At 62.4% G+C, this 57671-nt stretch carries 44 protein-coding genes (2 of these 44 cut by a window edge); 19 read left to right on the top strand and 25 right to left on the bottom strand.

The features are described 5' to 3' along the window. From ACIPHN_RS13950 to ACIPHN_RS14010, 13 genes are all read right to left on the bottom strand, one after another. Positions 1–106 carry the start of a putative bifunctional diguanylate cyclase/phosphodiesterase gene (locus tag ACIPHN_RS13950; protein WP_400437061.1) on the bottom strand. 2231 nt of this gene lie to the left of the window's left edge, so only the first 106 of its 2337 coding nucleotides appear in the window; its start codon is at positions 104–106; its stop codon lies off the left edge, out of view. Between the two features lie 39 nt (positions 107–145). Continuing rightward, positions 146–1063 (bottom strand): hypothetical protein, encoded by a 918-nt coding sequence (locus ACIPHN_RS13955; protein ID WP_400437063.1) that lies wholly within the window; start codon positions 1061–1063, stop codon positions 146–148. Positions 1064–1230: 167 nt separating this feature from the next. Further along, positions 1231–2721, bottom strand: a complete 1491-nt coding sequence (locus tag ACIPHN_RS13960; RefSeq protein WP_400437218.1) for a PLP-dependent aminotransferase family protein — start codon at positions 2719–2721, stop codon at positions 1231–1233. Between the two features lie 89 nt (positions 2722–2810). Then, a complete protein-coding gene (locus ACIPHN_RS13965) occupies positions 2811–4463 on the bottom strand; it encodes an ABC transporter ATP-binding protein (protein WP_400437065.1) in 1653 nt (550 codons plus the stop codon). Between the two features lie 18 nt (positions 4464–4481). Beyond that, positions 4482–5321 (bottom strand): ABC transporter permease, encoded by an 840-nt coding sequence (locus ACIPHN_RS13970; protein WP_400437067.1) that lies wholly within the window; start codon positions 5319–5321, stop codon positions 4482–4484. Further along, a complete protein-coding gene (locus ACIPHN_RS13975; protein WP_400437069.1) occupies positions 5318–6319 on the bottom strand; it encodes an ABC transporter permease in 1002 nt (333 codons plus the stop codon). The genes ACIPHN_RS13970 and ACIPHN_RS13975 overlap by 4 nt, the downstream gene beginning before the upstream one ends. A gap of 64 nt (positions 6320–6383) precedes the next feature. Continuing rightward, entirely contained in the window at positions 6384–7979 is a 1596-nt protein-coding gene (locus tag ACIPHN_RS13980) for an ABC transporter substrate-binding protein (RefSeq protein ID WP_400437070.1), read from the bottom strand. An 81-nt stretch (positions 7980–8060) separates the two neighbouring features. Continuing rightward, positions 8061–8690: an RraA family protein gene (locus ACIPHN_RS13985; protein WP_400437072.1), complete on the bottom strand. Its 630-nt coding sequence runs from the start codon at positions 8688–8690 to the stop codon at positions 8061–8063. Then, on the bottom strand, positions 8687–10018 hold the full coding sequence (locus ACIPHN_RS13990) for an MFS transporter (RefSeq protein WP_400437074.1): 1332 nt from the start codon (positions 10016–10018) through the stop codon (positions 8687–8689). Before ACIPHN_RS13990 ends, ACIPHN_RS13985 begins: the two co-directional genes overlap by 4 nt. Before the next feature lie 52 nt (positions 10019–10070). Further along, the gene (locus ACIPHN_RS13995) at positions 10071–11570 is read right to left on the bottom strand and encodes an aldehyde dehydrogenase (protein ID WP_400437076.1); all 1500 of its coding nucleotides are present in this window, start codon (positions 11568–11570) and stop codon (positions 10071–10073) included. Next, positions 11557–12855, bottom strand: a complete 1299-nt coding sequence (locus ACIPHN_RS14000) for a Zn-dependent hydrolase (protein ID WP_400437077.1) — start codon at positions 12853–12855, stop codon at positions 11557–11559. Before ACIPHN_RS14000 ends, ACIPHN_RS13995 begins: the two co-directional genes overlap by 14 nt. Positions 12856–12872: 17 nt before the next feature. Next, complete coding sequence (locus tag ACIPHN_RS14005) at positions 12873–14657, bottom strand: thiamine pyrophosphate-binding protein (protein ID WP_400437079.1); 1785 nt, start codon at positions 14655–14657, stop codon at positions 12873–12875. Then, positions 14629–15522, bottom strand: a complete 894-nt coding sequence (locus ACIPHN_RS14010; RefSeq protein ID WP_400437081.1) for an HpcH/HpaI aldolase/citrate lyase family protein — start codon at positions 15520–15522, stop codon at positions 14629–14631. Before ACIPHN_RS14010 ends, ACIPHN_RS14005 begins: the two co-directional genes overlap by 29 nt. 436 nt (positions 15523–15958) lie before the next feature. Between ACIPHN_RS14010 and gabT the strand changes: the two genes are divergently transcribed. After that, on the top strand, positions 15959–17233 hold the full coding sequence (gene gabT, locus ACIPHN_RS14015) for a 4-aminobutyrate--2-oxoglutarate transaminase (RefSeq protein WP_400437083.1): 1275 nt from the start codon (positions 15959–15961) through the stop codon (positions 17231–17233). A 15-nt stretch (positions 17234–17248) separates the two neighbouring features. Then, positions 17249–18973: a D-lactate dehydrogenase gene (gene dld, locus ACIPHN_RS14020; RefSeq protein WP_400437085.1), complete on the top strand. Its 1725-nt coding sequence runs from the start codon at positions 17249–17251 to the stop codon at positions 18971–18973. A gap of 48 nt (positions 18974–19021) precedes the next feature. On the opposite strand, the gene ACIPHN_RS14025 is transcribed toward dld, so the two are convergent. The 8 genes from ACIPHN_RS14025 to ACIPHN_RS14060 all read right to left on the bottom strand — a co-directional run bounded on the left by ACIPHN_RS14025 (position 19022) and on the right by ACIPHN_RS14060 (position 31216). Further along, positions 19022–19912, bottom strand: coding sequence for a FadR/GntR family transcriptional regulator (locus ACIPHN_RS14025; RefSeq protein WP_400437087.1), 891 nt, complete (start codon positions 19910–19912; stop codon positions 19022–19024). Positions 19913–20626: 714 nt separating this feature from the next. Continuing rightward, positions 20627–22393 carry an IS21 family transposase gene (gene istA / locus ACIPHN_RS14030; protein WP_400437089.1) on the bottom strand — a complete coding sequence of 589 codons (1767 nt, stop codon included), beginning with the start codon at positions 22391–22393 and terminating at the stop codon, positions 20627–20629. A gap of 492 nt (positions 22394–22885) precedes the next feature. Beyond that, positions 22886–25384 (bottom strand): DNA topoisomerase (ATP-hydrolyzing) subunit B, encoded by a 2499-nt coding sequence (gene gyrB, locus ACIPHN_RS14035; protein WP_400437090.1) that lies wholly within the window; start codon positions 25382–25384, stop codon positions 22886–22888. Between the two features lie 126 nt (positions 25385–25510). Beyond that, positions 25511–26617: a DNA polymerase III subunit beta gene (gene dnaN / locus ACIPHN_RS14040; protein WP_400437091.1), complete on the bottom strand. Its 1107-nt coding sequence runs from the start codon at positions 26615–26617 to the stop codon at positions 25511–25513. A 641-nt stretch (positions 26618–27258) separates the two neighbouring features. Further along, a complete protein-coding gene (dnaA, locus tag ACIPHN_RS14045) occupies positions 27259–28659 on the bottom strand; it encodes a chromosomal replication initiator protein DnaA (protein ID WP_400437092.1) in 1401 nt (466 codons plus the stop codon). A 404-nt stretch (positions 28660–29063) separates the two neighbouring features. Further along, complete coding sequence (locus ACIPHN_RS14050; protein WP_400437094.1) at positions 29064–29831, bottom strand: class II glutamine amidotransferase; 768 nt, start codon at positions 29829–29831, stop codon at positions 29064–29066. Between the two features lie 222 nt (positions 29832–30053). Beyond that, entirely contained in the window at positions 30054–30371 is a 318-nt protein-coding gene (locus ACIPHN_RS14055; protein WP_400437095.1) for a hypothetical protein, read from the bottom strand. A 611-nt stretch (positions 30372–30982) separates the two neighbouring features. Next, the gene (locus ACIPHN_RS14060) at positions 30983–31216 is read right to left on the bottom strand and encodes a hypothetical protein (protein ID WP_400437097.1); all 234 of its coding nucleotides are present in this window, start codon (positions 31214–31216) and stop codon (positions 30983–30985) included. 168 nt (positions 31217–31384) lie between these two features. On the opposite strand from ACIPHN_RS14060, the gene ACIPHN_RS14065 reads away from it, so the two are divergent. Both ACIPHN_RS14065 and ACIPHN_RS14070 read left to right on the top strand, forming a co-directional pair. Further along, entirely contained in the window at positions 31385–32344 is a 960-nt protein-coding gene (locus tag ACIPHN_RS14065; RefSeq protein WP_198981111.1) for a LysR family transcriptional regulator, read from the top strand. Positions 32345–32489: 145 nt separating this feature from the next. Beyond that, positions 32490–34532 (top strand): AsmA family protein, encoded by a 2043-nt coding sequence (locus ACIPHN_RS14070; protein ID WP_400437100.1) that lies wholly within the window; start codon positions 32490–32492, stop codon positions 34530–34532. A 726-nt stretch (positions 34533–35258) separates the two neighbouring features. On the opposite strand, the gene ACIPHN_RS14075 is transcribed toward ACIPHN_RS14070, so the two are convergent. Together ACIPHN_RS14075 and ACIPHN_RS14080 are read right to left on the bottom strand one after the other, a co-directional pair. After that, positions 35259–35561 (bottom strand): 2Fe-2S iron-sulfur cluster-binding protein, encoded by a 303-nt coding sequence (locus tag ACIPHN_RS14075; protein WP_400437102.1) that lies wholly within the window; start codon positions 35559–35561, stop codon positions 35259–35261. Positions 35562–35994: 433 nt separating this feature from the next. After that, positions 35995–36879 carry a LysR family transcriptional regulator gene (locus ACIPHN_RS14080; protein ID WP_400437104.1) on the bottom strand — a complete coding sequence of 295 codons (885 nt, stop codon included), beginning with the start codon at positions 36877–36879 and terminating at the stop codon, positions 35995–35997. A 280-nt stretch (positions 36880–37159) separates the two neighbouring features. On the opposite strand from ACIPHN_RS14080, the gene ACIPHN_RS14085 reads away from it, so the two are divergent. From ACIPHN_RS14085 to ACIPHN_RS14150, 14 genes are all read left to right on the top strand, one after another. After that, positions 37160–38671: a CoA-acylating methylmalonate-semialdehyde dehydrogenase gene (locus ACIPHN_RS14085; RefSeq protein ID WP_400437106.1), complete on the top strand. Its 1512-nt coding sequence runs from the start codon at positions 37160–37162 to the stop codon at positions 38669–38671. Positions 38672–38827: 156 nt separating this feature from the next. Continuing rightward, positions 38828–40447, top strand: coding sequence for a GMC family oxidoreductase (locus ACIPHN_RS14090; protein ID WP_400437108.1), 1620 nt, complete (start codon positions 38828–38830; stop codon positions 40445–40447). Between the two features lie 213 nt (positions 40448–40660). After that, positions 40661–41431 (top strand): ABC transporter ATP-binding protein, encoded by a 771-nt coding sequence (locus ACIPHN_RS14095; RefSeq protein WP_400437110.1) that lies wholly within the window; start codon positions 40661–40663, stop codon positions 41429–41431. After that, positions 41431–42186, top strand: coding sequence for an ABC transporter ATP-binding protein (locus tag ACIPHN_RS14100; RefSeq protein ID WP_400437112.1), 756 nt, complete (start codon positions 41431–41433; stop codon positions 42184–42186). The genes ACIPHN_RS14095 and ACIPHN_RS14100 overlap by 1 nt, the downstream gene beginning before the upstream one ends. A 173-nt stretch (positions 42187–42359) precedes the next feature. Continuing rightward, positions 42360–43568 carry an ABC transporter substrate-binding protein gene (locus ACIPHN_RS14105; RefSeq protein ID WP_400437113.1) on the top strand — a complete coding sequence of 403 codons (1209 nt, stop codon included), beginning with the start codon at positions 42360–42362 and terminating at the stop codon, positions 43566–43568. A 120-nt stretch (positions 43569–43688) separates the two neighbouring features. Then, positions 43689–44573, top strand: coding sequence for a branched-chain amino acid ABC transporter permease (locus ACIPHN_RS14110; protein WP_400437115.1), 885 nt, complete (start codon positions 43689–43691; stop codon positions 44571–44573). A gap of 12 nt (positions 44574–44585) precedes the next feature. Next, the gene (locus tag ACIPHN_RS14115) at positions 44586–45566 is read left to right on the top strand and encodes a branched-chain amino acid ABC transporter permease (RefSeq protein WP_400437117.1); all 981 of its coding nucleotides are present in this window, start codon (positions 44586–44588) and stop codon (positions 45564–45566) included. Between the two features lie 372 nt (positions 45567–45938). Continuing rightward, positions 45939–46700 (top strand): sulfite exporter TauE/SafE family protein, encoded by a 762-nt coding sequence (locus tag ACIPHN_RS14120; protein ID WP_400437119.1) that lies wholly within the window; start codon positions 45939–45941, stop codon positions 46698–46700. A gap of 329 nt (positions 46701–47029) precedes the next feature. Beyond that, positions 47030–48961 carry a tRNA uridine-5-carboxymethylaminomethyl(34) synthesis enzyme MnmG gene (gene mnmG / locus ACIPHN_RS14125; protein ID WP_400437121.1) on the top strand — a complete coding sequence of 644 codons (1932 nt, stop codon included), beginning with the start codon at positions 47030–47032 and terminating at the stop codon, positions 48959–48961. Between the two features lie 55 nt (positions 48962–49016). Then, a complete protein-coding gene (rsmG, locus tag ACIPHN_RS14130; protein WP_400437123.1) occupies positions 49017–49679 on the top strand; it encodes a 16S rRNA (guanine(527)-N(7))-methyltransferase RsmG in 663 nt (220 codons plus the stop codon). Next, positions 49679–50224: a lipocalin family protein gene (locus ACIPHN_RS14135; RefSeq protein ID WP_400437125.1), complete on the top strand. Its 546-nt coding sequence runs from the start codon at positions 49679–49681 to the stop codon at positions 50222–50224. The genes rsmG and ACIPHN_RS14135 overlap by 1 nt, the downstream gene beginning before the upstream one ends. A gap of 58 nt (positions 50225–50282) precedes the next feature. After that, entirely contained in the window at positions 50283–50915 is a 633-nt protein-coding gene (leuE, locus tag ACIPHN_RS14140; protein WP_198981097.1) for a leucine efflux protein LeuE, read from the top strand. A 17-nt stretch (positions 50916–50932) separates the two neighbouring features. After that, complete coding sequence (locus tag ACIPHN_RS14145; RefSeq protein ID WP_400437127.1) at positions 50933–51703, top strand: ParA family protein; 771 nt, start codon at positions 50933–50935, stop codon at positions 51701–51703. Between the two features lie 34 nt (positions 51704–51737). Continuing rightward, complete coding sequence (locus ACIPHN_RS14150) at positions 51738–52649, top strand: ParB/RepB/Spo0J family partition protein (RefSeq protein ID WP_400437129.1); 912 nt, start codon at positions 51738–51740, stop codon at positions 52647–52649. 99 nt (positions 52650–52748) lie between these two features. On the opposite strand, the gene ACIPHN_RS14155 is transcribed toward ACIPHN_RS14150, so the two are convergent. Beyond that, on the bottom strand, positions 52749–54335 hold the full coding sequence (locus ACIPHN_RS14155) for a glucan biosynthesis protein G (protein WP_400437130.1): 1587 nt from the start codon (positions 54333–54335) through the stop codon (positions 52749–52751). Between the two features lie 219 nt (positions 54336–54554). On the opposite strand from ACIPHN_RS14155, the gene bglX reads away from it, so the two are divergent. Next, entirely contained in the window at positions 54555–56909 is a 2355-nt protein-coding gene (bglX, locus tag ACIPHN_RS14160) for a beta-glucosidase BglX (protein ID WP_400437131.1), read from the top strand. A gap of 160 nt (positions 56910–57069) precedes the next feature. Here bglX and ACIPHN_RS14165 read toward each other — a convergent pair whose 3' ends face one another. Continuing rightward, on the bottom strand, positions 57070–57671 hold the 3' portion of the coding sequence (locus ACIPHN_RS14165) for a GlxA family transcriptional regulator (RefSeq protein ID WP_400437132.1). The gene runs 370 nt beyond the window's last position; only the last 602 of its 972 coding nucleotides appear in the window; the start codon falls outside the window, past its right edge; the stop codon is at positions 57070–57072.

Genomic DNA, 57671 nt, shown 5'->3' on the forward strand with positions numbered 1-57671 from the left:
CGCGCGTGCCGTTGAGGACGGTCAGGGCAAGCACCACTGGCAGGCTCAATGCGGCCAGCAGGGCGATGGCGATATAGACGCCGAGACTATTGAACTTCGTTTTCATGCACTTGCCTGGCAAGGTTGTAAGAGAAAGATGAGGCGCCTACTTGAACCAGTCCATCCTGTAGGTCTCGATGGCTTGTCGTTCCAGCGGGGTGAGCCGCGCATTATCGAGCATCAGCACGCGCCCCTTGGCGGACTGCAGCAAGGCCCGGGCGTTGCGCGTGGAGCTGTGGGTGCGGATCAGCTCGGCGAGTTCACCGTTGCGATGGATCTTGCGCAGGCCATCGAGCACGGCATCGCGGATATCCTCGCGGTTGGGCGAGGTATAGAAGAACAGGTCCTCGGGGTAGACCAGCACCAGATCCGGGACGATGGCCAGCTCATGGCGGGCATCGTAGCTGTCGAGCTCGCCGGCCACCTCGAAGACGGAGCGGTTGTAGAAATCGAAACGCCCGGCCTTGAGCATCTCGAACAGGTTCATATAGTTGTTCTGCACCACGGCCAGGCCATTGGCCTGCATGATGCTGGTATCGACCCAGCCGATGCCGGACCCGATGCTGAACTTCCTGAGATCGTCGAGGCTGCGGATCGCCTTGGCCGCCGCCAGGCTCTTGCGATTGGCCAACAGGACGCGATAGCCGCCGCCACCGAGATAGATGGGGAACTGGATGGGCAGCAAGCCCTGGGTCAGCTCACCGCCGGCCGAGGTCGCCAGCAGGTTGCAGTACTGGCCCGACTTGATCAGTTGCGCATAGCGCAGGTCGGAGGTGGCCACATCGGTGAGCTGGCATCCGCTGATGGTGTAGCGCCGCCCGCTGGCCTTCAAGGCCAGTTCCAGCAGCGCCTTGCGATAGTTGATGAGGGGGTTGTCGTCGTTGAGGTCGGCCAGCTTGATCTCGATGACGTGATCCTCGGCGGCCGGTCGTTGTGCGTGGGCGTGACCGGCAGCGCATATACCCCATGCCAGGGCAAGGAACACTGTCACCGCGTGGCGGACGCGGGAGCGGATTGTGGTCATGGTCGCGGAGACTTGCATCATGAGATGATGGTATTCAAGCATTGCCGCGAGCGCAATGAATTGTGCCTGCCTGACAGGCTAAAAAACCGACAGTTTCCGCGACAATATGCGAGCTTCTCGGCTTTTGGGAGGATCCGCTGTAGCTGGTATCGCGCGTGGCGGGTGAATCACCGGCCGATCACACGCGCAATGGCAGCGATGCCTGGTTCGATCTGCTCGTCGGGGACACAGGCGTAGCCCAGCAAGAGTCCCTGGCGCGCCTGATCTGGCTGCTGGTAGTACCGCGACAGCGGGCGCACCACGATGCCCTGCTCCAGGAGGCGCTCGGAGATCACTGCATCACTGGCCTGGTCAGGCAGGAACAGCACCAGGTGCAAGCCGGTATCCTGGCTGGCGACCGGCCAGTCTGGTCCCAGATGCCGGTCGATGGCGCGCCGCACCAGCGCGTGTCGCCGGGCATAGACCTGGCGCACCCGGCGGACATGGGCGGCATAGTGTCCTTCCATCATGAAGTCGGCCAGGGCGGCCTGCTGGAGCAGCTGCCCTTCCCGATAGAGTGCCGACAAGGCCAGCGCAACCGGTTCGACGATGGATGGAGGCAATACCATGTAGCCGGTGCGCATTCCCGGAAACAGGGTCTTCGAGAATGTGCCGACGTAGATCACCCGCCCGCTGTTGTCCAGCCCCTGCAGGGACGCCAGCGGGCGGCCCTCGAAGCGGAATTCGCTGTCGTAGTCGTCTTCGACGATCCAGCATCCGTGACGGGCCGCATGGTCGATCAGCGTCAAGCGCCTGGCCGCGCTCATCGACATACCCAGCGGATACTGGTGCGACGGGGTGGCGAAGATGAAACGCGGTGGCGGCCCCTGCAGCTGCGACACCCCGGGCGCCATGCCCTGCTCGTCGACCGTCACCGGCAAGACCTCGATGCCATTGCTGGAGAGGATGTTGCGCGTCCCCCAATAGCCCGGTTCCTCGGTCCAGGCAAGGTCCCCCGGGTCGCCCAGCACACGGGCGATGACATCGATCGCCTGGTGGATACCGGAGGTGATCACGATCTGTTCGGGCTCGCAGCGCACCGACCGTGCCACCCTGAGATGTTCGGCCAACGCGCGCCGCAACCGGGGATGACCGCCGACCGTGCTATAGCTGAGATCCTGTGCGGCCGGCCGGCGCCACTGGCGGTTCAGCAGGCGCAGCCAGGTGGTATGCGGGAACAGGGTGACATCGGGTACGCCGGCGACGAAGGCGCCCCACTGGCTGCTGGCGGCACCCGGCTGTGCCAGCAATCGCGCACCCCGCGCCGACAGCAGACCCGGGGCGACACCTGATACGCCACGCGCAGGCGGGGCCGGCAACGACAGACGCGGCGGCGGCACATCGGCCACGAAGGTGCCACAGCCGACGGTCGACCTGACATAGCCCTCGGCCAGCAACTGGTCGTAGGCATAGAGCACCGTATTGCGCGACACGCCCAGCTCCTGCCCCAGCACGCGCGAAGGCGGCAGCCGGCTGCCCCCGGAGAACGTGCCGTGCAGGATCTCGTGCTTGATGAACTCGTAGAGCTCCCTGTGCATGCAGGCGCGATGCCCGCCACCGGATATCCAGCTGCGCTTTTGCAGCAGCAGCTCGGAAAGCAGGCTGGCCTTGACAGGCATGCGCTGGCGTTTGCGCACCGAGGTGGCCGGTCGCGTGGGGACGTGGGCGGATTGCAGGCTCATGGCGGCCACCGGAACAGGTCGGAGCGTTACGCTGTGGTGATGGCCTCTGCCCGGGATGACGGCACCCAGGACTTGCCAGGAATGGAGGCGATGAGCCTGCGCGTGTAGTCGTGACGGGGATCATCGAAGATGTGCGCCGGTGCGCCGCTTTCGACGACACTGCCGCGATGCATGACGATGATGTGATGACAGATCTGCGCCGCCACCCGGAGATCGTGGGTGATGAAAATGATCGCCAGATCCAGTTTGCGCTGCAACTGCCCGAGCAGCGCCAGCACCTGGGCCTGCACCGATACATCCAGCGCCGACACCGACTCGTCGGCCACGATCAGCTTGGGCTCCAGCGCCAGGGCCCGGGCAATGCCGATGCGCTGGCGCTGGCCGCCGGAGAACTGGTTCGGATAGCGGTCGAAGGCCGAGGCCTCCAGGCCCACCAGTTCCAGGAGTTCCCTGGCCCGGCGATGCGCTTCCGCCACGGCCACCCCGTTGGCAATGGGACCATCGGCGATGATGCGGCCAACGGAGTGGCGCGGATTGAGTGAGGCGAACGGATCCTGGAAAATCATTTGCACGTCGCGCCGCAGTGGCCTGAACTGTGCCTCGCTAAGCCGGGCCAGGTCGCGACCACCGAACAGCAGTTCACCGCCGTCGATGCCGGTCAGGCGCAGCAGGCATTTGCCGATGGTGGATTTGCCCGAGCCCGATTCACCGACGATACCCAGCGTCTGTCCACGACGCACGGTGAAACTGACATCGTTGACCGCATGGACCGTGCGGCGGCGACCGAACCAGCCACCCCTGCTCACGTAGGTCTTGCGCAGCTTGCGTACCTCCAGCAAAAGTTCGGCCTGCTCGTCGGCGACCTGCCCGGCGCGCCCATGCGGAACGGCGTCGATCAGGCGCCGGGTATAAGGATGCCGGGGCGCGTCGAGCACTTGGCGCGCCGGGCCGATTTCCACCAACCGGCCCTTCTCCATGACAGCGACACGGTCAGCGATCTCGGCGACGACGCCGAAATCATGCGTCACGAACATGACCCCCATGCCTTTTTCGCGCTGGATGCGGCGAATCAGGTCGAGGATCTGCGCCTGGGTCGTCACATCCAGGGCGGTGGTCGGCTCATCGGCGATGAGCAGTTTGGGCTCCAGCGCCAGGGCCATGGCAATCACGACACGCTGGCGCTGACCGCCCGAGAGCGCAAACGGATAGCTGTGGCGCAGGCTGGCAGGCTCCGGCAGGCCGACGAATTCAAGCAGCTCCAGGACCCGCTGTTCGCAGGCCTGGGCCGCATGGCTACGATGCACGCGCATGACTTCGGCAATCTGCTCACCCACGGTCATGAGGGGATTGAGGGCCGATAGCGGCTCCTGGAAGATCATCGCCATCTCCTTGCCGCGCATGCCAAGCAGGGTGGGCTCGTCGAGCGTGAGCAGGTCACGCCCGAGCAGGGAGATACGCCCGCTCTCCGGATACAGGCCAGGGGGCAGCAGTCCCATGATCGCATTCGCACTCATGGACTTGCCAGAGCCCGATTCTCCGACGATGCAGACGATCTCGCCGCGATGGAGCTCAAACGACACCTGCTCGATCGCATAGGGGCGGTCAGCGCCCTCGGGCAGGGCGATGCTGAGCTGCTCGATGGACAGCAACGGCGGGGCAACAGGATGGGACGTGGACATGGCGATACCTTCCATTGTTCATTGACCGCGCTTGCGCAGCTGCGGATTGAGGGCATCGTTGAGGCCCTCGCCAATCAGATTGATGGCCAGTACCGTCAGCAGGATCGCGACCCCTGGCCAGACGCTCATCCACCAGGCCTCGCGCAGCATGGTGCGCGAGGCGCCGATCATGAATCCCCAGCTCATCATGTTGCGGTCTCCCAGTCCCAGGAACGACAGCGAGGACTCCGTCAGGATCGCCGTGGCGACCATGAAGGAGGCCGTGACGATGATGGGGGAGAGCGCATTGGGCAGGATCTGCGTGGCGATGATGCGCAGCGGTCGCTGGCCGATGACCACGGCCGCCTGCACGAACTCGCGCTGCCTGAGCGTGAGGAATTCGGCCCGCACCAGCCTGGCCACCGGCGGCCAGGACACCAGCGCGATGGCGCCCACGATGGTCGTGACCGAGGGACTGAAGATGGCCACGATCACCACCGCCATCGCCAGCTGCGGAATGGTCTGGAAGAATTCGGTCAGGCGCATGAGCAGATCATCGACGCGCCCGCCGCAATAGCCGGCCGCCGCGCCGACGGCGATACCGAGCAGCAATGCCACCACGGTCGAGACCACCCCCACCAGCAGCGACATGCGCGCGCCATACAACAGGCCGGCAGCCAGATCGCGGCCCAGCATGTCGGTACCGAATGGCAGGGAGGCATCCGTAAAGGGTGCCACCAGCGGACTGGCCACCATGCTCCATGGCGACTCCTCATAGAACAGCGATGCCGTGGCGGCACAGAACACCACGCCCAGGAAGATCACCATGCCCAGCATCGCGCCATGGTTGCGGGAAAAGCGACGGAGGAAGGATGTCATGCGGCTGCCCCCTGGCCGGCACTGATACGGGGATCGACGAAGCGATAGACGATATCGGTGATCAGGTTGAAGGACACCACCAGGGTCGAGGTGATCAGGAAGATCCCCAACAGCAGCTGGTAGTCACGTTGCAGCAGCGCGTCGAACATCAGCCTGCCGATGCCGGGCCAGGCGAATACGGTTTCGGTCAGGACCGCGCCACCGGCCATCTGGCCAAGCTGTATCCCGGCAAAGGTGATCACCGGCAGCAGGGCATTGCGCAATACGTGCACGCGGATCACACGGCGCGGCGGCACGCCCTTGGCGCGCGCGGTCTTGACGAAGTCCATGCCCATCACCTCCAGCATCGACGCCCGGGTCAGGCGCACGTAGACCGCCATGAAGAAGCTGCCCAGCGACAGCACCGGCAGCACCATGTGGGTGGCGATATCGAGGACACGATCCAGTCCCGCCAGGTGCGTGCCGATGGATTCCATCCCGAATGCCGGCAACCAGCCCAGGACCACGGAAAACAGCACGATGGCCATCAATGACAGCCAGAACAGTGGCGTGGCATAGAGCAGCAGGGCCGCCGACATCAAGGCGCTATCAAGCCAGCGGCGGCGATTCTCGTAACGGGTCCGGGCCGCCAGCACGCCCAGCGCTACGCCGGTGACCACGGAAAACAGGAAGGCCGCCCCCATGAGCAGGAAGGTGGCGGGCAAGCGATCCAGGATCAGGTCCAGCACCGGCAAGCGGTTCCGGTAGGAGTAACCGAGATCAAGATGCAGCACGCCCTTGAGGTAACTGCCCAGTTGCACCAGCACTGGCTGGTCCAGCCCGAACTGCTGGCGCAACTGGCTGACATAGGCCGGATCCCCGGCACCGGCTTCACCGGCCAGCACCGTGGCCGGATCGCCCGGTGCCAGGCGGATCAGGAAGAAATTGAGCACAACGACACCACCTACCACCAGTAGTGCCTTTCCCACACGGGAGAGAAAGAAGCCGAGAAAACTCATGCAGACTCCATACGCCAGTGACGCGCTGGCAGGCCGGTGCCAGGCACCGGCCTGCGCGAGCGATTTATTTCTTGTCGATATAGACCGTGTCGAACGACTCGTTGAGGCCGATCGCAGTGGTCACCAGGTTCTTGACGTTGGCCCGGTAGAGGGTCGGAAACTCCATTTCGATCAGGTTGACGTTGGCGACCTCGCTGGTCAGCAGCTTCTGCACTTCACTGTAGGCGCGCTGCCGCTCGGCCGGATCCAGTGTGGCGCCGGCGCTTGCCCACAGCGCGTCGGCCTTGGGATTGCTGTAGCCCTGCACATTGGCGAATGGCGACCCCTTGACGATGTTGCTGCCCAGGTAGAGACGTTCCACGCCCAGGGCTGGATCACCGTATTGATAGGCGTAGGTCACCGTCATGTCGAAGTCCCAGTTGCTGACCCGGCCGGACCAGCTGCCGGCATCGGAGGATTCGATGCTCACCTTCAGTCCTATCCCCTCCAGCATCTGCCGGATGTATTCGTCCAGACGATCCCAGTTGGCGCCGTAGGAGGTGGAGAGGATCTTCACCGGATATCTGGCCACGTCTACCCCCGACTCCTTGACGAGCTCGCGCGCCTTCTTCAGGTTGAATTCGAAGGCGGGGGTGTTCTTGTCATAGAACAGCGTGCTGGAGACGAACGGTCCGGTTGCCGGTTTTCCTTGGCCGAAGAAGATGTTGTTGATGATCAGGTTGCGATTGAGCGCGTGCATCACGGCTTGCCGGATCTTGACGTTGTCGAAGGGCGGCTTGCGCTGGTTCAGGACCAGGTAGGCCATGGGCGAGAACAACTCCCAGCCCTTGGTCGTGTAGTCGACACCGGCGATGGCGCGCAGGCGCTTGACATCGACATTGTCGACGTCGCCCCCACGCAATACCTGGACATCGCCACGCTCGAAGGCCACCGCGCGCGAGGCCGAATCGGGGATCACGTTGAAGACCAGTTCATCCAGGTAGGGCAGGTCCTTCTTCCAGTAGTGGGGATTGCGCACGAGCTTGATGTAGGCGCCTTTCTTCCACTCCTTGAACATGAACGGACCGGTACCGATGGGGGTCTGGTTGGCCGGGTTCTTGCGATAGTCGCTGCCCTCGTAGAGGTGCTTGGGCATCATCGGCATGGTGCCCGTCTCGAACATCATGATGAAGGGCGGGAAGGGCTCCTTGAGCTTGATCTCCAGACGGGTGGGGTTGATCGCGCGTACCGAAGCGACGTACTTGTTGAGCACCGTCCTGGTCCGTACATGCACCTCGGGCAAGAGCTTGCCGATGGTGAATTCGGCATCCGCGGCCGTGAAGGGCTTGCCGTCATGCCAGGTCACGCCGCTTTGCAATTCGAAGGTGTAGGTCAGGCCATCCGGCGAGATGGTCCAGCTCTTGGCCAGCTCGGGACGCGGCTTGAGATCGGGGCCATAGGTCAGCAGACCCTGGTAGATCTTGCCGGCCACGTATTGGGTCGGCGCCTGCGAATTCATGGCGCTGACCAGCATCGGTGGTTCGGGCTGGACGATGGCCGACAGTGTGCCGCCACGGGTCTGTGCCTGCGCCGCGCCCGTCAGCGCAATCGAGGCAAGAAGGGAGAGCGCCATGGCCGAGCATGACAGCACGCGCTGGAACGAAGGGGAAAGCGATGACATCGGTAGAACTCCTTCAGGTCTGAAAACCAGGTTCGACAACGGTCGCCTGTGTGAGAGGCGTGTGCTTGCTGTGTCCGGAACTCAGGACTGCGGACACAGCACCTGCCCGACCGGCTCGCCGGCCCGCAGGCGGGAAAGGATGGCCGGCTCGGCATGGTCCGACGTCAGGGCCTGCTCGACGATGCCCGCCACCGTCGCCAGGTCGGCGAAGAACACGCCGTTGTCGTCGGCCAGGACCAGGTCGCCGGGCTGCACCAGGACGCCGCCACACTGCACCGGGACATTGAACTTGCTGCGTCCGGTCCCGCGTCGCTTGGTGGTCAGCAGGCTGGTTCCGCGGGCAAAGACGGGCAGGCCGGCTGCGCGCAATTCAAGCAGGTCGGTCACCACGCCATCGACGATGATGGCCTGTGCGCCGGCGCAGGCAGCCGCGCACGCCGTCACCGCGCCGACCGGGGCGTGGTGGTGGTCACCCGCCATGTCGATCACCAGCACATCGCCCTGGCCCAGCCCGGCCAATGCCTGATTCACTGCCAGTGCATCGGCGTCGGCCAGCATCAGGGTGGCCGCGCGCCCGACCACCTTGACGTTGGACAGCAGGGAGCGGATGCCGCTCTCGGCGAATCCCTCTTCGAGGAAATGCCCGAGCGTGGGGAAGCTCACCGCCCGCAGTTTTGCCAGCAGCTGCGACTCGATCGGTGGATGACTCATGACGCCATGCCCTCGACCATGGCCACCTGGCGCTGCCTGCCCATCGTCTCGGCCAGCAGCCACAGGCACAGTGCCGAGAGGATGGCCGAGCCGATCATGTACCAGGCCACCGAGGAACCATGCCCGGTGGATTGCAGCAGGGCCGTGGTGATGATGGGCGTGGCGGCGCTGCCGAGCAGGCCCGAGAGCATGTAGGCGATCGACAGGCCGGAGTAGCGCACCTTGGCGCCGAACAGCTCGGCGAGGAAGGTCGCGATGGGGCCATAGTTGGCGGCAAAGGCCGTCATCATCAGCAGGTAACCCAGCAGGGCGCCGCTGAAGGTGCGCATGTCCATGAGCCAGAACATGGGGAAGGCGAACAGGGCTTCCGCAGCGATCCCGGCCAGGATCACCGGCTTGCGTCCGAAGCTGTCGGAGAGCCGGCCGAATACCGGCAGCAGCAGCACGCACAGCGCACAGGAGACCAGCACCACGCTCAGCATTTCATTGCGGCTGTGTCCCAGGGTCTGGGTCCCGTAGGTCAGGCCGAACGCCACCAGCAGGTTATAGGAGGTCCCGGTGGACATGGTGGCGATCCCGCCCAGCAGCACCTGCGACCAGTTGCGGCGGAACACCTCGAACAGTGGCACCTTGACCTGCTCGCGCGATTGCTGGACCTGCCGGAACGAGGGTGTCTCCGAGATGTTGAGGCGGATATACATGCCCACGCCGACGAGCACGATGCTGGCCAGGAAGGGAATGCGCCAGCCCCAGGAGAGCATGTCCTCGCTCGACATGAAGGCGTTGCTGACCAGGAAGACCAGGTTGGCGATCAGGGTGCCGAAGGGCACGCCGATCTGCACCCATGACCCGTACAGGCCCTTGCGGTTGGCCGGTGCATGTTCGACCGCCATGAGCACCGCGCCGCCCCATTCGCCGCCCAGGGCCAGGCCCTGGATCACGCGCAAGGTCAGCAACAGGACCGGCGCCCAGACGCCGATAGACTTGTAGTCGGGCAGCAGGCCGATGGCGAAGGTCGCCAGCCCCATCATCACCAGGGAAACCAGCAGCATCGACTTGCGTCCCACCTTGTCACCGAAGTGACCGAACAGCGCCGCGCCGACGATGCGCGCCACATAGGCCGATGCGAACGTGCCGAAGGCCAGCAAGGTGCCGACCAGCGGGTCGAAGGCCGGGAAGAAGATCTTGTTGAAGACCAGTGCCGAGGCGGTGGCGAAAATGAACAGGTCGTACCATTCGACCGTGGTGCCGATGACGCTGGCCACGGCGATACGCTGAATCGAGTGCTTGCCGTCCGCTTCCCCGGCGGCAGGTTGTGCGTGCTTCATGTTGACTCCCTTTGGTTGCATTGTTGGTGCGTTGTTGTCGTGTGCCTGTGGGCTAGTCCCGCAGATCAATCCATGTGGTCTTCAGGTCCGTGTACTTCTCCATTGCATGCAGCGACTTGTCGCGGCCGAAGCCGGACTGCTTGACGCCACCGAAGGGCACGCTGATATCGCCATCGGCATAGCAGTTGACCCACACCAGGCCGGCACGCAAGCGCCGCGCCAGGCGATGCGCGCGGCCCACGCTGCGCGTCCACAAACCCGCGCCCAGGCCATAGACCGAATCGTTGGCCAGCGCGATCGCCTGTGCTTCGGTGGAAAAGCGCTGCACCGCCAGTACCGGACCGAAGATCTCCTCGCGCACCACCGACAGGTCCTGGCTGGCGCAATCGAAGATGGTCGGCTCGATGTAGTAGCCCCCGCTCTCGGCATGCAGGCGGCGGCCACCGTGGTGCAGGCGCGCGCCCTCGCGCACGCCGGCGTCGATGCGTGCCAGCACGCTCTGCATCTGGCGCTCGTCGACCATGGCGCCCATCGGCGCGGCCGGGTCCAGCGGGTCGCCAGGGACCATGCCCTTGGCGTGGGTAGTGAGGCGCTCCATGAAGGCGTCGTAGATCCCCTCCTGCACATACAGGCGCGAACCGGCGATGCAGACCTCGCCCTGGTTGATGAAGATGGCCTGGGCCGCCACCAGCGCTGCGCGATCCAGGTCCGGGCAGTCGTCGAAGATGATGTGCGGAGACTTCCCGCCGCATTCCAGCCAGACGCGCTTGAGGTTGGAATCGGCGGAGTAGCGCATGAAATGCTTGCCCGTCTGGGTAGAGCCGGTGAAGGCCAGGCAATCGACATCGGGATGCAGGCCCAGTGCCCGTCCGGTGATCGCGCCCGGCCCGGGAACGACATTGAAGACCCCGGCGGGAATGCCCGCTTCGGTGGCCAGGGCCGCCAGGCGCAGCGCGCTCAGGGAGGATTGTTCGGCCGGCTTGAGCACCACGCTGTTGCCGGTGGCCAGGGCCGGTGCCACCTTCCAGGCCGCCATCATCAACGGGAAATTCCACGGCACCACGGCGGCGACCACGCCCAGTGGCTCGCGCGTGATGGTGGCCAGTGCGCCTTCCGGGGTGGGGGCGATCTGGTCATAGTGCTTGTCGATGGCTTCGCCGTACCACGCATAGCAGCGGGCCGTCTCGGGGACATCAAAGAGCAGGGCATCACGCACGGGCTTGCCCATGTCCAGCGTCTCGATCAGGGCCAGTTCTTCCTGGTGCCGCTCGATCAATGCGGCCAGCCGCAGCAGGCGCTGCTTGCGCTCGCGCGGCGCCAGGCCGGCCCATACCTGCTGCTCGAAGGCGCGTCGCGCAGCGGCGACCGCGAGATCCACGTCGGCCGGACCACAGGCGGCGACGTCGGCCAGCTTGCGTCCATCGATCGGACTGTAGGCGGGGAAGCTGGCGCCGTCAGCGGCAGCGACATAAGAGCCATCGATATAGGCCAGTCCATCGAAGTGCAGGGTGGCGGCCTTGTCGTGCCAGTAGCGGCGATCATGCAGTTCCATGCGCTTCTCCTGTGGCTGTCTGATACGCTTGCTCCCGCTTGCCGGCCTGCGCCAGCATGGCATCGAGCAGCACGTTGGCGCCGGCTTCCAGGTGCTCGGGCCGGGCATCCTCGATCTCGTTGTGACTCACGCCATCCTTGCACGGCACGAAGATCATCGCGGCGGGATGGGCCATGGCCATGTGGACGGCATCATGTCCGGCGCCGGTGACCATCTCCATGGCGGGCAGTCCTCGTGCTGCGGCGCTGGCGCGTACACTTGCGCTCAGGGCGGACGCAAACGGCGTGGGCGGGTTGTACTGGGCCTGGCGCAAATCCAGCGCCACGCCGTGGCGCTGGGCGATATCGGCCAGCCGGCTGTGCAACTGGCGATCCATCTGCTCCAGCGTGGCGGCATCGACGTGGCGCAGGTCGATCGTGAAATCCACCCGCCCCGGCACCACATTGCGGGAGGCGGGATGCACGCTGAGCACACCGACCGTCCCCCGGCCATGGGGCAGCTTGTCGTTGGCGATGCCCACCACCGCCTGCACCATCTCGCTGGCGGCCAGCAGGGCATCCTTGCGTACGGCCATCGGTGTCGGGCCGGCATGCATTTCCATGCCGGTCACCGTGACGTCGTACCAGCGCACGCCCAGCGAACCAGTGACGATGCCGATGACTCTGTCCTCGGCTTCCAGGATCGGCCCCTGTTCGATATGGGCTTCGAGGTAGGCACCCACCGCGCGCTGGCCGACCGGCTCCTTGCCGGCATAGCCGATGGCAGCCAGTTCGTCGCGCACGCTCAGGCCCGCGCTGTCGCGTGCATCGAGTGCGGTATCGAGCGCAAAGCGTCCCGTGAATACCCCTGACCCCATCATCACCGGCAGGAAGCGCGCGCCTTCTTCATTGGTCCAGATGATCAGTTCCAGCGGGGCCTCGGTCTGGATGCCGTGCTGCTGGAGGGTACGCATGACTTCCAGTCCTGCCATCACGCCGTAGCAGCCATCGAACTTGCCGCCGGTGGGCTGGGTATCGATATGGCTGCCGGTCATCACCGGTGCCAGGGTGTTGTCGCGCCCGGGCCGGCGACCGAAGATGTTGCCGATCTGGTCGACGTGGATCTGCAATCCCGCCTCCTTCATCCAGCCGACCACCAGGTCGCGCCCCTGGCCATCCAGGGCGCTGAGCGCCAGCCTGGCATTGCCCCCCTTGGGGGTGGCACCGATCCTGGCCAGATCCATCAGCGAGCGCCACAGGCGCTCACCGTTGATGGACAGGCGTGTTTCTCTCTCTGCTAGGTTCATGGTCCGCAGGCTCCTGGTCAGTTCGATGGCGTGCGTTGGCGCGCCAGGGCGGCATCACGTATGCCGGACAGCGTCTCGCCGGGCGCAATGCCGTCGGCGTCATAGCGCAGCTCGACCAGTGCGGGCAGGCGCTGGCTCTGTGCAAACGCGCAGGCGCGCTCCAGCGCGGCGGCGAAGTCCTCGATGCGCTCCACCACTTCGCCATGGCCGCCATAGCTGCGCGCGAGGGCGGAAAAATCGGGATTGACAAAGGACAGGGCGATGTCGCGACCGGGGAATTCGCGCTCCTGGTGGGCGCGGATGGTGCCCCAGATGCCGTTGTTGAACAGCAGCACCACCACGCCCACGCGGTATTGGAGCGCCACGCCCAGCTCCTGCAGGTTCATCTGGAAACAACCATCGCCGGCGTAACAGACCACGGTGCGTTGCGGATCTTCAAGCTTGGCCGAGATCGCCGCCGGCAGGCCGTAGCCCATCGCGCCCACCGTCGGCGTGAGGCTGGAACCGGGGCCGGTGTAGGTGCGGTAGCGATGGGGATAGAGTGCGTAGTTGCCGGCCCCGACCGTGATGCAGGTATCGGCCGGCAGCTGGCGCGCGGCAATGACAGCGGCCTGGTCCAGCGAGAGCGGGCCTTGGGCTGGCAGGGCTTCCAGGCTGGCCAGGTAGTCCTGGCGCGCCGCGGCCACCCAGCCCTGGCGCTGCAGGGGCCGCGACGGCGCCACCTCGGCGAGTGCGTTGGCGAAGCTGGCGACGTCGGCCACGATGGCCTGGGTCGGTGCAAAGACGCGGCCAAGTTCACCAGCATCGGGATAGACATGGATAAGCTTCTGGCGCGGCATCGGACTCTCGATAACGCTATAGCCCTCCGTGGTGGCTTCACCCAGGCGCGTGCCGACGGCCAGGACCACATCGGCTTGCCTGATCCGCTCGCGCAAGGCCGGGGTCATCGCCCAGCCGACATGGCCGGCCGCATTGGGATGGCGCTGGTCGAAACATTCCAGGCGCCGCCAGGCAGTGCCGACCGGCAGCTGGAAGCGTTCGGCAAATCCTTCCACCTGCCTGATCGCATCCCGGGTCCAGCCGTTGCCGCCGACGATCATGAAGGGGCGCTCGGCGCCTTCCAGCAGGGCGGCCATCTGCTGCAGGTCGGCCTGTCCCGGATGGCTGTGGGTCCGGGTGTAGCGCGGCATGTCCGCGACCTCGGCGCATCCCCACAGGGTATCTTCGGGCAGGGCCAGCACGACCGGACCGGGGCGGCCACTGGTGGCCACCGCAAAGGCACGCGCGATGAATTCGGGAATCCGCTCGGTACGATCGATCTGGGCCACCCACTTGGCCATCTGGCCGAACATGCGGCGGTAGTCGATTTCCTGGAAGGCTTCGCGTTCATAGAAATCGTTGCCGACCTGGCCGATGAACAGGATCATCGGCGTCGAGTCCTGGAACGCGGTGTGCACGCCGATGCTGGCGTTGGTGGCACCGGGGCCGCGCGTGACGAAGCAGATACCCGGCTCGCCGGTGAGCTTGCCCAGCGCCTCGGCCATGTAGGCCGCGCCACTTTCCTGGCGGCAGACGATGGCGTCCATCTGGCCTTTGTGCTCGTTGAGGGCATCGATGCAGGGCAGGTAACTCTCGCCGGGGACGAGGAAGACCCGGCGGGTGCCATGGATGCGCAGCTGCTGCATCAGGATCTGCCCCCCATTGCGACGCGGGGGGAGGGTGGGGGATGCGAGGGATGTCAAGACAGTTCTCCGTGGTCGGTCGGGGCTGCGCTCAGGCGCCCCAGTTTCTGAATTCGGCATCGCGTGCCAGCAGGCGGCGAGCGGTGTGATAGTCGGGCGTGTCGATGGCCACACCGGTGCCGGGATCGCCACGGCGCATGGCCTCGAAGCGCGCGACCAGCTCGCGTGCGGACGCCACCTGCTCCGGCGAAGGCGTCAGCGCGGTGTGGATGGCGGCGACCTGCTCGGGGAGGACCGTGCATTTGGCCCTGAGACCGATACGGCGCGCCCAGGCAAGATCGGCGGCCAGCCAGTCAGGATCCCGGTAGTTGAAGGGGCAATCGATGGCGATGCGGCCGGCGGCGCGGCATTCGACATGGAAGCGATTGCGCAGGTAGTTCAGCTCCACGCTGTCGGGCCCCCGTTCGGCGCCCAGGTCCGCAGTCAGGTCTTCGGCGGCCAGCAGGCAGGCGCGAACGCGCGCACTGGCCGCCAGGATCGGCTGGAGCTGGACGATGCCCAGCGCCGACTCGATGGTCGGCACGATCTCGGTGTTTCCCGGGGCGATCCCCAGCTGCATCTCCAGGGCGCCCATGGCGGCATCCAGCGCGGCAATCTCGGCCGCACTTTCCACATACGGCAGCAGCACCACATCGGGCCGACCGGGCATGACGCCAGACAGGTCGTCGTGGCCAGCGCCAGCAAGACGATTGATCCGCACGCCCGCCACCATGCCCTGCGTGCGGCAGCGTGCCATCAAGGCCACGATCTCGATGCGCGCCTGCGCACGCTCCTGTGGCGCGGTGAATTCCTCCAGGTCCGGCACCAGTACATCGGCACCACTGGCCAGTGCGCGCTGGTGCGCCTGCCGGTCCGCGCCGGCGGTGAACAGCCAGCTGCGACGCAGGGCAGGTGGCCGGCACGAGGGGGCGGTGGAAAGCGTCATGACAAACCTTTTGATGGACTACTGGTCCGGCCAGTTGTGAAATATTGCAGAAATTCGCTTCTTGTCGATATTTACCGTTTTATGCGGAGATAAGCAGCAAATGTCTTAAATTAACAATAGCATGGAAGGCATATCGCAAGTCAACAAGATTTTTTGCGCGCGAATTATTGCGCCAAATTGGATCACTGGTCCGGCCATTTTGCATAAATTCCGGCCATTGACAGCTTGGTATGCACGAACTTTGTGCCACCCGCAGGCGAGCTGCACGATTAGAGGGAGAAGGGGGCAACTGGTCAGCAACGTCGATGTGGCAGGCGAGCCACTGCGGCGAAATTGGCCCTGTCGAAAATATTGGATTGGCTCTTTAGACGGGACCCGCTTCCCGATGTAATGCCTTCCCATGCACTGTCAACCAACCGGATAGGGAGCCGCCACGATGAGCCAATTCACCAATGTCGATCTACAACACCGCCGCCTGGCGGCCATGCCGCGCGGCGTCGGGGTCATGTGCGACTTCTACGCCGAGCGTGCCGAAAATGCCCGGCTGTGGGACGTGGAAGGGCGCGAGTACATCGATTTTTCCTCCGGCATCGCCGTGCTCAACACCGGCCATCGCCATGCGCGGGTTGTGCAGGCGGTGCAGGATCAGCTGGGGCGCTTCACCCACACGGCCTTCCAGATCGTGCCGTATGAAAGCACCGTGGCCCTGGCCGAACGCATCAATGCCCTGGCCCCTGTGGCCGGGCCGGCCAAGACCGCGTTCTTCACCACCGGCGCGGAAGCGGTCGAGAACGCCATCAAGATTGCCCGTTCGCATAGCGGGCGTCCCGCCGTCATCGCCTTCGGCGGCGCCTTTCACGGGCGAACCATGATGGGCATGGCGCTCACCGGCAAGGTCGCGCCCTACAAGCTCGGCTTCGGGCCGTTCCCGGGTGACGTGTTCCACGTGCCTTTCCCCTCGGTGTTGCAGGGGGTGAGCGTGGAGGACTCGCTGGCCGCCATCCACGACCTGTTCAAGTCCGACGTCGATCCGCAGCGCGTGGCGGCGATCATCCTGGAGCCCGTCCAGGGCGAGGGCGGATTCAATGTGGCGCCGGCCGCGCTCATGCGTGGCTTGCGCAGCCTGTGCGACCAGCACGGCATCCTGCTGGTCGCCGATGAAATCCAGACCGGTTTCGGTCGCACCGGCAAGCTCTTCGCCATGGAGCACTTCGATGTCAAACCCGATCTCATCACCATGGCCAAGAGCCTGGCCGGTGGCCTGCCGCTGTCGGCGGTATGCGGACGTGCCGACATCATGGACGCGCCCGGTCCCGGTGGCCTGGGCGGCACCTATGCCGCCAATGCGCTGGCGGTGGCGGCAGCCCATGCCGTGCTGGATGTGATCGAGCAGGAGGGCCTGTGCACACGCGCCAGCACGCTGGGCGCGCGTCTGAGCGCGCATCTGGAGGTGCTGCGCGTGCGCTTCCCGGAGATCGCCGAGGTGCGTGGACTGGGCTCGATGATCGCCATCGAGTTCCGCGACCCGCAGTCCGGCAAGCCTGACCCTGCCCGTCTGCAGCAGGTACAGCGCAAGGCGCTGGAGCAGGGCTTGCTGCTGCTTGCCTGCGGCATGCATGGCAATGCGATCCGCTTCCTCTATCCCCTCACGATCGACGATGCGCTCTTCGGCAGGGCGCTCGGGATCATCGAACAGGCACTGCAGGACTGAGCCCCGGACGAGCCGATGCCGACCTGTTCCGTCCCCCCACGCCATGACGCTGCCTTGCTCGCGCGCCTGCGCGAAATCGTCGGCGCCGACAAGGTGCTCACCGACAGCGGCCAGACCCGCCGCTATCGCCAGGGCTTTCGCTCCGGCGAGGGCGAAGCACTGGCCGTGGTATTTCCATCTCGCCTGATCCAGCAATGGCACATCCTCCAGGCCTGTATCGATGCCGGCAAGGCAGTCCTGATCCAGGCCGCCAATACCGGACTGACGGAAGGCTCCACGCCCCACGGTGGCGCCGATGTCTATGGTCGGGAAGTCGTCATCATCCATACCCTGGCGATGAACGGGATCCGGCTGCTCGATCAGGGGCGCCAGGCGATCTGCTTTCCCGGTGCGACGCTGCACGCACTGGGACAGGCGCTGCGCCCCTACGGACGGGAGCCGCATTCGGAAACCGGATCGTCATGCCTGGGGGCCTCGGTCATCGGCGGTATCTGCAACAACTCGGGCGGCATGCTGGTACGGCGCGGACCGGCCTATACGGAAATGGCCCTGTTCGCGCGCGTGGACGCCGATGGCCAGTTGCGGCTCGTCAATCACCTCGGGATACAACTGGGCGACACCCCTGACGTCATCCTCTCGCGCCTGGAGCAGGGGGATTTCGACCTGGCAGATGTGGATGTGGCCGATGAGCGGCGTGCTTCCTGCGCGGACTATGAAAGCCATGTCCGTGATCTCGCGGCAGGCACGCCGGCGCGCTACAACAACGACCCGGCACGCCTGTTCGAGACATCGGGCTGCGCTGGCAAGCTGGCCGTCTTCGCGGTGAGGGTCGATACCTTCGCCGCCGAGGAACATACGCGGGTGTTCTGCATCGGCGTACCAGATCCAGCGACACTGACCACCTTGCGCCATCGGCTGCTGGCGCCGGATGTGATCCTGCCGGTAGCGTGCGAGTACATGCACAGGGATATCTTCGACCTGTCGGCCCGTTACGCCAGGGACATGTTCGCCTTCATTGAGCGCTTCGGCACCGAAGCCATCGGCCCCCTGTTTGACTGGAAATCGCGTATCGACCGGTGGCTGGGGCGGTTCAAATGGATGCCGTCGCGACCGACGGATCGTCTGGCCCAGTGCATCAGTCGTCTGTTGCCGCAGCATCTGCCAGCGCGGCTGCTGGCACTACGCCGTCGTCACGCGCATCTGCTGCTGCTCAAGACGGCGGGCGATGGCATCGCACAGGTGGAGCGACTCCTGGCCGAACTGCTCCCCGACGCCGATCGGGGTGAGTGGTTTGCCTGTACGCAGGCGGAGGGAGAGAAGGCATTTCTGCACCGCTTCGTCGCCGGTGGCGCCGCCATGCGCTTCAATGCCGTGCATGGCGCCGAGATCGAAGGCGTGCTCTCGCTCGACTTCGCGCTGCCGCGCAACGCCATCGACTGGACCGAGCAATTGCCTGAGGAGATCATGTCGCAACTGCTGGGTCACTACCGCTACGGGCACTTCCTCTGCCATGTCTTCCACCATGATTACATCGTCAGGAAGGGCGCCGATCTCAAGGCGATCAAGCAGCGTGTGCTGCAAGCCATCGCCGCCAGGGGAGGCGAATATCCGGCGGAACATAATGTGGGGCATGTCTACCTGGCCAAACCCGCACTGGCAGAGTTCTACCGGAGCACGGACCCGACCAATAGCTTCAATCCCGGGATAGGCCAGATGAGCAAGCGCCGGTTCTATGAGTGAGCGCCGACGGCCCGGCCCGGGCCGCACACCGTTGCGTTGCACTTCGGTTCAGCTTCTGCGCCGGCTGGCGCGTGCGAGGACGGGCTTGAGGGTATCGGCGGCCGCCAGATTGGCGCCGCTTTCGCGTTTCTTGCGACCTTCCTTGGCGAGGGCAGACCTGGGCTCCTTGAGGCCGGACTTGCGCGATGCACGTCGCGCCGGAGCTGGTAATTCCTCGGCAAAGTTCTCGCGCAGGCGCGCCATGATGGCGATCAGGTGCGCGTACATTTCGTGCCTTGCGCGAATGGGATCACGATCAAGGATGGCGTTGGCGATGCGCACATGCTCCGTGCGCGCGGCGTTCCAGGCATTGCGACCGACCAGGTGTTCATCGAGTCGCTGATAGACCGGATTGGCCTCGCTCAGATCGCGCAGCGACAAGACCATCGCCTCCAGTGCCGAGTTGCCGCATGAAGCAGCGATGACCGAATGGAAGCGGCGATCCAGGTGACTGGGCGTGGCGCCATCGGCCAGGTCGTCCCGCTCTTTCCTCAACTGCTCCAGTTGCGGCTCGCTGGCATGCTGCGCAGCCAATGCGGCGACTTCCGGCTCGATCAGCAGGCGTGCCTCCAGCAGCTCGAACGGCCCGATATCGGCGGCCGCAATCGATGCGCCGGCGACGCCCTCTCCACCAGAGGATGAAGCCGATGCGGCGGACTGGCGCGGCATGGTGACGTACACGCCGCTGCCCAGGCGGACTTCGACGTAGCCACTGAGCTCCAGCGCGATCAATGCCTCGCGCACCGAAGACCGGCTCACGCTCAGGACCTCGGCCAGATCCCGCTCACCGGGAAGCCGGCTACCGACGGGAAAATCACCCGCGCGAATTTTATCGGCGATCTTATCGGCGATGAGACGATAAAGACGTTGCGCCGAGACGGCTTCAAGATTGAATTGCAAGGATCACTCCGGATGGGTGGACGTCCCAATTATACGATCTGGCTTCCCGGATCAATATGTGGGTGCGGGTCCAATATGAACATTTAGGGCAGCGCCTACCCGTACTGGTGGCCTTGTCTGGCTCCATGCATCGACGGACATGAAGAAATGTTCGGTCTGTGCAAGCAGGGCCCCGAAAAAGCAAAGGGCGCATATCACCTTCATATGCGCCCCTGCCTTCACGTCTGGATTGTGTCAGACCAACTGTAGAGGGAGGCATAACCTGCGAAATTTGAAGGCATAAGCTGCGAAAGCTATCAAAGTCAATCTATCGATAGTTTTTGCATGACAACGATGTTTCCATCGTAGATTCTTCAATTTTTGCTTTATGGCAAGACCCTACGGACTTCAATGAAGTGGAACGGAAATAACTCCTTGTTCAGCTTGCCAAACGCCCCGAAATCGGGGCGTTTTCTTTTGACATAAGAACCCGGTAGATATTCCCCCTCGCGTTCTAGCGCAGCAAACCTATTTGCTTACAGGGGGCCTGATTGGTGTGCTTGCGGATTTCATGCGGGAGTTAGCCAGCATAACGGCGAATCAAGCGCAACGTCCTCTTACCTATCAGGACTGTCAGCAGGCAGTGGCGGAGGTGCGCCATGCCGGGTCACCCCACAGGCTGGCCTTCCAAAGTTCTAACGCTCAAGATATGGAGGTTGAGCCGATAGCTCTTCATCAGGCATACGTCGAAGTGATGAAGAGTAATGCGTTGTCGATCTCGTTCCGTAAAAATTCAGGAGTTAAGCCATGAGCCTTATTCTTACCCACCCTCCTCGGAGTGACGAGTCCGGCATGGGATAGCAAAGCCCCGCCCGCTTGGCTGAATGGAAGGTAGCCAAGCTCATCTAGTATTACTAGATCAGTATGTAGAAGGCGTGTTGCCAAGTTTCCCGCTCGCCCTTGTTGCTTTTCCTGCTCTAGCATGTTCACGAGCTCGATTGTGGAAAAATAGCGTACTCGGGCAACGTCTGCCTTGGGCTCTTTGGTCAGCTGAAGCGCCTCTGGTGTAGCGACTCTCGGGGCTGGCGAGCCGTCCAACAAGCGGCTCAGTACATTGAGCACCACCTGCTTTGAGGGCGCGCCGCTCTTCAGGGCGGTCTCCACTGCGGACAGAACAATGTTTTCGTCGTGAAACATCACGAGCGCAAGGACCTCGACCATCTCGCGATCTCCGCCAGGGCGTTTAAGCAGAATCGCCTGCATCTCTTTGAATGCCGCAGGTAGGTCTGAAAATGGAGCGCCGTTGCGTAAGGCCCCAGGTTTTCGTTGCAAAACCGTCAAATAGTGACGCCAGTCATAGATCGTTTGGCCAGGGCCGTGGTCACGGTTGATGACTCGGGTATGCTCAGCAATGCGTTTTCCTTCTGCGATGAAGACCAGGTGGTCTGCATAGATACGGAGGCTGACTGGACGATTGGCAAACGATGAGGGGACGCTGTATCGATTTCGGTCGAGCGTAACGAGACATGTGGGTGAGACGCGTTTTGATTGCTCCACGAATCCGTCAAATCTTTTCCCTGTGGCGAGGAGATGTGGGCGTTCGCTCTCCCAAACTGTCCAAACACTTTCGTCGAGTTCGGGGTGCTTGATTTGCTTCCAGTGCCGCTTGCATTCCGTGCCGAGCCACTGGTTCAGTGCAGCGAGGTTGGCAAATTCTGGAGCCTTTTGCCATATGCGGTTTCGGCTGTCACGGACGTTCTTTTCGATTTGCCCTTTTTCCCAGCCGGAGGCGGGGTTGCAAAACTCTGCATCGAAAAGATAATGGCTCGTCATTGCAGTGAAGCGGGCGTTTACCTCACGTTGCTTGCCAGACATTACTTTGTCGACGGCCGTCTTCATGTTGTCGTAGATGCCGCGGCGAGGAATCCCCCCGAAGGCCTCGAATGCGCAAGCATGTGCGTCGAAAAGCATCTCGTGCGTTTGTAGAAGGTAAGCTCGTAGGAAGAAAGCGCGGCTATAGCTGAGCTTAAAGTGGGCGATTTGTAGCTTGGTTCGCTCGCCACCAATGACTACCCAGTCTTCGCTCCAGTCGAATTGAAAGGCCTCTCCCGGGGCGAATGAAAGAGGGATGTATGTTGATTTGCTCGCAGATTTGACCCTCTCCATTTGACCCACCTTCCATTGCCTGCTGAAGGCAGCCACCCGGTCATACGACCCCTCATATCCCAGCTCTCTTAAGTCCAGGAACATCTGTTTCAGGGTCCTTCTTTGCTTCCGAGATTTGATCGCCTCTGCGCTGAGCCAGGCGGAGAGCCTGGCGGTGAATTCATCGAGCGAGCTTGGCGAACGCCTTGCTGGATAAGCGGGTTCGCTGACATCGGATCGGATGTAGCGGCGAACAGTGTTGCGGGAAATGTCGAGCCTGCGGGCGATTTCCCGAATTGAGATGCGGTCTCTGATGTACCAGCGTCGAATAATTCCAAGTAGGGCCACGTCTATCACTCCGTTCTCCCGCTCGCTGTGATGAGCAGGATTGTGGTCTAAACATGGGTCAACTTTGGATGCAAATTTCCTGGGAAAGTGGGTCAGTTTTCAATGCAAATCAACATGGGTCAATTTGCACGCAATTGACCCATGCATTTGGCTAGACAGCTTGTGCACCAAGCGTTTCAGACTTGAGGCATGTTTCCCAAATGCCCGCCGGTCTGACGACAAGCTCTGAGAGAAATGACCCACTCCGCTTGACGTGTTCTGGACCAGAACGCAATTCAGTCGCTGTGGCATGCGCAGAACCTAACGCTTAAATCGATTGCCCCTTGCGGGCATGGGAGAGCATCTCGTCCAGTAGCGCTGTCGAAAGTGGTGAGTAGATGAAGGCGTGGACCTCTCTCAAGAAATGCTTCCAGATTTCTCAATCCTTGCCTCCACCTTCCTGCGGGAGGCCCGAGTTTACGGGGCGCCGATTCTCAAGATATGGGTCGCTCTACACCAACATCAAACGTCGATATTCCCCGCCTGCAAGGCATTGGATTCAATGAACGCGCGACGCGGTTCCACATCGTCGCCCATGAGCGTCATGAAGATCTGGTCAGCCGCGATGGCATCTTCGATCTGCACCTTCAGCAGGCGACGCACGGTCGGGTCCATGGTGGTTTCCCACAGCTGCTCGGGGTTCATCTCGCCCAGGCCTTTGTAGCGCTGCTTGTTGACGCCGCGCTCGGCTTCGTCGCGCAGCCAGGCCATGGCCTGGCGGAAGTCGGTGATGACCGACTCCTTGCGCTTCTCGCCCTGGCCACGCGCAACGGTGGCGCCCTTGCGGATCAGGCCCTTGAAGGTTGCTGCCGCGTTGGAGAGCACCTGGTAGTCGGGGCCGCTGACGAAGTCGGCATCGATCACGGTGGCCTTGATGTTGCCGTGCTGGCGGCGATGGATGTGCAGCGCGATCTTTTCGCTGTGCTCGTCCAGATGTGCCTGCACATCGATGTTGGCGTCGTTGATGGCCTTCTTCATCTCCTCGGCGGTGGCGGTGGCCTGCTCCAGGTTTTCCATCTTCAGTACCACGCCGCTGGTCATGATGGCGTTCAGCGCCGATTCATCGATGGCGCGCGTCAGGCGCATGATGATGGCGTTGGCGGTGTTGTACTGGCGTGCCAGCTCGACTAAGGCTTCGCCGCTGATGCCGGCGGCATCTTCGGCGGGCTTGATCTCGGCGTCGTTCAGGGCGATCTGCATCATGTACTGCGCTTCCTCGACGTCGTCCTTGAGGTAGCGCTCGTCCTTGCCGGCCTTGACCTTGTAGAGCGGCGGCTGGGCGATGTAGATGTGGCCACGCTCGACCAGCGCCGGCATCTGGCGATAGAACAGCGTCAGCAGCAGGGTGCGGATGTGGGCGCCGTCGACGTCGGCATCGGTCATGATGATGATGCGGTGGTAGCGCAGCTTGTCCGGATTGAATTCATCGGCGCCGATGCTGGTGCCCAGGGTGGCGATGAGGGTGGTGATCTGCTCGGAGGAGAGCATCTTCTCGAAGCGTGCCTTCTCGACGTTCAGCACCTTGCCGCGCAACGGCAGGATGGCCTGGAACTTGCGGTCGCGGCCTTGCTTGGCCGAGCCGCCTGCGGAGTCACCCTCGACGATGTACAGCTCGCACAGGGCCGGGTCGCGTTCCTGGCAGTCGGCCAGCTTGGAGGACAAACCCAGTCCATCCATGACGCCCTTGCGGCGGGTCAATTCGCGGGCCTTGCGGGCGGCTTCGCGGGCGCGCGCGGCTTCGACGATCTTGCCGCAGATGATCTTGGCGTCGTTGGGCTTCTCGGCCAGGAAGTCGGTCAGGGTCTTGGCGACGATTTCTTCCACCGGGCCGCGCACTTCGCTGGAGACCAGCTTGTCCTTGGTCTGCGAGCTGAACTTGGGTTCCGGTACCTTCACCGAGAGCACGCAGGTGAGGCCTTCGCGCATGTCGTCGCCGGAGATCTCGACCTTGGCCTTCTTGGCCAGGTCGTTTTCTTCGATGTACTTGTTGATGACGCGGGTCATCGCGGCGCGCAGGCCGGTCAGGTGGGTACCGCCGTCACGTTGCGGAATGTTGTTGGTGAAGCAGAGCACCTGCTCGTTGAAGGCGTCGTTCCATTGCATGGAAACGTCCACCGAGACCAGCGTACCCTGGTCCGACTGCTTCTCGCCGGTGGCCTGGAAGATGGTCGGGTTGAGCACGCTCTTGTTCTTGTTGATGTATTCGACGAAGCCACGCGTGCCACCTTCGAAGGCGAAGTCTTCTTCCTTGCCGGTACGCTGGTCGGTCAGCTTGATGTGCACGCCATTGTTCAGGAAGGACAGTTCGCGGATGCGCTTGGCCAGGATCTCGTAGTGGAATTCGACGTGGGTGAAGATCTCTTCGTCGGCCCAGAAATGCACCTCGGTGCCGCGCTTGTCGGATTCGCCGACCACCTTGATGGGCGAGACTTGCACGCCATCGACCATCTCCAGCTCACGGTTCTGCACGATGCCCTTGGAAAATTCCATGGCATGCACGCGGCCGTCGCGGCGGATGGTGAGCTTGAGCTTCTTCGACAGTGCATTCACGCAGGACACGCCCACGCCGTGCAGGCCGCCGGAGACCTTGTAGGAGTTCTGGTCGAACTTGCCGCCGGCGTGCAGCTCGGTCATCACGATCTCGGCGGCGGAGCGCTTGGGTTCGTGCTTGTCGTCCATCTTCAGGCCGGTGGGGATGCCTCGGCCGTTGTCGGTGATGGAGATGGAGTTGTCGGAGTGGATGGTGACGTGGATCTCGCTGCAGTAGCCGGCCAGTGCCTCGTCGATGGAGTTGTCCAGCACTTCGAACACCAGGTGGTGCAGGCCGGTGCCGTCAGAAGTATCGCCGATGTACATGCCAGGACGCTTGCGCACCGCCTCCAGGCCTTCCAGGATCTGGATGGAGGAAGCGCCATAGCTTTGTTGTGCGGAATTGGTGTTGTCTGCGGGGCTGGAGGACATGGTTACCTTCTGAAATTGCTAGCCATCCGAGGGGGAAAGTGGCTAGGGAGCTGCAAAAAACGGAATTCTTAAAAGCGACCGAGGGGCCGTCTGTGACGGCCCCTCGTGCGCGTGGAGCGGGTTTGCTCAGATCCGCATCGGCATGACGACGTACTTGAAGTCGGCGTTGTCAGGGATGGTGATCAGGGCCGACGAGTTGGCATCGCCCAGGGCGATGTTGACGTAGTCGTTCTTCAGGTTGTTGAGCACGTCGAGCAGGTAGCTGACGTTGAAGCCGATGTCGACGGTATCGCCGCCGTAGTCGATTTCCAGCTCTTCGACCGCTTCTTCCTGGTCGGCATTGGTGGAGCTGATCTTCAGGCTGCCCGGGGCAATCACCCAGCGCACGCCCTTGAACTTGTCGCTGGTCATGATGGCCGCGCGTTGCAGCGAGCGCAGCAGCTGGTCGCGGCTGATGGTGAAGCCGTTCTTGTAACCCTTGGGCACCACGCGGGTGTAGTCGGGGAACTTGCCTTCCACCAGCTTGGAGATCAGCTCGATGTCGGCGAAGGTCAGCTTGACCTGGTTGTTGGCGATCTGCAGCTGGACTTCTTCATCGCTGTCGTCGAGCAGGCGTTGCAGCTCGATGATGGTCTTGCGCGGGATGATCACTTCCTGGCGCGGGAAGTCCTGTTCGGTCTCGACCTGGCAGAAGGCCAGGCGGTGGCCGTCGGTGGCCACGGCGATGACGTTCTTGCCTTCCACCACCAGCAGCAGGCCGTTCAGGTAGTAACGGATATCCTGCTGGGCCATGGCGAAGTGGACCATGTTGAAGAGGTGCTTCAGGGTCTTCTGCGGCAGGTTCACCTGGGCGTTGTAGTGCTCGGCCTGGGCGACTGTCGGGAATTCCTCGGCGGCCAGGGTCTGCAGCGCGAAGCGCGACTTGCCGGACTGCACCGTCAGGCGCTTGTTGGACAAGGAGATGGCGACCTCGCCGGAGTCAGGCAGGGCGCGCAGGATGTCGAGCAGCTTGCGCGCAGCCACCGTGGTAGCCGTGGCTTCGTTGCCGGATCCGACGTCGGCGTGCGTGGTGATCTGCACTTCGATGTCGGTCGACAGGAAAGAGACCTTCTCGCCGTCCTTGCGAATGAGAATATTGGCCAGAATCGGCAATGTGTGCCGACGCTCGACAATACCACTCACGATCTGCAGAGGACGCAGGAGCGTGTCTCGTTGGGTTTTAACCAATTGCATAGTCAGTTTGTCCTTGCTAATAGTGGTTCAAAGGATGCCGTCGGATGGCGTGTCGTCATGCCCATGTCGCGCGTGTTCCTCCTCTGGTGAAAAACAGCTGCTTGCCCTTCAACCTGCGTGGATGCGCAATGCTCCTGCATTGGCATGGCCGGTGACATCCGGTACGAAACCCGTTCCCGAAAAGCTGGTGATACCGTCGCCCGGATTGGTCTTGTCTTGCCAGACGTGACCGGGCCACTTGATACACTTGGCTACACGTTTGGAATATTTGAATACTTTTACCCGATGTTGAAGGGTATTTCTCCGAAATTTCCTTGCTACCTCGCGGATTTCCTGCTCCGTGGCCGGCCCTTGCGTCCGCCTGCGAAATAACGCCTTCCATTGTACCAATCATCCCCCTTTCCGAGTAGCCCGCCATGGGGGAGGAGGGGTTGAAAGGACGCAAAAATCGGCGCAGGAACGGTGATGGACAATGGCCGGCTGCCGTCAGTCGGCGCGGGGGAGGGAGAGACCGCCGCAGGCGGTTTTTTTATTTTATCCACAGCAATTTTTTTGGGCGCTTGTGGAAAAGACAATGCCGCCGGCGTGAACGCGGGCGGCATTGTCATCTTGTCCACAGGCCAATGCCGTGGCGGGCTGGATCAGCCCTTCAGGGTTTGCTCCAGCACGTGCAGCTCGTGGTTGCATTCCGGGCTCTTGGCGCGGTCGGCGGCGATCTTGCGCACCGCGTGCAGCACGGTGGTGTGGTCGCGGCCACCGAAGAGGTCGCCGATTTCCGGCAGGCTCTTCTGGGTCAGTTCCTTGGCCAGGTACATGGCGATCTGGCGCGGACGGGCGATGTTGGCCGGACGCTTCTTGGAATACATGTCGGCGACCTTGATGTTGAAGAAGTCGGCCACCGTCTTCTGGATGTTTTCCACCGAGATCTGGCGGTTCTGCACCGACAGCAGGTCCTTCAGGGCTTCCTTGACGACATCGATGGTGATGTCCTTGCCGTGGAAGCGCGAGTAGGCCAGGATCTTGCGCAGCGCGCCTTCGAGCTCGCGCACGTTGGAGCGCAGGTGCTTGGCCACGAAGAAGGCGACATCATCGGAGAGCACCACGTCCTCGGCGGCGGCCTTCTTCATCAGGATGGCCACGCGCATCTCCAGCTCGGGCGGCTCGATGGCCACCGTCAGGCCGGAGTCGAAGCGGGAGATCAGGCGGTCATCCATGCCGCTGATTTCCTTGGGATAGGTATCGCTGGTGATGATGATCTGCTTCTTGGCCGCGATCAGTGCTTCGAAGGCGTAGAAGAACTCTTCCTGGGTGCGGCTCTTGCCGCCGAAGAACTGGATATCGTCGATCAGCAACAGGTCCAGCGAGTGGTAGTAACGCTTGAAGTCGTCGAAACCCTTGCGCTGGTAGGCCGTCACCACGTCGCGCACGTATTGCTCGGCGTGGATGTAGCGGATCTTGGCGCCCGGGTTATCCACAAGCACCTGGTTGCCGATGGCATGGATGATGTGGGTCTTACCGAGGCCCACGCCACCGTACAGGAACAGCGGGTTGTACGAGGTTCCGGGATTGTTGGCCACCTGGGTGGCAGCGGCGCGCGCCAGCTGGTTGGCCTTACCGGTGACCAGGTTGTCGAAGGTCAGGACCGGGTTGATGCGTGACTGCTCCTGGCGCGGCGCCACGGCGCGCACCGGCGGGGCCGGTTCAGGGTCCAGATGCAGCTGCTCGTGGTTGGGCAGGCCCAGGCCACTGGCGCCACCGCCGGCGGCCTGCGGGTTGGCGGCCGGGCGGCGCCCCTGGTTGCCGCGCGGGTCCAGCACGAATTGCACTTCGGTGGGCGCATCCCAGTATTCGCAGGCCAGCGCGGTGATGCGGTTGGCGAACTGGGTCTTGACCCAGTCGAGCTTGAAGCGATTGGGCGCGGCGATGCGCAGCAGCCCGTCTTCAAAGTCGAGCGGCACCAAGGGCTTGATCCAGGCGCTGTATTGCTGAGGGGTCAGCTCCTGCTCGAGTTTGTGGGAGCAGGCCTGCCAGAAGTTTTCCATGAAGCTTTCTTATCGGATAAGTGCGGCACCCGGCGGTCCCACCCTTGTCAGGGGGCCATGCGAAACGAGGTCGTCCGGGCGCGAAACGAGGGACGCATTTTACTCCGGTAAACCCAAGTTATCCACAGGCGCACATGCAAAATCGTCCGAAAAACTTGATCTATCCACAGGCTGCGCAGCAGCGCCGTATTTCTTCATTCTTTGGAGGCGCTTGCAACGGGGATGTTAGGGGGACAGAGTGGATAACTTATTGAACAGACAAGGAATTTAGCGGGGACAAGGTTTTTTGTAACAGGCTGTGCAAAACAGGGGAGAGGTCTCAGCTATGACCCTTTTTGATGCCTGTGGACAAATCTTTTCCTGGCGCCGCTGGTGCTGTGGACAAGATAAGGCGGGGCCGCCGTTCAGGGAACGACGGCGCCATCGACGAACACCTTCAGTTCGCCGGGCTGGTACTGTATCCAGGTCTCGTTGTCGGTCAGCGGCTGGGTGACGATGACTGCGACCCGGTCGTTGCTGGTGGTGAGCTGTGAAAAATCGACCGACAGATCCTCGTCGGACAGCTTGGCGGTCGCGAACGGATGCTGGCGGACGATGTAGTAGAGGTTGGTGGAGCAGTGGGTATAGAGGGCGGACCCGTCCGAGAGCAGCATATTGAAGGTGCCGTGGCTGGCGACCTGGTCGACGATCTCGCGCAACGCGGCACGCAGGTCGGCCAGCAGCGGCAGGCTGTCGCCGAAGCGCTTGCGCATTTCCTGCAGGATGAAGCAGAAGGCCAGTTCACTATCGGTGGTGCCGACCGGACGGAAAGGGCCATCCAGCTCGGGGGTGAAGTTCTTCAGGTCGCCATTGTGGGCAAACACCCAGTAGCGCCCCCACAGCTCGCGCACGAAGGGATGGCAATTGGCCAGCGTGACCCGGCCCTGGGTGGCCTTGCGGATATGCGCGATGACGTGCTGGGACTTGATCGGATAGCGCTTGATCAGCTCGGCCACCGGGGAGTCCACCGCCGCCTGGTGATCCACGAAGGTGCGCACGCCCGAGCCCTCGAAGAAGGCGATGCCCCAGCCATCCTTGTGATGATCGGTCAGGCCGCCACGGGTGGCGAAACCGGTAAAGCTGAACACGATATCGGTAGGGGTGTTGCAGTTCATCCCGAGGAGCTGGCACATGATGTCTTGCGGCAATGCGATGTTGATTGGCAGGTGGACAAGTTATCACGATTGCCGCTGCAGCAGGCGGGACGCAGGCGCAAAAAAAAGCCCCGCGAGCTTGCGCTTGCGGGGCTAATCCTTCCTAAAGAGGGAGGAGGAGACACAGTACGTACTACAAAACCTCTACTACACAACCAGAAGCCGGTGGGCCTCGAACTACACGCTGGCGGGGACTATCGATCAGTCACGCGCGGCCATGTTGCGCAGTTCGGCGGCGAAATTGGGTTGGGTCATGCTGTATTCGTTGGCCATGCGGTTCAACATCATCTTGCCGCTGAACTTGTGCGCCAGGATGCGTTGTTCCAGCGACTTGCGCGGCTTGACCAGCAACACGGCGGCTTGCGCCAGACCCATGATCAGCGGCTTGAAGATCATCACGAAGGTCAGCAGTGCTCCCAGACCCAGGGCCGGACGCAGGTAGGCCACAAACATGCCCATCATCGTTTGAGCGAAGGGCAGTGCTGCTTCTGCGGGAAAGGCCAGGTTCAGGAAAGACATGATATTTCTACCTCTGATAATCATGCCGCGACACGACTGCGCGGCGTTCAATCTCACTGTTGTTGCATCGCAGTATGAGGCGCCGGGCCTTGTATGACTACTTTCGAGTTCTCATATCAGATATACGATTCATGAATGTAGCGTGATGCCAGCTGGCCGGTGCCAGGCTATCGGCCGCAAACCCGCTTGCACGCTGGTGTCAGGCATCTCTCCGAGAGTTGCCATGGGAACAATGAGGCCGTCGATGGCATCGGGCTTCAACAAAAATACAACGTCATTTGACGCCATGCTTCTGTCCGGTGAATATCGTGGGCCGGTGCGACTTCGCAATCCGCCCGGTGGTGGCCGGCGGCGGCAAACCGGACGCACAAAAAAAAACCCCACAGGCCAGGCCTGTGGGGTTAATCCTTCCTAAAGAGGGAGGAGGAGACAACGGATCGGTGTCCTGACGCGTTGATCGAATCAGCGTCAACACAAGCGCCGTACGCGCCGGAACTACCGAAATCCCTGACTACCGGGCGATGGCCTGCTGGGCCTGTCGCCAACGTCGCGCAATGATGGTGCGCAACGGGTAAAACCTTGAAACGGGTGCTACAGAAACCTTCAGGCGATTAGCCGCGCGAGGCGATGAAGCGCAGTTCAGCAGCCAGGTTGGGCTGGGTGGCTTCGAACTTGTCGGCCATGCGGTTCAGTTGACGCGAACCGGTCACGCGGTCTTGTTCAGCAGCGACCAGGGCGACGGCTTGCAGCTCGTGGGCCTTGACGAAGTGAATGAAGATGTTGCGCATGACGGCGGCGAACTTGCTCTTGAAGGTGCTGTTGGTGCTTTGTGCGATGGTTGCCATGATTCGATCCTTGACGTGTTGTGTTATGTTGCATTGCAGTGTAGTGAACTCACATTTGTTTGACCACTTTCCGTTTCGGATATCAGTTATATAATCTGTGAATAATATTTCTGCCGGATGCGACCGGCGTTCATTCGCGACTCCCTTACTGCCGCAAAGGCCCGCCCTATGAGCTTTCTCACCCTGGACCTGAACCTGTTGCGCGTATTCGACGCCGTCATGACCGAGCAGAACCTGACGCGTGCCGCCAACTTGCTTGCCATGACCCAGCCGGCTGTCTCCAATGCGCTACGCCGCCTGCGCGATACCCTCAACGACGATCTGGTGATCCGCACCGCCCACGGCGTCAAGCCCACGCCGCGCGCCGAGGAGCTGTGGCCCACGGTGCGCCGCGCACTCTCGGAGCTGGAAGCGGTGATTGCACCGGAAAGCTTCGACATCTCGCGCGCCCAGAACACCTTCCGCATGGCCATGGTCGATGCCACGGCCGCGCTGTGGTTGCCTTCGCTGGTGCGCACCATCATGCGCGACGCCCCGCGCATCAAGATCCGCATGATGCCGCTGACCACCCGCGACCCGCGCGCCATGCTGCTGCGCGGCGACATCGACCTGGCGGTCGGCTTCTTCCCCGGGGTGACCGCGCAGCTGGCCGATGGCCAGGGCATGGCCAAGACCCAGATCAGCCACGCCCGGCTCTATACCGGGCAATACGTGTGCGTGATGCACAAGAACCACCCGCTGGCCGGCCAGCCCCTGACGCTGGACAGCTACTGCGGCGCCGACCACCTGCTGGTGAGCCTGTCGGGCAAACCCCATGCCGTCATCGACGACGTGCTGGCGGGCATGAACCGCGAGCGCAAGATCCTGCTGACGGTGAACCAGTTCTTCACGGCTGGGCGCATCGTGGCCAGCTCGGAGTTGCTGACCGTCTTGCCGCGCCACCTGGTGGCGGCCACCGGCATGGCCGAGGTACTCGTCGTCAAGGAACTACCGTTCCAGACACCGGAAGAGCATGTGGACATGTTGTGGCACGAGCGCGACGCCCGTAATCCTGCCCACAAGTGGCTGCGCGCACACTTGTCTGCAACAACGCATGACGAATTCGGTCGTATCAACATGAAGCGCTGATGCAGTTGCGGTAGCAGTCAACTGAACAAGCTGACCTGCGCCGCCTGATCTTCGCCGCGAACGCCCTGGAGACGGGTGTCCGGGAAGATCCCTGCCGGCCGGGGCATCGGCGCATGTTGACCACCCTTCACGGGAAGACCTGCCGATGCCACGCCTGACAACAACACTCCTCTGGCTGCTCGCCAGCCTGCTCGCGGTGATCGCCGCGGCGATCATCTTCATCCTCAGCTTCGACTGGAACCGGGCCAGACCCTGGATCAACGACCGCGTATCGACCGCGATCGGGCGCGAGTTCGTCATCCAGGGCGACCTGTCGCTGCACTGGCAACGCCCTGAAGCCACGGTGCCGCCGGCCGGCTTCTGGGCCCGCTGGCTACCCTGGCCGCGCCTGCAGGCCGAAGATCTGCGCCTGGGCAATCCCGAAGCCTTCGCCCAGTCTGGCCCGATGGCGACGGTGCGCCGGGTGACATTCACGCTGAACCCGCTGCCTTTGCTTGTGCACAAGATTTCCCTGCCGTCGCTGGAAGTGCAAGATCCGTCGGTGTCGCTGCAGCGCAACCGCGAGGCTGTGAACAACTGGACCTTCAAGACCAGCAGCGACGGTCCCTCCGACTGGCAACTCCAGCTGGGTCGCATTGCGCTGCGCCAGGGCAAGCTGGGCCTGGATGACGCTGTGGACAAGATCAACATCAAGGCCGCCATCGACACGCTCGATCCCGATCGGGAGAAACTCTACGGCCTGGGCTGGAAACTGGACGGCAGCTTCAACGGCGCACCGGTGTCGGGCCAGGGCAAGGCGGGTGGGGTGCTGTCGCTGCAGGATCCGCAACAACCCTATCCGCTGCAGGCCGAGGTCAAGGTCGGCAAGACCGCCATCGGCGTGCGTGGCACGCTGACCAAGCCGGCCGAGCTGGCGGCGCTGGACCTGCGGCTGTCGGTCTCCGGTGCCAGCATGGGCAATCTCTATCCGCTGACCGGCGTGCTGCTGCCGGAGACGCCGCCATTTGCGACCGAAGGCCGGCTCATCGGCAAGATCGATGCCGGACACAGCGAGTGGAACTATGAGCAGTTCAGCGGCAAGGTTGGCCAGAGCGATATCCACGGCGATCTGCGCTATGCCACCGGCGGTGGCGCCACGCGACCCAGCCTCTCCGGCACGCTGACGTCCAATGAATTGCGCTTCGACGACCTGGCGCCGCTGATCGGTGCCGATTCCAACGCGCAGAAGGCCGAACGTGGCGCGCAAGAGCGCCAGCCTGTGGACAAGATATTGCCGGTCAAGACCTTCGGCACCGATGCCTGGGGCGCGCTGGACGCCGATGTGCGCCTGGCCGGCAAGCGCATCATCAAGCAGAAGGACCTGCCCATCAACGACCTGCAGGCCCACCTGATCCTCAAGGACAAGGTGCTGACCCTGGCGCCGCTGGACTTCGGCGTGGCCGGCGGGACGCTCACGTCGACCATCCGGCTCGATGGGCAGGCCGCGCAGATGAAGTCCGAGATCAGCCTGTCGGCGCGCAAGCTGAAGATCCAGAAACTTTATCCACAGCTGGATGCGTCACGTACCAGCTTTGGTGAGATCAACGGCGATGCCCGGCTGTCGGCCACCGGCAATTCGGTCGCCGCGATGCTGGGCTCGGCCAATGGTGAAGTGAAGACCCTGGTCACCCAGGGTGCGATCAGCAAGTTCCTGCTGGAGGCGGCCGGACTCAATGTGGGTAACGTGGTCATCAGCAAGCTGTTCGGCGACAAGGAGGTGCAACTCAATTGCCTGGCCGGCGACCTGCCGGTGCGCAATGGCGTCATGGAGGTGAAGACCCTGCTGCTCGATACCGAGGATGCCCTCATCGTGGTCGATGGCAGCATCGACATGAAGCAGGAGAAGCTGGATCTGAACGTACACCCCAAGAGCAAAGGTTTGCGCATCATCTCGCTGCGCTCGCCGCTCTACGTCAGCGGGACCTTCAAGAATCCCGACGTCGGTGTGAACAAGGGCGTATTGGCCCTGCGCGCCGGCGGTGCCGTGGCGCTGGGCTTGCTAGCGCCAGTGACGGCCATCCTCCCGCTGATCAATATCGACCGCGACCAACAGGCTGACTGCGCCCATCTGCTCGACGAAGCGAGGAAGGCCCCGCAGGCGCCGCCCTCTGGGAAAACCCACCACGACCACCCGACGCCTAAAAAATAAGCACACCAAAACAGGGCGATTTGTTCATGCTGGGGCAGGGGATAACTCTCCTGCCCCAGCGCATTTTTGATCCGTTTTTTCGAACAGTGCGGTGGACAAGATTTCCCGCTACCGGGGAAGTGCACCAAAAATGCCTGTGGATGGTGCATCCAGGACGCAAAAATGCCGGAAATCAGGGGGGAATATCCCGAAATCGACATGTTTGCCGAAAAAGGCGGTTGGTACCCCTAATTCCTCAATTCTATCGATGCCTGTGGATAAAGTTCTGAATAACTTTTTTATCGATTGGGGAAAACTCGAAAAGTTATCCAAAGGCCGTTTTTTATCCAAGTTCTGTTATGGCGTCATACATGGCTTGCCCAAGTGCTTATGCTTTGGGCAAATAACTGATTTTTTTCGGGTTAACCAAGTTATCCACAGAAACGGGGGGACGTTAACCATCACTACTAATTTTATAAACAGCTTAGATATAAAGCTGAAGAACGCGCGCTTTCGCGTCGCGTCCCGGCAGGTTCCGCAAAGGGCAGGACTTGCCTGCCTGCCAGGGCATTTCAGACTGAACCGGCATGGGAAGAGCCAGGAGACGTCGAGATGGTCCAGACGATCGCGGACATCAGCTGTGGAAAACAAAAGCGCTGGCGGAGCTGACAAGCCCCCCAGCGCGTTTTTTTATCCACAAGGACCTCGGCGATCTGCTGACCGCCGGCAACGGCGGTGGACAAGACATCAGGCCTTGAGATCGACCGCGTCGGCTACCTCAAGCACGAGATCGGTCCGGGCCTGCGCCACGCAGGGAAGGATCCAGCCCTCGGCCTTCTCTTCCCGGGTCAAACCCGGCCATTCGATCTGGTAATCGATTTCGCCTGTGAACAATTTGCACATGCAGGTGCGACACGTGCCATTGCGACAAGAATTGGGCAAGCGGATGGAGTTGAGGAGTCCGGATTGCAGGATCGACAAGCCTGGTACTTGTTCGAATTGCAAACCCGATGGCTGCAGCTGGACAAGGGGTCTGGTGGGCTGGGACATGGCTTTTTTCCTGGGTTTGAAGCCGCCTGTGGATAACTCTTTGCATATCTACTGAGCGGTTTGGGTATATCTGCCTGTTTTATCCACCGGCGGAAAATTGTCCAGAATCTGTTCCTCGGCAATGCAAAAGCTTACCAAGCGTTTATCAGAAAGCTAAAGGATTGATTTTTTTCAAGTAAACCAAGTTATCCACAGTTTTTGGCGACGTTAACAATTACTACTATTTATATATATCCACATCTAAATTAAAGAACCGAAAGAGGGTTCGCGGTGGACATCTTTCCAAAAAATTGCTTTTCAAACAGCAAAACCCTTCAAAAAGCCCTTGGCAAAGGCAAGAACCCATCCAACAGCCCTTTAGGTTCGGCAGGAAGAGGGAGAAACCGGATGATTCATCCGATAACCAGGAACACCGTATTCCCTACAGGCAATGTCATGATTGCCATATTTCCTGCAACAACTGGAACACGGCCTTGATGACATCGTCGTTCTGCCGTTTCTCAAGAGAAATAAAGCTCAATTCGGTGGAGAGTTCGACCGCATCGGCAATCACCAGACCATGGGCATGCGCCTGGCTCAAGGCAATCGATGCGCGCGCCAGTGACAGTCCCACCCCGGACTTGACCAGGTCGAGCATCGATGACTCCTGGTCAACCAGGGCCACGGTATGGGGTTTTACCTGATGTTGGGCGAAGATCCTGCTTAATAGGCGATGATGTGCAGATTCAGGCGGCGTCCAGATCCAGGGCAGGCGCGACAGTTCCTTCCAGCCTTTGCCGCTGACGCGATTTTTCCAGCCGGCCGGGGCGACGACCTTGTAGGTGAAGGAGGTCAGCGTCATGGCGTGGAATCCCTTGCCGGGGTCGCCGAGGAAGAATCCGACGTCGAGTTTGCCGGCGCGGACTTCATTCAAGACCGAGCCCGACATGTGGTGCGCAAGCTGGGTCGACAGTTGCGGATGGCGTTCGACCAGCAACTTCAGGAATCCACCCAGCCGGATGAATTCCGGATCGAGAATGGTGCCGATAGCCAGGGAGCCCGACAGCGCCCCGGTACTGGACCGGAACTCGTTGGCATGGCGGCGCAACTCCTGCACATCGGCCAGTACGCGCTCAGCCAGCGGCAGCAGCCGGTTGCCTTCGACCGTGAGCACCATGCCGGCTGCACTGCGATTGAACAAAGCCAGGCCCAGACTTTCCTGCAGGGCCTTGATCTGAAGACTGACCGCGGGTTGGGTCAGATGCAGTTTTTCAGCGGCACGGGTCAGGTTGCCTTCATGGGCAACCGAGATAAATGCGCGTAACTGGGTCAGATCCATTGGTATCTTCCGCGATCCATCTATCAAATCCCATATCCAAGGTGTGGATAAACCCGTGGATATCCCGGTGGAAAGCCTGTGATTTTCTTGTGGGTAGCGTGTGGGCAAGAAAAAAGGATTATAAGCAGTTTTTATATTGCTCTTGATAATTCCTCATTGGATGCGGTCGCCGGGGAGGGCTATTCTTGCTCTTCACTGCCACCCGTCGAGGGGGGCCAGGATTCAGGGGGATCAGGAGACGGATCGCCCCGCTGCCATCGACACCACCAAAGGAAACCTTATGAGCCTCCCGCACATCGATCACTTCATCAATGGCCAGCTGTCCCGTTCCGAGAGCGGTCGCAGCCAGGACGTGTTCAATCCCGCCACCGGCGAAGTCGCTGCCAAGGTGTCGCTGGCGTCGGTGCAGGAAGTTAATGCGGCGGTGGCCGCCGCCAGTGCCGCAGCACCTGCCTGGGCCGAGACGGCGCCCCTGAAGCGCGCCCGCGTGCTGTTCAAGTTCAAGGAACTGATCGAGCAGAACCAGGATGCGCTGGCAAAGGCGATCACGCTGGAGCACGGCAAGGTGTTCTCGGATGCAAAAGGGGAGGTCACCCGTGGCCTGGAGATCGTCGAATTCGCCACCGGCATCCCGCAACTGCTCAAGACCCAGTTCACCGACAACATCGGCGGCGGTATCGACAACTGGAACCTGCGCCAGCCGCTGGGCGTGACCGCCGGCATCACCCCCTTCAACTTCCCGGTGATGGTGCCGCTGTGGATGGCGCCCATCGCCATTGCCACGGGCAACAGCTTCGTACTGAAGCCTTCCGAGCGCGATCCTTCGCCTTCGCTGATGCTGGCCGAGCTGTTCAAGCGCGCCGGCCTGCCCGATGGCGTCTTCAACGTGGTGCAGGGTGACAAGGTGGCCGTGGATGCCTTGCTGGAGCATCCCGAGGTGCAGGCGGTGTCCTTTGTCGGTTCCACCCCGATTGCCGAATACCTCTATCGCAAGGCCACCGAGCGCGCCGGCACCTTCCCGCTGCGCGCCCAGGCCCTGGGCGGCGCCAAGAACCACCTGGTGGTGATGCCGGACGCCAACCTGGACCAGGCCGTGGATGCCCTCATCGGTGCCGCCTACGGCTCGGCCGGCGAGCGCTGCATGGCCATCTCGGTGGCGGTGGCCGTGGGCAGCGTGGCTGATAAGCTGGTGGAAGCCCTGATCCCGCGCGTGAAGGCGCTGAAGGTCAAGAATGGTATGGAGGGCGACGCCGAGATGGGCCCGCTGGTGACCGCCGCCCACAAGGCCAAGGTCGAGGGCTATATCCAGAGTGGCGTGGACGCCGGTGCCAAGCTGCTGGTCGATGGTCGCGGCCTGAAGGTGCCGGGCCATGAGGGCGGCTTCTTCCTCGGCGGCACGCTCTTCGACAATGTCACCACCGACATGAAGATCTACCAAGAGGAAATCTTCGGCCCGGTGCTGTGCGTGGTGCGCGTGCCTGACTTCGCTTCGGCGGTGAAGCTGATCAATGCCCATGAATACGGCAATGGCGTGTCGCTGTTCACGGCCGACGGCAACACCGCACACGAGTTCTCGCGCCGCATCCAGGTGGGCATGGTGGGCATCAACGTGCCCATCCCGGTACCGATGGCCTGGCATTCCTTCGGTGGCTGGAAGCGTTCGCTCTTCGGCGATACCCATGCTTATGGCGAGGAGGGCATCCGCTTCTATACGCGCTACAAGTCCATCATGCAGCGCTGGTCGGCCACTATCGGCAAGGGGGCGGAGTTCACCATGCCGGTGGCCAAGTAAGCCGACGAAACAATACCGACCGTTCGGACTGAGTAGCGCCGCAGGCGCGTATCGAAGATTCACCGTAGACGCGGCTTCGATACGTCGCTACGCGACTACTCAGGCCGAACGGCTGCAGGAACGCAACGGCAAGAACAAGAGCACAGCGGAGACAGCATGCAATCGGCAGGGCAATACGACTACATCATCATCGGCGCCGGCACTGCCGGTTGCGTCATGGCCAACCGGCTTTCCAGGCAGCCCGGCGTGAAGGTGCTGCTGATCGAAGCGGGGGCACGTGACGACTACATCTGGATCCATATCCCGGTCGGCTATCTCTATTGCATCAACAATCCGCGCACCGACTGGATGTTCCGTACCGAGGCCGATCCGGGCCTCAACGGACGCAGCCTGATCTACCCGCGTGGCAAGGTGCTGGGCGGCTGCTCCTCGATCAACGGCATGATCTACATGCGCGGCCAGGCCCGCGATTACGACCACTGGGCCGAGGTGAGCGGTGACGACAGCTGGCGCTGGGACAATGTATTGCCGCTGTTCAGGAAGAGCGAGGACTACCATCTCGGCGCCAGCCAGTTCCACGGCGCTGGCGGCGAATGGCGCGTGGAGAAACAACGCCTGCGCTGGGACATCCTGGATGCCTTCCGCGATGCTGCCGCCGAGAATGGCATTCCCAGGCTCGACGACTTCAACCAGGGCGATAACGAGGGCTGTGGCTACTTCGACGTCAACCAGAAGCGCGGCGTGCGCTGGAACGCTTCCAAGGCCTTCCTGAGGCCTGCCATGAAGCAGGGCAACCTGGAGATCATGACCGGCTCCCACGTGAAGAAGCTGCGCTTCAGCCAGGGACCGTCCGGGCCGATCTGTCGCGGCGTGGAATTCACCGGTGGCGGCAGCGAGTGGTTCGCCGAGGCGGGCCAGACCATCCTGTGTGCGGGCGCCATCGGTTCGCCGCATATCCTGCAGATGTCGGGCATTGCCGCGCCCGAACTGCTGCAACAGCACCAGATCCCGGTGGTGCAGGCCCTGGCGGGGGTGGGCGAGAACCTGCAGGATCACCTGCAGATCCGCATGGCCTTCAAGGTGCAGGGTACCAGGACGCTCAACACCATGGCCTCCAGCATGCTGGGCAAGATGAAGATCGGCCTGGAATACCTGCTCACGCAGAGCGGACCGATGTCCATGGCCCCCTCGCAATTGGGCGCCTTCGCCAAATCCGATGCGGGCCAGGCCAGCGCCAACCTGCAGTACCACGTGCAGCCATTGTCGCTGGAGAAGTTCGGCGATCCGCTGCATCCTTTCCCCGCCTTCACGGCCAGCGTGTGCAACCTGCGTCCGACCTCGCGCGGTCATGTGCGCCTGGCCTCGACCGATCACGCCCTGGCCCCCAGGATCACCACCAATTACCTCGCCACCGCCGAGGATCGCAAGGTCGCCGCCGACTCCCTGCGCCTGACCCGTCGTATCGCGGCCGCCCCCGCGCTGGCGCGCTACCGCCCCGAGGAATTCAAGCCGGGCCCGAGCTACCAGAGCGAGGAAGACCTCTACCGTGCCGCCGGTGAAGTCGGCACCACCATCTTCCATCCCGTGGGCACTTGCCGCATGGGGCGAAGCGATGACGCGATGGCGGTGGTGGACGCCCAATGTCGGGTGCGCGGGGTGGGCGGACTGTGGGTGGCCGATGCCTCCGTGATGCCCTCGATCACCTCGGGCAATACCAATTCGCCGACGGTCATGATTGCCGAGAAAGTCGCTTCCAGCCTGCTTTCCCGGGCATAGAAGCGGGAATTCCCGGGCGCTGGCCGATACGGTACTTATACGTATTGTAGGAATGGTACGACTCGGCTACTATGCGCCAAATATTAAAACGAGCTTCTCGATTCGCCAGGTAAAAACGACGGTTCCTGAATCCAAAAGATTCAGACCAACCGCAGCAGGCAGGCCTTGACGACCGGATCAACCGGCGCGGGCATCAAAGGGAAAGAAGAGACTATGACAGACGTCATTCTGGAGACACGGAACCTGACGAAGGAATTCAAGGGTTTCACGGCAGTAAGCGCGGTCAACCTGCAAATTGAGCGCGGTCACATTCATGCCTTGATCGGCCCCAATGGCGCCGGCAAGACGACTTGCTTCAACCTGCTGACCAAGTTCCTGGTGCCGACCTCGGGCCAGATCCTGTTCAACGGTCGCGACATCACCATGGACGCTCCCGCGCAGATCGCGCGCCAGGGCATCATCCGTTCCTTCCAGATCTCTGCCGTCTTCCCGCACATGAGCGTGCTGGAAAACGTGCGCATCGGCCTGCAGCGCAAGCTCGGTACGTCCTTCCATTTCTGGAAGAACGGCGACAGCTTGAAGCAGCTCGACGAGCGCGCCATGCAGCTGCTGGAAGAAGTGGATCTCACCAGCTTCGCCCACACCACCACGGTGGACCTTCCCTATGGCCGCAAGCGCGCCCTGGAGATTGCCACCACCCTGGCCATGGAACCGGAACTGATGCTGCTGGACGAACCCACCCAGGGCATGGGCCACGAAGACGTGGACCGCGTCACGGCGCTGATCAAGAAGGTCTCGGCCGGCCGCACCATCCTCATGGTGGAGCACAACATGAGCGTGATCTCGGGCATCTGCGATCGCATCAGCGTGCTGCAACGTGGCGCGCTGCTGGCCGAAGGCAACTATGAAGAAGTCTCGCGCAACCCGCAGGTGATGGAAGCCTACATGGGCAGCACCTCCGCCGAACTGCAGGGAGCGCACTGATGAGCACCGCAACCATGAATGCCACCGTGAAGACGTCGTCCTCCAATGCGCCGCTGGTGCTGCAGATCAGCGACCTGCAATCCTGGTATGGCGAATCGCACATCCTGCACAACGTCAACCTGAACGTCCATCAGGGCGAGGTGGTGACGCTCCTGGGCCGCAACGGCGCCGGTCGTACCACCACGCTGCGCTCCATCATGGGCCTGGTCGGCACCCGCAAGGGGAGCATCAAGATCAACGGCCAGGAAACCATCGGCCTGGCCACCCACAAGATCGCCCATCACGGCGTCGGTTACTGCCCGGAAGAGCGGGCCATCTTCTCCTCGCTCTCGGCGGAAGAAAACCTGATGCTGCCGCCCTTCGTCTCCAAGACCGATCGCGGCATGTCCATCGACGAGATCTACGAGATGTTCCCCAACCTGAAGGAACGTCGCAGCAGCCAGGGCACCCGCCTGTCCGGCGGCGAGCAGCAGATGCTGGCGGTGGCGCGCATCCTGCGCACCGGCGCACGCCTGCTGCTGCTCGACGAGATCTCCGAAGGCCTGGCACCGGTCATCGTGCAAGCCCTGGCGCGCATGATCACCACGCTCAAGGCCAAGGGCTACACCATCGTGATGGTCGAGCAGAACTTCCGTTTCGCGGCACCCCTGGCTGATCGCTTCTATGTGATGGAGCACGGCCAGATCGTCGAGTCCTTCGAGTCCGCCCAGCTGGAATCGAAGATGCAGACCTTGAACGAGTTGCTCGGCGTCTGATCCACCGCGCACAGGGCAATGTGCACGGTGCAGCACCGACGGTGTCACCCGCTTCACCACGACAAGAATTTAACCAATAAGTACGTTCGCGGAGACAGTGATCCTGCCTCCGTACCAATCGGGTTGTCTCGCATCAAAACCACTTAGCGGGCTTCATAACAGAGGAGATGAAAATGAAACTCAAGGCAATGGCACTGGCCGTCACCGCTGCAGCAGCGGCATTCGCGACGGCGCCGGCTTCGGCCCAGATTTCGGGCGACGTGATCAAGATCGGCTTCATCACCGATATCTCGGGTGTGTATTCGGACATCGATGGCCAGGGTGGTGCGGAAGCCATCAAGATGGCGATTGCCGACATGGGTGGCGCGATCAACGGCAAGAAGATCGAACTGCTGGTCGCCGACCACCAGAACAAGGCCGACGTGGCCGCCAGCAAGGCCCGTGAATGGTTCGACCAGCAGGGCGTGGACATGCTGATCGGTGGCACCAACTCCGGTACCGCCCTGGCCAGCGCCAAGGTCGCGGCCGAAAAGAAGAAGGTCTACATGCAGATCGGCGCCGGTTCGGCCCGCCTGACCAATGAAGAGTGCTCGCCCTATACCGTGCACTACGCCTACGACACCGTGGCCCTGGCCAAGGGTACCGGTTCGGCCGTGGTGAAGCAGGGTGGCAAGAGCTGGTTCTTCCTGACCGCCGACTACGCCTTCGGCCACTCGCTGGAATCCGATACCGCCACCGTCGTGAAGGCGTCGGGCGGCACCGTGGTCGGCTCCGTCAAGCACCCGCTGGGCGCGTCCGACTTCTCCTCCTTCCTGCTGCAGGCACAAAGCTCCAAGGCCCAGATCATCGGCCTGGCCAACGCGGGTGGTGACTTCATCAATGCGGTGAAGGCGGCCAACGAATTCGGCATCACCAAGACCGCCAAGCTGGCTGGTCTGCTGGTGTTCATCAATGACGTGCACTCGCTGACCCTGAAGAGCACCGAAGGCCTGTACCTGACCGACAGCTGGTATTGGGATGCCAACGACGAGACCCGTGCCTTCGCCAAGCGCTACTTCGCCGTGCGCAAGAAAATGCCGTCCTCGCTGCAAGCCGCCGACTACTCGGCTGCCCTGCAGTACCTGAAGATCGTCAAGGAAATCGGCACCGACGATTCCGACAAGGTGATGGCAGCGCTGCGCAAGGCCAAGTTCAACGACATGTACCAGAAGAACGGTTACCTGCGCGCCGATGGCCGCGTGGTGCACGACATGTACCTGTACCAGGTCAAGGCGCAATCGGAATCGAAGTATCCGTGGGACTACTACAAGCTGGTGCAAACCATCCCGGCTGAACAGGCATGGACCACCAAGGCCGAGTCCAAGTGCGCCGCCTGGAAGTAAGCAGCAAGCAGTAAGGCAATCGGATCGACCCGCAAAATCTGTCATTTCTGTTCACGCAGGGATGGCAGATTTTTGCTGTAGGCGATTGCGTTTTTCACCCATCTGGACGAACGGGTTTTTATGGAACTATTCGGCATCCCCCTGCAAGCCTTGTTGAGCCAGCTCCTGCTGGGCCTGGTCAACGGCTCCTTCTACGCCATGCTCTCGCTGGGCCTGGCCGTGATTTTCGGCTTGCTCAACGTGATCAATTTCGCGCACGGCACGCTCTACATGCTGGGCGCCTTCCTGGCCTGGATGGGCCTGAGCTACTTCGACCTGAACTACTGGGTCATGCTCATCGTGGCACCCATCCTGGTCGGTGCCTTCGGCATCCTGATCGAGAAGACCATGCTGCGCTGGCTCTACAAGCTGGACCACCTCTATGGCCTGCTGCTGACCTTCGGCATCACGCTCATGGTCGAGGGCATCTTCCGCTCTGTCTATGGCGTCTCCGGCCAGCCGTATTCGGTGCCTGATCTGCTGCAGGGCGCCACCAACCTGGGCTTCATGGTGCTGCCCAACTACCGCGCCTGGGTCGTGGTGGCCTCGCTGGTGGTGTGCTTCGCGACCTGGTTCGTGATCGAGAAGACCCGCCTGGGCGCCTACCTGCGCGCCGGTACCGAGAACCCCAAGATGGTGGAAGCCTTCGGCATCAACGTGCCGCTGATGGTGACCCTGACCTACGGCTTCGGCGTGGCCCTGGCGGCCTTCGCCGGCGTGCTGGCCGCACCGGTGATCCAGGTCTCGCCGCTGATGGGCTCGAACCTGATCATCACCGTCTTCGCCGTGGTGGTCATCGGTGGCATGGGTTCCATCCTCGGGTCCATCATCACCGGTCTGCTGCTGGGACTGATCGAAGGCCTGACCCGGGTGTTCTACCCCGAGCTGTCGGCCACCGTGGTCTTCATCATCATGGCCATCGTCCTGATGGTCCGTCCGGCCGGCCTGTTCGGCAAAGAGAAATAATCGGAGACCGGCATGAACAAGAAACTCGGAATTGCAGTTCTGTTAATACTCGCACTGGCGGCGCCCTTCGGCATCTACCCGGTGTTCCTGATGAAGATGCTGTGCTTCGCCCTGTTCGCCTGCGCCTTCAACCTGCTGATCGGCTATACCGGCCTGCTGTCCTTCGGCCATGCCGCCTTCCTCGGCTGGGCCGGCTACATGTGTGGCCAGGCACTGAAGGTGTGGGGTTTGCCGACCGAACTGGGCCTGGTCGTGGGTACCGCCACCGGCGCCCTGATCGGCCTGGTGATGGGCTTGCTGGCGATCCGCCGTCAGGGCATCTACTTCACCATGATCACGCTGGCACTGGCACAGATGCTGTTCTTCGTGGCCTTGCAGGCGCCGTTCACCGGTGGCGAGGATGGCTTGCAGGGTGTCCCGCGCGGCAAGCTGCTGGGCTTCCTGAGCCTGGAGAGCGACATGACCCTGTACTACGTGGTGCTGGCCATCGCCGTGGCGGGCTTCGCCCTGATCGTGCGTACCATCAATTCACCCTTTGGACAGGTGCTCAAGGCGATCAAGGAGAACGAGCCGCGCGCCATCTCGCTGGGCTATGACGTGGCACGCTACAAGCTGCTGGCCTTCGTGCTGTCGGCGGCGCTGTCGGGCCTGGCCGGATCCACCAAGACCCTGGTGCTGGGCTTCGAGACGCTGACGGATGTGCACTGGAGCATGTCCGGCCTGGTGGTACTGATGACCCTGGTCGGTGGCCTGGGCACCATCGTTGGTCCCATCGTCGGTGCCGTCATCATCATCATGCTGGAGAACAAGCTGGGTGATATCGGTACCTGGCTGGCCAACGTTACGCATATCGACTGGTTCAATACCCTGGGCGATTCGGTGACCATCGTGACCGGCTTCATCTTCATCGTTTGCGTTCTGGCCTTCCGCAAGGGCATCGTGGGCGAGATCCTGGCGCTGGCCGGGAAGGGGCAGGCCCGACAGTCGCACTGAGTCCAAGCGCATGCAGGTCGTCTCCGGGCGACCTGGCTTACCGCCGGCAGATCACCCAGCGTGATTTCCCGGCGGTAATTTTTGTGCTGTCTGTTTTGTCCACAGCGTTTGCCAGGGGAGGGGAACAGCGGTGACATGTTTCGCAACAGAGGTGAATGGGATGGATCTGTAGCTGATGCGGTGCGAAGGACGGCGGTAGAATAGGCGCCGCCCGGAGCGGGCAAGCGGGGTGTGGTTTGCAGCCCGGTTGCGATCTCCGGCCAGACCAATCAAAAGAGATCACGCCTCATCTTATGCACAGCCATTTCTTCGCCACACCTCGCGCATCATCGCGTCCGATTCCCGTTGTCTTATGCACAGGGGAGGGAGGACATGCTTGATTACCTTGTGTTGTGCGGCGCCGCCTTCGTTGCCGGCCTGATCGATGCGGTGGTGGGTGGCGGAGGGCTGGTACTGGTACCAACCCTGTTCTCGGTCTTTCCCAATACGACGCCGGCCACGCTGCTGGGGACCAACAAGGTTGCCGGTGTCATGGGTACCAGCGCGGCCGCGATCAATTTCGCCCGCAAGGTGGCGGTACGCTGGAGTACCGTGACCCCGGCGGCGATCGCGGCATTTGCGTTGTCCTTCTTCGGCGCCTTCGTCGTCACGCATATCCCGACCGACCTGATCCGCAAGGCCTTGCCCTTCGTGCTGATCGCGGTGGCACTCTATACCCTGAAGAAGAAGGATTTCGGCACCACTCACGCACCTACCCTGAGTGGCACCCGCGAGATGGTCTATGCGGCGCTGATCGGTGCAGCGGTCGGATTCTACGACGGTGTCTTCGGGCCTGGTACGGGCAGCTTCCTGGTCTTCCTGTTTGTGCGGGTGTTCAGCTATGACTTCCTGTCGGCCTCCGCCGTCTCCAAGTTCGTCAACATCGCCACCAACCTGGCTGCCCTGTGCTGGTTCGGTTACAGCGGCCATGTAATCTGGCAGCTGGGTCTGCTGATGGCGGTCTTCAATATCGGTGGGTCGCTGGTGGGTACTCGGCTGGCAATGAAACACGGCAGCGTCTTCGTGCGCAAATTATTCCTGATCGTGGTCGGGGCCCTGATTCTCAAGAGCGCTTACGATGCATTCCTGAAATAGGGTAGGGTAAGGTAGCGATTGGGATGCACTGTTTCACGTGAAACATTGGATTGCAAAGATAGACAAAACGGAAGACGGAGCCAATGGCTCCGTTTTTCTTTTGGGGCAGCAGATCAGAAATTCTCTCAATTTCATCTTCACTGTTTCACGTGAAACAGTGCGAGCAGTGTTTCATTGATCAGCTATAGCTATCGCTGAGGCATCCTGATAGTGTCCAACAGGGCGGATAAGTGCGGTAAACCAACAGCCTATTCCGGGGTGCCGGGACCCTCTCCGCAAAAGACCTTATAATCTCGCCTCTGTTCTTACCTCTCCGCGAGGCGCGTATCATGCTATTCCCCACACATTTTGACGTCATTGTCGTTGGCGGCGGTCACGCCGGCACCGAAGCTGCACTGGCCGCAGCACGCATGGGCCAGAAAACTCTGCTCCTGACGCACAACATCGAAACCCTGGGCCAGATGTCCTGCAACCCCTCCATCGGCGGGATCGGCAAGGGCCACCTGGTCAAGGAAGTCGATGCCATGGGTGGGGCAATGGCGATTGCCACCGATGAGGCGGGCATCCAGTTCCGTATCCTGAACTCTTCCAAGGGACCGGCCGTGCGTGCCACCCGTGCCCAGGCCGACCGTATCCTGTACAAGGCGGCGATCCGCTCGCGCCTGGAAAACCAGCCCAACCTGTGGCTGTTCCAGCAAGCGGTGGACGACCTGATGCTCGAAGGTGACCGCGTCGTCGGTGCCGTGACCCAGGCCGGGATCCGGTTTGCGGGCAGGGCAGTGGTGCTGACCGCCGGGACTTTCCTGGATGGGAAGATCCACGTTGGTCTCAACAACTACTCCGGTGGCCGTGCCGGTGATCCGCCGGCGGTCTCGCTGTCGGCCCGCCTGAAGGAATTGAAGCTGCCGCAAGGGCGCCTGAAGACCGGCACGCCGCCGCGTATCGATGGCCGCAGCATCAACCTGGCCATCCTGGAAGAGCAACCGGGCGACCTGGATCCGGTGCCGGTGTTCTCCGTCATGGGCAACGCCGCCATGCACCCGCGCCAGATGCCGTGCTGGATCACCCATACCAATAGCCGCACCCACGACATCATTCGTGGTGGCCTGGATCGCAGCCCCATGTACACCGGCGTGATCGAAGGCGTGGGCCCGCGTTATTGCCCCTCCATCGAAGACAAGATCCACCGCTTCGCCAGCAAGGATTCGCACCAGATCTACCTGGAACCCGAGGGCCTGACCACCCACGAGTTCTACCCCAATGGCATCTCCACCAGCCTGCCGTTCGACGTGCAACTGGAACTGGTGCGCTCGATGAAGGGCATGGAAAACGCCCACATCCTGCGTCCCGGCTATGCCATCGAATACGATTACTACGACCCGCGCGGCCTGAAGTCCTCGCTGGAAACCCGTCAGGTCCAGGGCCTGTTCTTCGCCGGTCAGATCAATGGCACCACCGGTTACGAAGAGGCCGCCGCCCAAGGCATGCTGGCCGGTATCAATGCCGCCTTGCAGACCCAGGGGCGTGACACCTGGACCCCGCGCCGCGATGAAGCCTATCTGGGCGTGCTGGTCGATGACCTGGTCACCCAGGGCGTGCAAGAGCCTTACCGCATGTTCACCAGCCGTGCCGAGTATCGTCTCTCGCTGCGCGAAGACAATGCCGACCTGCGCCTGACCGAGATCGGTCGCGAACTCGGTTGCGTGGGCGATGCGCAATGGGAAGCCTTCGAGAAGAAGCGCGAATCCGTTTCACGTGAAATGGAGCGCCTCAAGAGCACCTGGGTCAATCCGCGCATCCTCGCTGCGGCCGAAGCCGAACGCGTGCTGGGCAAGGCCATCGAACGCGAATACAACCTGCTGGATCTGCTGCGCCGTCCCAACGTCAACTACGACAGCCTGATGAGCCTCACCGGCACCGAAGGCCAGCCCCTGGCCGGCCCCGGTATCGAAGAAGGCCCGGTGCGCGAGCAGGTCGAGATCCAGGTCAAGTACGCCGGCTATATCGCCCGTCAGGCCAATGAGATCAGCCGCCAGGACCACAATGAAAACCTGAAGCTGCCGGCAGACCTGGACTACATGGAGGTCAAGGCGCTCTCCATCGAAGTACGCCAGAAGCTCAACAAGCACCGTCCGGAAACCCTGGGCCAGGCTTCGCGCATTTCCGGCGTGACACCGGCGGCGCTGTCGCTGCTGCTGGTGCACCTGAAGAAGGGCGGCTTGAAGCACGGCACCACTAGCACGGACAACCAGGCGGCCTGACGCGGCCACCGATTCCACACCATTGTCGAACCAGATCAAGACCAAGGCATCAAGGATGAGCAACACTGCAGACCAGCACCACCTGACCCGCACCCTCAAGGAAGGCGCTGCTGCGCTCGGCCTGGACCTCTCCGAGGCCCAGATCGACAAGCTGATGGCCTACCAGGCGTTGCTGGCCAAGTGGAACAAGGTCTACAACCTGACCGCCTTGCGTGATCCGGCGCAGATGATGACGCATCACCTGCTGGACTCCCTCTCGGCCATGACCGCCTTCGCCGGCGCGCATCGCGTGCTGGACGTGGGGGCGGGCGGTGGCCTGCCGGGTATCGTGCTGGCGATCTGGGCGGCCGAAGCGCAACCGCAGATGCACATTACCCTGGTCGATACGGTGCAGAAGAAGACCGCCTTCCTCAACCAGGTCAAGGCGCAATTGCAGTTGGGCAATGTGACGGTCTTGCATGCGCGCGTGGAGCAGTTGCCCATCGAGCAACAATACGATGTCATCACCTCGCGCGCCTTTGCGGAACTGAAGGACTTCGTCACATGGTCGAACCACCTCCTGCAACAAGATGGCAAGTACATCGCCCTCAAGGGTGTGCTGCCGCAGGAGGAAATCGAGCGCCTGCCGGCCGGCTGGAAGGTCCAGAGCATCCGGCCGCTGCAGGTGCCCGGCCTGGATGCCGAGCGGCATCTCATCTTCATGGAAAGAGCGAGCTGATGAACAAACTCCAGCAAGTCCTGGCCACCACCCTGGTGTCGATGGCGCTCCTCGGTGCCGTTGCACCGGTCAGCGCCCAGGAGGTCAAGACCGTCTCCAGCGTCGATCTCAAGCGCTATGCCGGCAAGTGGTACGAGATCGCCAAGATCCCCAACAACTTCCAGAAGAAGTGCCTGTCGTCGACCACCGCCGAGTATGCTCCGCGTGAGGATGGCCAGATCGACGTGCGCAACCGCTGCAAGACCGCGGACGGCATCGATGAAGCCCAAGGGGTGGCCAAGGTGGTCCCGGGCAGCAACAACAGCAAGCTGCAGGTGCGCTTTGCACCGGCCTGGCTGTCGTGGATCCCGATGGTCTGGGGCGACTACTGGATCATGGAGCTGGACGACCAGTACAGCCTGGTGACCGTCGGCAGCCCCTCGCGTGAATACCTGTGGGTGCTTTCGCGCACCCCGACCATCAGCGAAGAGCAATACGAGACCGCCATCAACAACGCCACCAAGCAAGGCTTCGATACCTCGCGCGTGGTCAAGAGCAAGCCCTGATACGCCACCGGGCGCATCAGGTAGATCAATCACAGCACAGGACACAGGAGGCGGCACCATGCAGGCGATGTTTCACTCCCTCGGCATCACCGATATCTGGCAACTGATCGCCGCCACCATGGTGTTCCTGCTGCTGCCCGGGCCCGGCACCTTCTGCGTGCTGACCTGCACCGCCAAGGGCGGCATGCGTGGCGGCTTCGCGGCGCAGGCCGGCCTGATGCTGGGCGATATCGTGCTCATGTTCCTGGCCGCCATCGGTGTGGCCGCACTGCTGCACGCCAATCCATTGCTGTTCCACGGCCTGCAATACATGGGGGCGGCCTATCTGGCCTACCTCGGCGCGCGTCTGCTGTTTGCAAGAGGCGAGGGCGGTGGTACAGTCGTACCCTTTTCCAACGCCGCGGAATTCCGACGCGGCTTCCTGGTCACCTTGTTCAACCCGAAGGCCATCGTGTTTTACATGGCGTTCTTCCCGCTGTTCCTGGACCCCGCCACGCAACAGGGCGCGCTCACCTTCGTCACGATGGGCGCGGTGATCAGCAGCTGCACCGCTTTCTACGGCAGCCTGCTGGTCATCCTCGGCAATGCCGCGGCCCGTCGCCTGGCGCACAATCGCACCATCGCCAGATTGGCATCACGTGCGACCGGTGTATTCCTGATCGGTTTCGGCATCAAGTTGACCACGCAATAACGCTCAAATAAAAAGATATGGCAAAAATTTTCTGTGTCGCCAACCAAAAGGGTGGCGTAGGCAAGACCACTACCGCGGTCAATCTCGCTGCCGGCCTGGCCGAGCTGAAGCAACGCGTACTGCTGGCTGACCTCGACCCCCAGGGCAATGCCACCATGGGCGCCGGCATCAACAAGGCCACGCTGGAGGCGTCGATCTATGAAGTCCTGCTGGGCATCTCCGATATCCGCAGCGTGCGCAAGCGTTCCGATGCCGGTGGCTTCGACGTGCTGCCGGCCAACCGCGAGCTGGCTGGCGCCGAAGTCGAGATGGTTGAGCTGGAGCAGCGCGAGGCTCGCCTGAAGAACGCCTTCGCCGACGTCGCCGACGACTACGACTTCATCCTGATCGACTGCCCGCCGGCGCTGTCCATGCTGACCCTGAACGGCCTGTGCTCGGCGCACGGCGTGATCATCCCGATGCAGTGCGAGTACTACGCACTGGAAGGTCTCTCCGACCTGGTCAACACCATCAAGAAGGTGCACGCCAAGCTGAACCCGGAACTGAAGGTGATCGGCCTGTTGCGCGTCATGTTCGATCCGCGCATGACGCTCTCGCAGCAGGTCTCGGACCAGCTGGAACAACACTTCGGCGACAAGGTCTTCAAGACCGTCATCCCGCGCAACGTGCGACTGGCCGAAGCGCCGTCCTACGGACTGCCGGGGGTGACCTTCGATCCCACCTCCAAGGGTGCGCAAGCCTATATCGCGTTCGGCGCGGAAATGGTCGAGCGCATCAAGACGCTGTAATCACGCTCACGCATCGTTTTCATCAGGCAATCGCATGGCAACTCTACCGAAAAAATCCAAGGGACTGGGACGCGGACTGGACGCGCTCCTGGGCGGCTCGGCCGACATCACCGAAGAAGCGCAGGCCCAGGCTCAGGCCGGCCTGCCCACCGTGATGCCGGTGGGCGAGCTGCAGGCCGGCAAGTACCAGCCGCGTACCCGCATGGACGAAGGCGCGCTCAATGAGCTGGCCGCCTCGATCAAGGAACAGGGTTTGCTGCAGCCCATCCTGATCCGCGCCATCGGCAACAAGAATGGCCGCGACGTCTACGAGATCATCGCCGGTGAGCGCCGCTTCCGCGCGGCCAAGATCGCCGGCCTGACCGAAGTGCCGGTGCTGGTCAAGAACGTGGACGACCAGACCACGGCCGCGATGGCGCTGATCGAGAACATGCAGCGCGAGGATCTGAACCCCCTCGAAGAAGCGCAGGGCATCCATCGCTTGATCACCGATTTCGCCTTCACCCACGAGCGTGCGGCACTGGCCGTGGGACGTTCGCGCAGCGCGGTGAGCAACCTGCTGCGCCTGCTGAACCTGGCCAAGCCGGTGCAGACCATGCTCATGGCCGGCGATATCGACATGGGCCATGCCCGTGCGCTGCTGGTGGTGGATGCCGCCACGCAGATCCAGCTGGCTAACCAGATCGTGGCCAAGCGCATGTCGGTGCGCGATGCCGAGAAGCTGGTCACCCGCGCCTCGGCCGAGCAGGCGACCAAGCCGCGTGAAGCGCGCGAGAAGTCGCGCGACATCGCCCGTCTGGAAGAAGAACTGTCCGACCTCCTGGTCACCCAGGTCAACATCAAGACGGGCGCGCGCAACAAGGGCCAACTGATCATCCAGTTCAATGACCTCGATGCCCTCGATGGCGTCATCGCCCGCTTGCGCGGGGATGCGCAGGAATCCTGATCGCTACCGGGTACCGGCGGAAGATGAAAAAAGGGCTGCTCTGAAGAGAGCAGCCCTTTTCAATTCAAATGATACAAACGAGATCGATGCTTGAGCGCATCAGAAGGTCCGTTGCACATCCGAGCGCGGCGGCAGCTGGTAGCTCCAGGTCTCAGTGACCGGCTTGCCGCCGGAGACCAGCGCGGCACGCAATTCCACCGCCTGGGCCACATTGCGGATCTTCACGCGCAATGTCAGCCGCCAGCCGTTGATGGCCGGGTTGGGCTGCAGTTGCGCATCCATCAGCTCGCCATTGGCCGACACGCTCACCTGCGGCTGCACCTGCGCACCGGCCTGCAGCTTGCCCAGCGCCGGGCCGGTGAAGTCCACCAGCAGGGCGGTGGTGCCATCGAAGGCGCGGATCAGGTTGGCCTGCGTCAGTTCGCCATCGGTGTGGAAGGTCTGCTTCACCCAGCCCACTTCATCCTTCAGGATGGCCGGCTCGTCCATGGTCCAGTGGATGCGGTAGTCATAGGCCACCGGGGTGCCACGCGGCGGCAATTGCGCGGGCAGCCAGTAGGCCACGATGTTGTCGTTGGTCTCGTCGGCGGTGGGGATCTCCACCAGCTGCACGGCACCACGGCCCCAATCTCCCTTGGGCTCGATCCAGGCCGAGGGGCGCAGGTCGTAGCGGTCCTTCAGGTCTTCGAAGGCGGAGAACTCGCGGCCGCGCTGCAACAGGCCGAAGCCACGCGGATTGGTCACCTCGAAGGAACTCACTTCGACGTTCTGCGGATCGTTCAGCGGACGCCACAGCCACTCGCCGCTGCCGGTGTGGATGGCCAGGCCGTTCGAATCATGGATAGCCGGACGGAAGTTGCGGCGCGAGGATTGCTGGTTGGGCCCGAAGAGGAACATGCTGGTCAGCGGCGCGATGCCCAGGCGTCCTACTTCGCCGCGCAGGAACACGCGTGCCTGCACATCCAGCAGCGCATCCTTGCCCGGTGTGAGCGTGAATTTGTAGGCACCGGTGGCGCGCGGCGAATCCAGCAGCGCATAGAAGGTCAGTTGCTTCTCGCCCGGTGCCGGACGCTGGATCCAGAACTCGGTGAAGTGCGGGAATTCTTCGCCGCTCAGCATGGCCGTATCGATGGCCAGGCCGCGGGCCGAGAGGCCATACACCTGGCCACGGCCGATCACGCGGAAATAGCTCGCGCCCAGCACGCTCATGACCTCGTCTTCCTTGTCATCGCGGTTGAGCGGGTAGACCACGCGGAAGCCCGCATAGCCCAGATGCGCGGTGCTGTCCTTGGCCAGCGCGAGGTCGCCGAAGTTGAAGCGGTCGGTGCTGTAGCCCACATCCTGCACGCGACCGTCGGCGATCTCGTGGATCAGCACCGGCGCATTGAACTGCATGCCCTGGTGATAGAAGGCCAGCTTGAAGGGCGTCTGCTGCGTGCGCCATTCGAACTTCTCGCTCTTCGGCTGGATCTTCATGTAGTCGGCGAACTGCATCGCCGCAAAGGTCGGCGAGAGATTGCTCACCGGTTTCTGGTAGGCTTGGTCAGCCAGCAGCTTGGCCTTGGCCACGGCCTGTTCCAGCGAGAAGCCGGACTGCTGCGCCTGGGCCTGCGCGCAGGTGGCCAGCAGGCCCGCCGACAGCAGCAGGATGCTGCGCAGGGAAGACCATTTCAATCCATTCGTCATCAGGTATTTCTCCACAAATTCGCGGCGCTGGTGCGCGCCGTCAGGCTGCCCGCCTGTCCCGCAGGCAGCAAAACAGAATAATATAGCGAACCGTCCGGCAGGCTAAGCATCATAGAAGACAAGCAATAAATGATCCCGCCGGCCAGACCGCCTTCGACGGGCCGCTGCTCCCTGTAGAGAGCAGCGCGCCGCCAAAGTTTAGAAAAAGAGAGGAAACACGTGTCCCACAAGCTTACCGAGCGGCAAGCAGCGCCTGTGCGCCGCCCCCGCCTGGCCTTGGCCATGACCCTGTGCGCGCTGGCCTGCAGTGCCGCGCTGACTGGCTCTGCTGCCTATGCGCAAGCCAATCCGGCCTTGCTGGGCAACAAGAGCGCCTTCATCGACGACCTGCTGCGCCAGATGACGGTGGACGAAAAGATCGGCCAGCTGCGCCTGATCAGCATCGGTCCCGAGATGCCAGCCAAGAAGCTGATCGAGGAACTGGCCGCCGGTCGCGTCGGCGGTACCTTCAATTCCATCACCCGTCCCGAGAACCGGCCCCTGCAGGAGGGCGCCATGCGCTCGCGCCTGAAGATCCCGATGTTCTTTGCCTACGACGTCATCCACGGCCATCGCACCACCTTCCCCATCGGCCTGGGCCTGGCATCGAGCTGGGACATGGACGTGGTGGCCCGTGCCATGCGCATCTCCGCCGAGGAAGCCGCTTCCGACAGCATCGACATGACCTTCGCGCCGATGGTGGACATCAGCCGCGATCCGCGCTGGGGCCGCACCTCCGAAGGTTTCGGCGAAGACCCCTATCTGGTCTCGCGCATCGCCGAGGTCTCGGTGCATGCCCTGCAGGGCGAGGGCAAGCCGATCGCTGCCAACCGTCTCATGTCCAGCGTGAAGCACTTCGCGCTGTATGGCGCGGTCGAAGGCGGGCGCGACTACAACGTGGTCAACATGGACCCGCAACGCATGTACAACGACTACCTGCCACCTTACCGTGCCGCCATCGATGCCGGCGCCGGGGCGGTGATGGTGGCGCTCAATTCCATCAATGGCGCACCCGCCACCTCCAACACCTGGCTGCTGCAGGACCTGCTGCGCCGTGAGTGGGGCTTCAAGGGCCTGACCGTGTCCGACCATGGCGCCATCACCGAGCTGGTCAACCACGGTGTGGCGCAGAACGACAGCGAAGCGGCACGCCTGGCGATGAAGGCCGGCACCGACATGAGCATGGCCGACCAGGTCTACCTCAAGCAATTGCCTGAATTGATCCGCAGCGGCAAGGTCCCGCAGCAGGAGCTCGACAATGCCGTGCGCGACATCCTCGGTGCCAAGTACGACCTGGGCCTGTTCAAGGACCCGTATGTGCGCATCGGCCGTGCCGCGGATGATCCGCCGGATGTCTATGCCGATAGCCGCCTGCATCGCCCCGAGGCGCGCGCCGTGGCGCAGCAGTCCATGGTGCTGCTGGAAAACCGCAACGCCACGCTGCCGCTGAAGAAGACGGCGCGCATCGCCCTGGTCGGCCCGCTGGCCGATTCCCACATCGACATGCTGGGCAGCTGGTCGGCCGCCGGCCGCGACAAGCAGACCATCACCGTGCGACAGGGTGTGCAGGCCGCCCTGGGCAAGCAGGGCCAGCTGGTCTACGCGCGTGGCGCCAATGTCACGGAAGACAAGCGCATCGTGGACTACCTCAACTTCCTGAACTGGGACAATCCGGAGGTGGTGCAGGACAAGCGCAGCCCGCAAGCGATGATCGATGAAGCACTCGACGCGGCGCGCCATGCGGACGTGGTGGTGGCCGCCGTGGGTGAATCGCGCGGCATGTCGCACGAGTCCTCCAGCCGTACCAGCCTGACCCTGCCGGAGAGCCAGATGGCCCTGCTCAAGGCCCTGAAGGCGACCGGCAAGCCGCTGGTACTGGTGCTGATGAATGGCCGTCCGCTGGACCTGAACTGGGCGCGCGAGAACGCCTCGGCCGTCCTGGAGACCTGGTACACCGGCACCGAAGGCGGCAACGCGATTGCCGATATCCTCTTCGGCGACGTCAATCCCTCGGGCAAGCTGCCGCTGACCTTCCCGCGTTCGGTGGGCCAGATCCCCAGCTACTACAACCATCCGCGCGTGGGACGTCCCTTCACCGAAGGCAAGCCGGGCAACTACACCTCGCAGTACTTCGACGAGCCCAATGGTCCGCTGTATCCCTTCGGCTATGGCCTGAGCTATACCGACTTCAAGCTCTCCGAGGTACGGCTGTCACAGGCGAGCATGCAGGCCGATGGCAAGGTCGAGGCCAGCGTGACAGTGAAGAACACCGGCCAGCGCGCCGGCGCCACCGTGGTGCAGTTGTACATCCGCGATGTGGCCGCGTCGGTGGTACGCCCGGTCAAGGAGTTGAAGGGCTTCCGCAAGCTGCTGCTGCAGCCGGGTGAAGAGCAGCAGGTCAGCTTCACCATCGACCGCAAGGCGCTGTCCTTCTACAACGCCAAGCTGGAGTATGTGGCCGAGCCGGGCGAGTTCCAGGTGCAGGTGGGCCTGGATTCCAAGGACGTGAAGACGGCCTCGTTCACGCTGCAGTGATCTGTGGCGGGCTGAAAGAAAAATGGCGCACCAGAGGGTGCGCCATTTTTTTATCTCAATTTTCAATAATGATTTAAATAATATAAATTATTTGAAGCATTAAAAAATCCCTCTCGCTCCTGCCAGCGAGATTGCCGATCGGATGCATGATGGCATGGCGTCATCGCGGCATCGGCAAGAAACGCTCGCGGTACTGGCCGGGGCTGACCCCCAGGCGCTTCTCGAATGCACGCCGCATGTGGCTGGCATCGCTGAAGCCGCATTGCATGGCAATGCTCTTGAGGGGCAGGGAAGAACGCTCCAGGCGCCCACGGGCGGCATCGATGCGCGCCAGTTCGATGAACTCGGCCGGTGTCATGCCGGCATCGCGTGCGAAGACGCGGGCAAAATTGCGCGCGCTGGCGCCGGCCTGCGCAGCCAGCAGCGCCACGCTCATCTTCTGGTCCAGATGGGCCAGCACATACTGCTGCACCCGACCCACCAGCGATTGCTCGGCCGCATAGGGGGTGAGGTAGGGACTGAACTGCGACTGTCCGCCACTGCGCTGCATGAACACCACTAGCCGCTTGGCCACGTTCAGGGCCAGCTCCGCGCCCTTGTCCTCGGCCAGCAGTGCCAGCGACAGGTCGATGCCGGCGGTCACGCCGGCCGAGGTGTAGAGCCGGTCGTCGCGCAGCCAGATGCGATCGGGGTCCAGCTGCACCCGGGGAAACTGTCGCGCCAGCTCGGCGGCGTCGTTCCAGTGCGTGGTGACCCGCTTGC

It is taken from the genome of Herbaspirillum sp. NPDC087042, assembly GCF_044745245.1.
Classification (GTDB): domain Bacteria; phylum Pseudomonadota; class Gammaproteobacteria; order Burkholderiales; family Burkholderiaceae_D; genus Herbaspirillum.

Excerpts from the sequence above, each read along its gene's own strand:
- leuE (WP_198981097.1), top strand. The coding sequence starts at position 50,283 with ATGCAGGCGATGTTTCACTCCCTCGGCATCACCGATATCTGGCAACTG.
- ACIPHN_RS14055 (WP_400437095.1), bottom strand. The coding sequence starts at position 30,371 with ATGTCTTTCCTGAACCTGGCCTTTCCCGCAGAAGCAGCACTGCCCTTC.
- ACIPHN_RS14110 (WP_400437115.1), top strand. The coding sequence starts at position 43,689 with ATGGAACTATTCGGCATCCCCCTGCAAGCCTTGTTGAGCCAGCTCCTG.
- ACIPHN_RS14100 (WP_400437112.1), top strand. The coding sequence starts at position 41,431 with ATGAGCACCGCAACCATGAATGCCACCGTGAAGACGTCGTCCTCCAAT.
- gabT (WP_400437083.1), top strand. The coding sequence starts at position 15,959 with ATGAGCCAATTCACCAATGTCGATCTACAACACCGCCGCCTGGCGGCC.
- ACIPHN_RS14000 (WP_400437077.1), bottom strand. The coding sequence starts at position 12,855 with ATGAACCTAGCAGAGAGAGAAACACGCCTGTCCATCAACGGTGAGCGC.
- ACIPHN_RS13985 (WP_400437072.1), bottom strand. The coding sequence starts at position 8,690 with ATGAGTCATCCACCGATCGAGTCGCAGCTGCTGGCAAAACTGCGGGCG.
- dnaA (WP_400437092.1), bottom strand. The coding sequence starts at position 28,659 with ATGGAAAACTTCTGGCAGGCCTGCTCCCACAAACTCGAGCAGGAGCTG.
- gyrB (WP_400437090.1), bottom strand. The coding sequence starts at position 25,384 with ATGTCCTCCAGCCCCGCAGACAACACCAATTCCGCACAACAAAGCTAT.
- ACIPHN_RS14060 (WP_400437097.1), bottom strand. The coding sequence starts at position 31,216 with ATGGCAACCATCGCACAAAGCACCAACAGCACCTTCAAGAGCAAGTTC.
- ACIPHN_RS14155 (WP_400437130.1), bottom strand. The coding sequence starts at position 54,335 with ATGACGAATGGATTGAAATGGTCTTCCCTGCGCAGCATCCTGCTGCTG.
- ACIPHN_RS14065 (WP_198981111.1), top strand. The coding sequence starts at position 31,385 with ATGAGCTTTCTCACCCTGGACCTGAACCTGTTGCGCGTATTCGACGCC.
- dnaN (WP_400437091.1), bottom strand. The coding sequence starts at position 26,617 with ATGCAATTGGTTAAAACCCAACGAGACACGCTCCTGCGTCCTCTGCAG.
- ACIPHN_RS14075 (WP_400437102.1), bottom strand. The coding sequence starts at position 35,561 with ATGTCCCAGCCCACCAGACCCCTTGTCCAGCTGCAGCCATCGGGTTTG.
- ACIPHN_RS14080 (WP_400437104.1), bottom strand. The coding sequence starts at position 36,879 with ATGGATCTGACCCAGTTACGCGCATTTATCTCGGTTGCCCATGAAGGC.
- ACIPHN_RS13990 (WP_400437074.1), bottom strand. The coding sequence starts at position 10,018 with ATGAAGCACGCACAACCTGCCGCCGGGGAAGCGGACGGCAAGCACTCG.
- ACIPHN_RS14105 (WP_400437113.1), top strand. The coding sequence starts at position 42,360 with ATGAAACTCAAGGCAATGGCACTGGCCGTCACCGCTGCAGCAGCGGCA.
- ACIPHN_RS13960 (WP_400437218.1), bottom strand. The coding sequence starts at position 2,721 with ATGCCTGTCAAGGCCAGCCTGCTTTCCGAGCTGCTGCTGCAAAAGCGC.
- ACIPHN_RS14135 (WP_400437125.1), top strand. The coding sequence starts at position 49,679 with ATGAACAAACTCCAGCAAGTCCTGGCCACCACCCTGGTGTCGATGGCG.
- ACIPHN_RS14095 (WP_400437110.1), top strand. The coding sequence starts at position 40,661 with ATGACAGACGTCATTCTGGAGACACGGAACCTGACGAAGGAATTCAAG.
- ACIPHN_RS14005 (WP_400437079.1), bottom strand. The coding sequence starts at position 14,657 with ATGCCGAATTCAGAAACTGGGGCGCCTGAGCGCAGCCCCGACCGACCA.
- ACIPHN_RS14145 (WP_400437127.1), top strand. The coding sequence starts at position 50,933 with ATGGCAAAAATTTTCTGTGTCGCCAACCAAAAGGGTGGCGTAGGCAAG.
- ACIPHN_RS14085 (WP_400437106.1), top strand. The coding sequence starts at position 37,160 with ATGAGCCTCCCGCACATCGATCACTTCATCAATGGCCAGCTGTCCCGT.
- rsmG (WP_400437123.1), top strand. The coding sequence starts at position 49,017 with ATGAGCAACACTGCAGACCAGCACCACCTGACCCGCACCCTCAAGGAA.
- ACIPHN_RS14120 (WP_400437119.1), top strand. The coding sequence starts at position 45,939 with ATGCTTGATTACCTTGTGTTGTGCGGCGCCGCCTTCGTTGCCGGCCTG.
- ACIPHN_RS14070 (WP_400437100.1), top strand. The coding sequence starts at position 32,490 with ATGCCACGCCTGACAACAACACTCCTCTGGCTGCTCGCCAGCCTGCTC.
- ACIPHN_RS13980 (WP_400437070.1), bottom strand. The coding sequence starts at position 7,979 with ATGTCATCGCTTTCCCCTTCGTTCCAGCGCGTGCTGTCATGCTCGGCC.
- ACIPHN_RS13970 (WP_400437067.1), bottom strand. The coding sequence starts at position 5,321 with ATGACATCCTTCCTCCGTCGCTTTTCCCGCAACCATGGCGCGATGCTG.
- mnmG (WP_400437121.1), top strand. The coding sequence starts at position 47,030 with ATGCTATTCCCCACACATTTTGACGTCATTGTCGTTGGCGGCGGTCAC.
- dld (WP_400437085.1), top strand. The coding sequence starts at position 17,249 with ATGCCGACCTGTTCCGTCCCCCCACGCCATGACGCTGCCTTGCTCGCG.
- ACIPHN_RS14150 (WP_400437129.1), top strand. The coding sequence starts at position 51,738 with ATGGCAACTCTACCGAAAAAATCCAAGGGACTGGGACGCGGACTGGAC.
- ACIPHN_RS13965 (WP_400437065.1), bottom strand. The coding sequence starts at position 4,463 with ATGTCCACGTCCCATCCTGTTGCCCCGCCGTTGCTGTCCATCGAGCAG.
- ACIPHN_RS13955 (WP_400437063.1), bottom strand. The coding sequence starts at position 1,063 with ATGACCACAATCCGCTCCCGCGTCCGCCACGCGGTGACAGTGTTCCTT.
- ACIPHN_RS14050 (WP_400437094.1), bottom strand. The coding sequence starts at position 29,831 with ATGTGCCAGCTCCTCGGGATGAACTGCAACACCCCTACCGATATCGTG.
- ACIPHN_RS13975 (WP_400437069.1), bottom strand. The coding sequence starts at position 6,319 with ATGAGTTTTCTCGGCTTCTTTCTCTCCCGTGTGGGAAAGGCACTACTG.
- ACIPHN_RS14010 (WP_400437081.1), bottom strand. The coding sequence starts at position 15,522 with ATGACGCTTTCCACCGCCCCCTCGTGCCGGCCACCTGCCCTGCGTCGC.
- ACIPHN_RS13995 (WP_400437076.1), bottom strand. The coding sequence starts at position 11,570 with ATGGAACTGCATGATCGCCGCTACTGGCACGACAAGGCCGCCACCCTG.
- ACIPHN_RS14115 (WP_400437117.1), top strand. The coding sequence starts at position 44,586 with ATGAACAAGAAACTCGGAATTGCAGTTCTGTTAATACTCGCACTGGCG.
- ACIPHN_RS14090 (WP_400437108.1), top strand. The coding sequence starts at position 38,828 with ATGCAATCGGCAGGGCAATACGACTACATCATCATCGGCGCCGGCACT.